Raw genomic sequence first — 57671 nt, 5'->3', positions numbered from 1 at the left:
GCATCCACCGCGTAACGTCGACCCAGCCGTTTGGGCTCAGTGCACAGCCGATGCAGCCACTCCAGTGAAAGCCGCTGGACCCACATCGGCGCTCGCCTGACTTTGCCTGAGAGAAACATCAGCGACGCCCCCGTGCACAACCCGACTCCGGTGGCACCGCCACGCTTGTACACCTCGCAGGCGAGAACCTCCTGGCGGGGCGAGCCGACGGAAAACACTGTCATGCGTGAACGCTGCCGCTGAATGAAATCAACGCAACGCTCGACCTCTTGCGGGTCGTCGATGAAGCCCATGGGCGGGTTGTAGTGATGAAAGGTCACGGAGGGATAACTGCGCTTGAGCGTGGTGATGACGTCTCGCTCGCACCCCAGAACGGTGACGTCCCATTGCCTGAGCTGGGCGATGTTCATCATGGCCCTGGTCAGTGTGCTGCCGGGAATGGGCTCGGCGATCCCCGCATTCAGGCGCTGAAGCACCGGATAAAGAACGCGGCTGTCGCACAACCGATGCCCTGCATACCGATAGGCTTCGCGAAGCTGCTCGTCATGTTCGAGCAATACGATGTGATTGACGTTGGCAGTCACCAGGTATTTAAAAGGGGCGTCTGTGAGGTTGATCAGCTCGTCGATGAGCTCCCGTTGTCGTCCACGATAGAACTCGATTCCAAACACTTTCATAGGGCGGGCTCCTGCTAATGAATAATCGCGTGCAGTGCCGGACCACACTGAACAGCAGCGCGAATCCGGCGTGTGCGACCCTCTCGGGTACCAGCGGCAAACATCGGGAGCGACGAAACAAACAGGCACGGCAAAGCCGCGCGTTGCCTGAACAACACGAATTCCGTCCGGGAGATTTCCGCGGTGAAAAAACGGTGAGGATGAGTCGCGCTATGAGGTGGTTGCGCAGATCGGTGTTGGCCGGCCTGACGCTGACGGTCTTTCAGGGGCTATACATCCCCGCCCAGGCGGCCACCTTGCCCATGGTGCTGATCAACGTCTCGGGCGCCGAGTCGTCGGAAGGCAAGTTTCCGGGCGAAAACGGAACGGACTACTTCTTCCCCAGCGAAGGCTATTTCGCCCGCTGGAAAGCCAAGGGCATACGCACCGTGCGCTTTCCAGTGAAGTGGGAGCGATTACAGCCGGTGTTGGGCGATGGGCTGGACGCCACGTATGCCGGGTTGATAGACAAGATGCTCATGCAGGCGAACCAGCAAGGCATCGGCGTGATCATCGATGTGCATAACTATGCTCGGTATCGACAGCAGGTGATTGGCAGCCGCGACGTGACCGTCGACCATTACCGTCAGTTGATGCAGCGCATTGCCGAACGCTGGCACGACGCGCCAGCGCTGTATGCGTACGACTTGATGAATGAACCCCACGATGACTCCGACGCCATCTGGCCGCAGGCCGCGCAGGCCGGGATCGACGGAATTCGCAAGGTGGACCGCAAGCGGCTGATCATTGTCGAGGGTCGTGACTGGGCAAGCGCTGCCCGCTGGCCGCAGAACAACGACGCCTTGCTGAAGCTGAAAGACCCGGCCAACAACCTGGTGTTTTCAGCCCATCTCTATCTGGACAGCAACGGCGGCGGGACCTACACGGACCCGAAAAACCGTCCCATTGATCCTGATATTGGCGTGAACCGGGCCAAGCCCTTCATTCAATGGCTACAGAAAAACGGCCGTCGTGGGCAAATTGGTGAAATGGGTTTTCCGGATAACGACCCTCGCTGGGCGGTAGCCGCGGACCGACTGCTCAAATACTTGCAAACGTATTGCGTGCCGCTGGCGTACTGGACATCGGGCGAGAGCTGGGGCCGCGAGCCGATGAACCTGGAACCGATCGATGGCCAGGACCGGCCGCAATGGCAGGTGTTGGCCAAATACCTGGACACGCCCACATGCACACAATACGGCCCAAGCGCTGCCCGCCGCTGACTTAGCGGTGCGGTTGAATGGGTGACTGATATACCGATTCCGGCAAGGGCCGACCCACGCTTGACTCGCGCACCGCCGAGGCGCGCGCAAAATACACGAAAGCCGCGAGGGCCAGCCCCGTCAGATCGCCGCCGTACATGATCGAAGTCGACAGGAAAAAATTGAACGCGTTAAGGGTGAAATCCAGCTGCAAGCCACTGAGCAGATCCCCCTTGCGCCGGCACTTGCGCATGATTCGCCAGTAACCGAAGTAGTAGAACCCGGCGATCAGCGGGGTGAGAAAGCCGAAGCGGTACAACACGCCCAGCAGCCCCACGTCCGACAGGTAAAAGTAGGCGTTGTACAGCCGCGCAAAACCGCTCTGCCACTGCAACGACAACGCCCCCATGCCGACGTAATAATTCGCGGGTACTTCTCGTAGAACGATGTCTGAGGTGGTCACGCGCACGCCGCCTTCGGTGGTGGCTTCGCCAATGAGCGCGTTGAATTGCTGGTATTGGTCCTCGAAAAAATCCGGCGCGATGAAGTATGCGACCAACACAATCCCGATCATCGCCGCGCCGGTTTTCAGCAACACGCCCCAACGTGTGCGAAAGATCCAGATGCCTCCCAATACCCACATCAACATGGTGTTGCGTGTTTGCAGCACCAGCCAGAGATAGGACGCGAACAGCAACAGCAGCAAGACCGATCCCAGCGAGTAGGCACGTCGGATGCGGTACATCAGCATGTAGGCACACACGCTGACGTAGGCCGCGCCAATGCTGAAGCGATTGGGTCGGAGTGGGTTGAGGCCGTAATCCTTGTCATCGACGTTGAACGTGACGTCGTTGTTTTCCGGCAGCACGCCGAAGTAATACAGGTAGCCAACGAGCACGCAGGCCAGGCCGGAGATCAGGAAAAACCGTTCCAGTTCGTCCTGAGTCGGTTTCGCCCGGATCATCAGAAACAGGGCCGGGAAGAACAGCAGGTAAAGAAAGCTGCGACGTTCTTCGAGCATGCCGTAGAGAAGGGGCTGTCCGAATTTTGCGTTGGCCAAGAACGCTGACAGCAATGGCAACAGCAGGCCGAAGCACACGATCCACAGCGCCGCTCTCGACTGATGCGCCCGCTTCCAGACCAACAGCAAGCCGAGCGCGGACACCACGACTGCAACGATGAACAGCTCGCGCACGTAGGGCAGTCCGGCTTTTTTGTTGTCGGTCAGGAACAGGCATGCCGAATTCAGAAACAGCAGGATGAACAGCAACGTCCGGTATGAAAAAAGCGCTCTGGTCACGACGAAATACCTTCATGGGAGAAGCCAGGCAAGGCAGGGGGTTAGCCCTTCAGCGCCAGGAAAACGCGAACCCCTCGCTGATGCCTTTCAGGCCATAGCGAATGTTTTTCAGACTACGGCTGTTTTGCAGCACGGTGATCGACGCCAGCGCCAGCGAGGAAACGACGCAACATGCAGTGGAGTGGAATTTGCGGTTGTACATGATGGCGGCACGGTTCCGGTAAAAATGGTACAGGTGGCTTTTACCTTTGGTGCTGCCGCTGTCGCCATGCCGGGCGAAACTGCCCAGCGCGACTTGGCAAGAAATACCTCGGGCCGCTGCACGCCGTTGCCAGTCCACTTCTTCGGAGTACATGAAGTAACGCTCGTCCATGAGGCCCACTTCTTCAACCACCCTGCGGGAAACCAACATCGACGCTCCCATCAAATAATCGGGCGTGGGCAAATTGAGCTGCGGGAGTTGCGAGCGATCGGCTTTTTTACCGATCAACCTGGTCTTGCCCAACCACGGGTAAACGGTGCCGCCGCCCACGCACTGAACCATGTCCGGGTTGTCGGCGTAGACCAGAACGGACGCGCTGAATCCGCAATAAGGATCGCTGTGCATCGTGTCGAGCAGCCGTTCCAGCGCACCGGGTTCGACGGTGATGTCGTTGTTCAGAATCCAGAAATAGTCGTACCCGGCGCGGGCCGCGTAAGCGATGCCGACATTATTGCCTCCGGCGTAACCGTGGTTGCCGTTGTTCCTGATCAAGCAGCGGTCATACCGGCGGGATTCGTGAGCGATCTCTTCTTGCGTGGTGATGAGCGTGTCGGTGACATCCCGCTGCACCATGTCACTCAGCAACTTTTTGTAATCGGAAGCATGGGAGTCGTTATCGATGACGATCACCGGAATCGAACCACAGGCCTCAATCGAGCGGATGCAATTGAGCGTCTGCTCGGCGCCGTTCCAGTTGAGGATGATCGCGCAAACCTTTTCAGTATTCATGGGTGCAGAGCCTCAAGAGGGATGAGCGAACGGCAGGCGTAGCTGCCGCCCGATTCGGAAAAAACCGTTTTTTTAGGTCAGGGGTGTGCCGCCTGAAGACGGCGATGCCAACGCCGCCCTTCGATCAGCACGATCACAATCATCGACAGGTTGATCAGCACGTTCGCGGCGGCGAAGGCCATGACCACAGCCAGTGCATCCTTGAAGAAAAACGCTCCCGCCATCACCGCCGAAATACGCAGACTGGTGCTGACGATTTCGAACACTAGAAAAGTTTTTTGCAGCGAAAGCGCGGGGATGGCCACCAGGCAGGGGCCACCAATGAATCCGGCAAATTCAGAAATCGCCAGCCATCGTGCGTACTCTCCAGCAGTGTGCCATTGCCCTCCGAATGCCAGATCGAACAGCCACGGCCCGGCGATGACCAGCGCAGCGAACGGCACCAGCCCTGCGAGCGACATGCCCATCACGCCACGCAGCAACAGACCGGTCACGGCTTCTCGGGCATGAATCGCTTGGGTGATGCGCGGGTAATACACGCTGCCAACAGCCTTGCCGATGAAGTTGCTCGGCATGGCCAGCACTTGCAGGCACAGCGCGAAAAAGCCAGCCGGGACAGCGCCGAAAGCGGACGCCAGCACCAGGGTCGGCATGTGCACCGACAGGGCATTGATCAAGACTTGAGGCGCACGGAAGAGTGGGAAGTCCCGGTATTCGGACGCCAGCTGACGCAGCGTCTTACGAGGTTCGATCATCGCTTCCGGCGAGGCCTTGAATAAGCTCGGCTCCCGTCGCAGGCGAATGCCGATCAGCAGCAACGCGCTGTGGATCACGTAATAGAGCGAGCTGGTGATCACCAGAACTGGCGCCGTCGCCATGATCAGACCGGCGCCCGTGCGCGTCGCGTTGTAGATCAAGGCGTGAAACGTAGCGGCGCGGGCGGTGAGGTTGAAGCGCTGATTTCGGTAGAGCCACTGCTGGGTGATTTCCAGCACGGCCGAACTGAACATGACCACAGGCAGCCACATCAGGTAGGGGATCAGCAGATCGATGCCCAAAGCATGGGAGGCCTGTTCACCCCAGCCGTATAAGAGGAGGGCCGTGATGCCACAGATCAGCGCCGCCACCCACAGCGACAAGCGAATCAAACCCCGGGCATCCCGCTCTGATTGCGGCAGCACAATCGACATCGGGTAGGTGAGGGCGCACCACGGGATGAGGATAATGGTCAGGCTTTGAAAGGTGCCGACCACGCCGAAGGCTTCTGGCCCGTAGATCCGCATGATCACCGGGATCAATGCCAGGTTGATCGCCTGCGCCCCCGCGCTCCCGGAAATAGTGGTGGCGATGTTGCGCACCAACCGCGCCTGCCATACCTGCCGAACCGCGCCGCGCCACCCAGTACCGGGCAAACCCGAGGCGGTGAATTCGGGATCAGCCATGCCGTTCTCCTTCGCCAGCAGGCGCTTAATAAATGTTTCGTGAGAACAGGGTGAAAGGGGTGATCAGCAGAATCTTGATGTCGAGCCAGAGCGACCAGTGATTGATGTAGGCGAGGTCCTTTTCGATCCGCAGCTGCATCTTTTCCAGGGTCTCAGTTTCGCCACGCAAGCCACTGATCTGCGCCAGGCCGGTGATGCCCGGCTTGATCCGATGCCTCGCCATATAAGCGAGGATCTTGTCGCCGTAATAGTGATTGTGGGCGACGGCGTGAGGGCGCGGCCCGACCAGCGCCATTTCCCCGCGCAGCACATTGATCAACTGCGGCAGCTCATCGATGGAGGTGCGGCGAATGAATGCGCCTACGCGGGTGACACGGGAGTCGTTTTGCGTCGCTTGTTTCACTGATGTGTCGTCGTGTAAGCGCATGGAGCGAAACTTCCAGACCATGATGATCAGGCCATTACACCCATGCCTCGGCTGACGAAAAAACACCGGACCGGGAGACGACAGCTTCACCGCAACGGCCACGCTCAGCATCATTGGCAGCAGGACGATCAACGCCATCAACGCAATGCAACGGTCGAACAATTCCTTGCCCAAGGCTGCCGCCGGATGCGAACTGATTGGGGTTTCGTTCAGGTAGATCGCAGGGAAACGCTCGATCTGCGAGATGGACTGATTGAGCAGCATCATGCTGCTGAAATCAGGAATCCACACCACGTCGACGCTGAGGTCCAGCAGGGCCAGGTAGATCGCTTCTATTTGTGCCGCCTTGCTCAACGGCATCGCGATGTACACGCGACGAATATTGCTTCGGCTCACCAGATCATTGAGGTTTTCCAACGAGCCCAGCACCGGAAGATCATCGTCGTCAGGGGCGTGAGGGACGTCATCTCCGGTCGCGACCATGCCGAGCACAGGCACTCGTTCACGCAATTGCTGAGCCAGGCTGTAGGCGAGGGGACAGGTGCCGACGATCAGCGCCGTGCGTTCGAAACGCAACCAGCGAGCGTGGAGATTGGTCAGGTAGCGCAATGGCAAGTAGCTGCACGCTTGCGCCAGGAAGCCAAAGCCGACGAGTTTCGCCAACAGCGGCTGATCCAGATTGGCATAGTCGAGGCAGACCAGCACCACGGCTGACAGCGATACCATCAGCACCAGCCAGGCAGCCAGCAACCGCAGCAGTCCAAGACCGTAGCCGTAGCGCTTGTGATAGACGTGCAGGGCCGAATAAATCGGCACCGACGCCAGCATCCCCAGCAAAAGAAGGACGCGGTAGGGAATGGGGATGTGACCGAAGTGATCGTAGACCAGGTAGCAGATGGTCAGATTGGACAGGGCCGTGGCACTGATCCACTGACCCCAGAACGTCAAGCCTCTCCGGTTGACCGAAGGATGTAAGCGTCGAGCAAGCATGGTGGTACTCCCAAGCGTTCGTCGCGTGGCCTGTAATTCGTCGCCCAGGCTGAGCTAATGATTTTCTGTAGCGACAGTCGCCGTTATCCCATTACACCGTTGCCTGATAGGCCTCACCCGGCAGATAGCCGTAATAGCCTTGATGGTCGTAGCGCAGATTGACTGCTGAGACCTGGTTAAGAATCACGCCAATCACCGGCGCCCGATTGCGCAGCAATTGCCCGACCCCACGCTGCACCACGGGCGTGGCCGAGCTGTCGGACTTCACGACGTACAACACCGCATCCGCCAACGCGCACAGCAACGCCGCGTCGCTCACCGAATGACTGGCGGGGGAGTCGATGATGATGCGGTCGTAACGCTGCTTGGCCCACTCCAGAAAACTGTTGAAGCGGGGAGAGGCGAGCAGCTCCAGCGGATTGGACGGCACGGCACCGGCTGGCAGGACATCCATGTCGCCAACTTGCTGAATGCATTCGCCGCTTCGAGCGCTGCCGTTGACCAGATTGGCCAGGCCGATATGGCCGTTGCTCAGGCCGAGGTTTTTCGCCAGCGTTGGCCGACGAAGATCCGCTTCGATCAACAGCACGCGCTCAAGGCGTCCCAGTGCGCAAGCGAGGTTCACCGCGATCGCGCTTTTCCCTTCACCGGGCACGGAGGAGGTGATCACCACCACGTTGCGACGCACCTCAATGTCGCTGAGCATGACCCCCGTTCGCGCCGTTCGAATGGCTTCGCTGAATGCCGAATCGTCGTTGTGTTCGAACTGCCGGGCGATCCGTGCGCGATTTTTCTTTTGCAGCAACGGCACCACACCCAGCACCGGGAGGCGAAGTTTCTTCTCCACGTCGTCGCTGGATTTGACGGTGTTCTTCATCGCATCACGCACCAGCGATAACCCGCACGCCAAACCAAAGCCAAGAATCGCGGCAATCGACAGAATCAGTGACTTGCGCGGCATGTTCGGGATCAACGGCGGGATGGCGTCGTCGACGATGCGCGCATTGGTCGAACCCAGGTCGGATGTCGCCGTGGTTTCCCGCAGGCGATTGACGAAGGTTTCGTACAGCGAGCGATTGCTGTCCACGTCCCGCTGCAATTCGCGCAGCTTGAACTCTTTGCGTGCGATGTCCTGAATCTGTGCACGACTGGTGTTCACCGACGTTCTCAGTGCGCTCTCGTTGGCTTGTGCCAGTTGGTAGTTGTTCTGCAAACCGGCAACGACCTGATTCACCTGCGTCGCCATGCTCGCCTTGGCGGCCGCCAAATCGGAGCGCGCGGCGACCATGCTGGGGTGCAGATCTCCGTAGCGTTTCGACAGCTCATCGACCTTCGCTTGCGCCTTCGCCACATCGGCCTGGAACTGCTGCACCACCGGGTTGTTGATCACTGCGGGCAGTGTGGAAAGCTGCCCCGCACCCTTGCCATTGATCGACTGAACTTGTTGGTACTGACTTTGGGCTTCGGCGCGTTCACGGCGTGCATCGATCATGCGATCGCTGGTACGGGATAACTCATTGGCGGTCAGCGTCGTCACACCGCCCACGTCCACCAATCCTTCGGCATCCCTGTAGGCCTGGAGCTTGTTCTCGGCCTCCTGCAATTGCGTGCGTAATTCGATGACGCGCGAATCCATCCAGCGACTGGCATTGAGTGAGTCATTCACTTGCGCGTCCAGCCGACTGTCCAGATAGCCACGAGCCAATGCGTTGGCCGCTGCGGCTGCCGTCTGCTTGTCCTCCAGCGTGACCCCAATCGTCACCAATTGACTCTTGCCCACCGAGCCCACCGACGTGTGTTCCATCAATTCCGCTACGGCGGCATCGAACACCTGTGTCGGCGTCAGCACTTCCCCTTTGCTCCACGTCGCAGGAAACATTTCCGGCCAGACTGAGGAGACCATCGCCTTGAGGCGCGTCATCAGGTAAGGCCGTTGGCGCGGGTCGAACTCGGGGTGTTGCGTCAGATTGAGTTGGCGCACCGCGCGTTCTGCCACGCCGCGACTCTGGATCAAGCTCAGCTGCGTTTGGAGGTAATCGCTGGTGGGGTTGTTGGGATCGGCAGGCGGCTGAAAGGTGATCACCGACGTGCCCTTGGGTTCGATCACCAGCGATGCCACCGCGCGAAACATTGGCGTGATTGTCTGCATCAACGCTGCGGCCAGTATTACCGCGAGGAGGGTGAGGGTCAGAATGCTCCATTTGCTCGACCACAGCGTCTGACCGATCTTGCGCGAATCGATGAAATCCTTGTCTTCATCGGGCATGCCGGCGGGATACCGTGGAATCTCGTTTCTTCTGCTAATGCTGATCTGGCCCATGATCAAAAGAACCCCTGATCGATGTTAATGGTGTCACCCGGTTCAACCAGGGTGCTCAGCGTTGCCTTGATCTCGTTGCGTTTTAAGTCGGAGCCACGGACCAACGTGATGCGTTTGTCAGAGGCCCGCTCGGTCAAGCCGCCTGCCAGTGCAATTGCCCGGTCGAGCGTCAGCCCTGGCTGGAATGGATAGCCGCCTGGCAACTTGACCTCGCCGCCAATGAAAAACGGCCGGTACTTGAGCACGCTCACCGACACTCGCGGATTCACCAGATAGCCGTCCTTGAGCTTGGTGGTGATCAATTGCTCGACGGCCGTTGGGGTCATCCCCTTCGCAACGACTTCTCCGAGAAACGGGTAGCTGAACGCGCCGGCATCGTTAAGGACGATCTCCTTGAAGGTGAGGTCGTTTTCCCCGAATACGTTGATGGCGATCGTATCGCCGGAGCTCAGTTGGTACTGCGCCGCCGCCCACGTCGATGCGCTACAGACCAGCAACATCGCGGCGATCATGATTTGACGTACAGACATGAGGGCACCTCCTTTCCAGAATGAAACGCTTGCGACCGGGTGCCCCTATAGACTCAGGGCGACCGTCAGCATGTACACGTTGCGGATGTAGGTCTGATCGCTGAGATCAGAGTCGTTCTTCCACCGCTGATACCCGAGCGAGACCTCGGCCCATCGAGTGGGTGAGTAGATAACCGATGCGCCGTAGTCATTCAGCTTGTCGTCACGGCCTCCCACGCCCAGGTATTCGAGGTCGGCGTAACGGTAGTGCACGTCAGTGGCGACCCAAGGCGTCCAGGTGTGCCGCCAACCCAAACGCGTGCTGGTGTCGTGAACGGTATTTGCGCCATCGTCCCCTTCCTCGAAGGCTTTGCTCGCCTTGATGGAAAACGTGGAATACGTGCGCGGCTTGTACTCGACGTTGGCCTCCCATGTCGGGCTGCTGTAGTCGTTCACGTCGTTGTTGTCGAAGTTCTTGCGCTCGTAGCCCACGCGCACGCTGCCACTGAGCTTGGCGGTGATGTCACGTGTCACACCGACGAGGGCCGCGTCGCCGGTGCTGTTGCGCGGGCTGTCAGAGAGGACGTAATCGAAGTCGCTGTGGCGTAACTCCACCAGCGTTCGGGTCTGGCCGCCAAGGCGGTGATACCAGGTGCCGATGTAAGTCTTGGTGTCGTGTTCTTTGTCGTCGTTAAGGGTGCCGCTGTTGCGATAGCGCAGCTCTTGGTACTCCGCTGACACCTCAAGCTGGTTCATCGCCGTTCGCGCGCCGTAGATGTAACCCACCTTGCCATTCTTCAATGTGTACTTGTCGTTCTCACGCGGCTCAGCGGTTTGCACCGTGTCTTCAGCCCGTTTGTAGCCCAACTCCCAATTCAGCCTGTTACGCGCATCCAGTTCCATGACGCTTCTGGCCGTCAGCGCCTGATCAACGTGGTCAGCGGCTGAGTGGTCCTGATAGGTGCGGCTATCGACGGCGTACTCCAGTTGATAGCCGCTTGTGCGGGTCTGGGTTTCCAGCACAAACGTCGGGCGCACGGAGGTGATCCACGACGCTTCCTCGTGGTCCGGCAGGGTTCGAAAGTTGTCGTCGTAAAACTCGCTGACTTTCAGCGTTGGCGTGAAATCAAATCCGCCCAGTTCCACGCTTTGAGGTTTGCCTGCCATGGCGACCATCGGGAAGGGGACAAAAACGAGCAACGTCATGAGATTTTTGCGGTTGATCATTCACACATCCTTTCACGCGACAGGGCCAAAAAACGGACATGGAAATAGAGCAAAGCGAAGCTGGAGCCCGTCCGGACATTCCAGTAGGGCCGATCTTGATCTGGGATTTTTAGCCAGTCATTGCCGAGGCGTGTCGCAGGGCAGATGGCGTACTGCTCAATCGGTTTGTCCGATGGCAGCGGGTACAACAGGCAGGATTAAAATTTTGGGTATAGCTACCGCACCGAGGTGACTCGGAAGTGGCAAACCAAAATGGGATTTCTCACATCAACCATGCGTAAAGCGGGGACGCACGGGACAACCGATGACTGCTGATCCGTCACGACTTCAGTCGCATCCGGGGAACTGCGTCGGCGACCATTGGGTGCGTCGGGACAATAGGATATGTCTTCGACGGCATCGCTCGACGGTCTGAGTATGCTTGAGGAATATGACTTGTGTGAGTCTATCGACGGACGGTCTACGAGCCCGTAACAATTTTGAGACACGTCCAACAGAGAGTGTAATTTCATCGATACAGTCATCCCTGAGCGGGCCCTCTAAGTCAGGTGTCTCCGTTCGTGAGCTTTATCTCCTGTTCGATATTTGGATCAAGTACTGTCCAGATCTGAAACGCCCACGCAATGTTCCACGTGGAACACACAATTGAAGTGTTCAAAAAAAACCGGCACATGGCCGGTTTTTTTTGCCGGGCTTAAATCACCCAGCGATACAGCAATGACAGCTGTCGATGGGCACATTAAGTGTCATGGTTCCCCCCAAGAAAATGGGGGTTCCACGTGGAACATGGGCGCCATAAATGTCGCGCGTGGAACCAAATTCGTGTCGTATTGCGGCTTCCTGGCCCGATTAAATGTCGTTTCAAAACCAGCCCTTTCACGCTAGTGGGATACGTACAGACTGAGCCGAAGACCCGCATCCCAAAGGACGACAGGAGCATGTTTCGCTACAAGCCACCATTTAGCCGCAGGCCTTCAAGCATGCGGAAACATACGCCTACACCAACGACGGCGGATCAGGTACCCCACCCTAGAGCAGTTTCATGGTAGCTAGGGTATCCATCATCCGGTACCCCATCGTCCTGTAGCCCATTTTGCGCTTTTCCCACATCCGCCTTAATGCGACGTTGCCCTCATCCACAAAATCGATGACTTGTACGTCAGTCTTTGCAGTGTGCGCTCGATGTAACCGACCGGTGTACTGCTGGAGAATTCCTCGCCAGGAAATGGGCATAGCCAGCACGAGAGTATCCAATGCAGGATGGTCAAATCCCTCACCAATCAACTTGCCAGTAGCAAGAAGCACACGAGGCGCGTCTTCAGGTAAGGACTCAAGCTCTGAAAGCCGAGCTAACCGCTGCTTTTTAGGCATTCGCCCATGGAGGGTGTAGAGGTTTTCGACATGCCCCTTCAGTGCATGCTCTAGAACATCTACATGCTCGGTACGCTGTGTCAGCACGAGCACTTTTCTACCTTGGTCATACGCGGAGCGAACGTCCGAAACAATCAGCGCGGTACGCCCCGTATCATCAGCAAGAGTTTTGAAGACGTCCTGTATCCCCGCACCGTCAGGTAATGGGATCGGACCTGAGAGCATTCGAGGAATGACTGACAAATCATGGGGAGCGCTTTCTGGTCGAGCGGCAGTATGCCGAATGGGACCGCACTGCATGAAAATGATTGGCTGCTGCCCATCTCGGCGGATGGGTGTAGCAGTCAGCCCAAGCACATAGCGCGCGGGGGCGCTCCTCAGCAATGCTTCAAAAGACACCGCCGAGAGGTGATGGCACTCATCGACAATGACCTGACCGTAATTTTTGATTAGATCGCTGATTTCACCTTTCCGCGAAAGTGACTGCATCACAGCAATATCGATCTGCCCAGTTGTCTTGGGCTTTCCACCACCTATCGTGCCGACGACCTCTTTGCCTACGCCCAAGAAGGTTTGTAAACGCGCTTGCCACTGTCGAAGCAGTTCTGTGCGATGCACCAGCACCAGCGTGTTGACTCCACGTCTGGCGATAAGCGCGGCAGCTGTTACTGTTTTGCCAAAGGCCGTAGGAGCAGAGAGTACCCCGGTGTCGTGTGGCATCAAAGCGCTGATCGCCGCCTCTTGATCTGGACGTAAAGTACCCAAAAAGTGAACGTCGAGGGAAACGCCCCCAAAGCGCTCATCCTGTAACTGCGGGGTGATTTTGTACTCTTTTAAAAGGTCCTGTACCGCATCCCAGCAGCCCCGGGGAATCCCAATATGCTGAGGAAAATTTTGTGCGCAGCCAATGACTCTGGGTTTGTTCCAGACCGACAGGCGCATGGCTTGCGCTTTGTAAAAGTCGGGATTTTGAAAAGCCGCGAGCCGGATTAGCTGGTTGGCCAAAGGCTGAGGCAGTTGCGACTTTTCAAAGTAAAGCAGGTTTGCCAGCGTAACGTTAAGGGTCGCTGGCAAAGGGCAAGTCAACGACCGGGACATTGGCTCGGGTTGCTTCCAAGGCTCGACCTCATTCTGCTCGTCGACAAAAGCAACACCCAGTGGATCGCGATTGCCCATAGCCTGAATTATAACCGGCTGGATATTTTCTGAACTCATCCGTCGAACAGAGGCTAGGAACGCCCATTGATCAGGATACGGTTCCAGTGAGTCATCGACAAAAACACTGCAATTGTTAGCCCTAGCTCGTTTTTGCAGCGGCAACGCAATCAGGTTACCGAACCCACCCTTGGGCATGTAGTCCTGGTTCGGAAAAAGCCTATCGTACGAACTGAGTGACAGTTGCCGGGTGCGCTCGCAAGCATGGCTAATGATCGCGGCCCCTAGACGGCGGGCATCAATCGCAGGCACTTTGTCTTGGAAGAAAATCCACGCGTGCGCCCCATTTCCAGAACGCGAGACTTCCAGTGCTACGGGGACATCGAGAGAGCGAGCAGCTTGCACAAAGGCCAGTGCATCTTCTCGCCAATCAGCCTCATCGAAATCGACAGCTAGGAAATGACACGTATCATCCGAAAGCAACGGATAGACGCCGACCACAATGGCTCCGGCTAAGTGACGATAAATGACATCATTGCTCACCGACAGGAGCTGGCGCTGCCCGCAATCACTGCACTTGATGCGTGGTTTCTCGCAGATTCCAGGTCGCCATTCATTGGCGCAGGCAGGTGCATAGCCAGACTTGCCGCCTCTGCTTTCCCAGCGCAACGGGTAAGTATCAATACGGCCTTTGAACAAGCTGCGGAAAAGGGCGAGTTTGCTACCAGTATCAAGGCTGGTTAGCGACTGATTACCCACCACTGGTACACATACAGGCTCAGCTGGTAGCTGCCACTCAATGCCATGTGCTTCAAGCAAAGCTATCAGTCGAGCATTTTCAGCACGTAATTTCGCCACCAGCGTGGAATCGGTCACCGCCTCGGAGCCTCAGCCATTGATAGATCGCTTTAGTCTCGTTCAGGCTATCAGCAGGGGAAGGTCGGATCAAACAACCATGACATAGCAGCCGGAGCAGAGTGCAACTCATGCCCAGGCAAGCATCAATCTGCCTAGGCGCTAGAAAGACGAATACCTAAGGCGCGGCAGGCACGACGAGCAGGCTTCATTTCTTGAATATGGACGAAATGTAAGAGCTGACTCCCCCTATGGCGATCCCAGAAAGCGCTCCTAATCCAATCAATGAGAGCTTTGATATCTGGCTGCTGCCTGTCACCCATTGATCCAAGTTTGCCTTGATCTCCTCCTCTGAAGGTAGTTCATACACAACCTGGATACCTTGCTTCTCCAAACCAGCGACTCTGTCATCGACAACCTTCATCAGCTCCCAAAGCTTGATATTAAGTGCCACAGAAGCCCTACCCAAATTTTCTAAGGTGCATGCTCTGCCGAGTTCCATCCTTCCCCACGTTGATTGGGTCAGACCGGCAATAGCGGCAACCGACGCTTGGGTCATTACGCGTCGTTCGCGCTCTTCGCTCAGTACTGCCCCGATGACCGACGCATACGTCGCGCTCTTAATTGGAAGGCTCATAACCGTCTCCTAGCCGTTCAGTCGCGGCAGCATAGCACGCAATGGTTGTAACTCAAATAAACACTAACAACCACAAAAATACATTCTAACCCACTTGACGGGTTAAGACTCTTTGATCAATTATTTTCTCACCATGAGCAGATCCTGCTGCCATGGCTTACCTAACCTCGTAGGAGCCGCAAAAATGACCACAGCCGAATTTAGCTCGGATGATTTCAGCCAAGACAGCTTCTGGAAGAAAGTGACCAAGTATGCAAAAAAAGCTGGGCGTGAGGTTGTTCAGAAAGCGCTTGAGATCTACTACATCACGATTGATGAGAAGACCCCGATGAAAGTCAAAGCGATTGGCGCCAGTGCGCTGACATATTTTGTATGCCCGATTGATCTCATTCCTGACGTCGCCCCGGTCGTTGGCTATAGCGATGATTTGGGGGTGCTAGTGGCTGCGGCAGTAGCCTTAACTCCCTATTTCACGGATGAAATTCGCCAGAAAGCCAACCAAACATTTGAGGCTTTCTTTGATTGATCCGTGCATGTGCTACGTGCCAGTCCCAGACTGGCCGTAGCGATACCCCAGCTATAAAGTATCGGTTCAGAGGCCGTCAAACGACAGACTGAATTCGGATGAGCCAATCGTGTGAACTCTGATTGATTGGAAACTCCAGCCTAAAAGCGCATTCCATTCAGAAAAGCTTTTTCTGACAAACCTCAAGTCTTCGGAACAATCCTGGAGAACCCGAGCCAGCAAGCCAGGGACTGCTCGACAAAATCCTGAGACAACCTCTCCTGCTCCAGTCGGCCAACTCCAAATCGACTAGAGCGAAGCTCATCAAACAGGGTCTGCTCGGCAGGGGTCAAACCGTACTCCGGTAGCTCAGCTGGTAGCTCTTCGTATACCCCTCGCTCAACGTGGGCGATCAGCGTCTCGCGATCCATCATCACAGCTTCAACATGGTGCTGCTTCAGCCGGGCATCGGATAGGAATTTCAACCCCCACGTATCGAGATCCCCCCAGTAACCTATGCGCTTGCTCTTCAACCAGTCGGCTTGTAACCAGGCGGTGTTTGCACCTCCGCCGAACACCGCAATAGTGTCCGGTAACTCAGAAAGGCCATAACCAGCCTGTAGATTCTCAACCACCAGTACGTTCTGAGCAGGCAACGGATAGGTAATAAGTTGCTCAAAGGACAGTCGCACTAGATCAAGCCCCGCAAAGCGACCTTTCACTTCCGGGCAAAGTGGTTTGACGTAAAGCCAGTTAGATGGCCTGGCTCGACAGTCCAGCCAAGCCTCTAATCCGCCATGAGCCGAAACCTCCTGGTCGTGGATCGCATCCAGCAAAGCGGTGATTAGGCTTTCGTTTAGCTCCACGAACTTGGTGTCCACCTTCTGGAGTGGCAAGGCTCGCAAGTATCGACCCTGACCCATTCCGCACTGGAGTTGTGGCAACAGGCGGATCAGCAAATGGATCTCCACCATAGAGAGCTTCTCAAGCTCTGCAAGCAGCTTGATGAGGGTGTTGAACAGTGCTTTGTCCAACGAAAGCAACGGCTCCATTCGCTCCGCCCACCCCCTGCTCCTTTCAACAGCCTCGGCCCCAAGCGCAGCGATGAGAGCTTGCGTTGATTCGATCTCTAACCTGATCGGGATCTCGCATTCACCTAGTTGCCGAAAACGCTTCGTCACCCATGCCACTTGATGCGGCCAGGGCCATTTCCGCCAGGCCGCGATATAGCCATGGAAATGGTCAAGATCCTCAAGCGCCTGACTACCGGTAGGCGGCTTCAACAGGCAAGGAATGGGAAAAGGTCGCGTGCCCAAGAGTCGTTCCCGCAGCCGGCCTGTGTGATCCCACTCCAGTCGGCGCATTTCCTCAACAACGTCATCGGGAAGTCGTCCCCAATCTCTCACAGAGCTGGCTCCACTTCGATTCCTAGTGAGCTGGCCGACTTTTGTAGCCCTTGCTGTTCATGACGCGCCAGTTGATTATCAATCTCCTCCCACGTGACCTCGCAAAGCCTGCTTTCATGCCTGTCCTGGTCACGCTCTGCGATCAACAGCGAGCGCGCCGATTCACGTGCAAGGTTGAGGTTCTTGTACGGAGTAATCAGATTCACGTGGATCTTCAGTTCTCGGAAGACCTTGAGCACCCGGCGGCTTACCGCTTCGGCGGTGTTGGAGAATGCCTCATCCAGGAATACGGTGCAGTAGAGCGGGCGGTCGCTGCCATCAGGCGTCAGTACGTAAGCCAAGCTGGCAGCTACGATGGTCCCGGCAAACGATTCCTTTTCCCCGCCTGATTTTCCGCTGGAAGACTCCAGCACATCACGTACCTTTTTGCTGCCTTTCTCAACCTCCTCGGCATAGAAGGACAGTTGATAGCGCGAGTCCAACAGTCGCAGACTCTCTAAGTTGCCCGAGGTCGCAGGATTAGTGGCTTTCTCCAGTTTCTCGATCAATTCCTTCAACTCAACAAAACGACCGTCATGATCATCACTTCCGGCTCGCCCCAGCACGCGCATCAACTGGCCATTGAACGCTTTTACGTGTTCGAAGAGTTCTGCCCGGCTTCCAAGACGAAGGTAGGTTCCCTGCTTGAACTCTGTGCGCTCCAGGACATCGTTGATCGTCTCGATTCGGTCTTGGATGTCCTCACGCTCGGCTTGAATCGTTTGGCTGATCCGGGCTAGCGACTGAGTTGCGTTGCGGTTCAAGCGCTCTCGGAAACGCTCCACCAAGTCTGGCAGCCCCTCCTGTACCAAGTGGGTCAGGTGATCGAGATACTCCGCCAGACCATCGACGCCTGCGAGCCAATCATTGGCGATAAGCGGCCATTTCGCCTTGAAATCGGAGACGATCCCGCTCGCCTTAGCGGAAGCCCTAACCTCACGAGTTTGGATTCTCTTTCGCCCGTCTTCCAGTTCTGAGCGATGGCGACCTTCAAGCTCTGCAACCCCATCCAAGTCCTCAAGATGTAGCTGCCTAACACGCAGTAGGAGCAACTCGCGGACTTCATCCGTCAACCCAATCTTAGCCTGCTCGAAAGCTTGGTCCAGCTGTTGGTTCGCCTGAGCTACCTTGCTATCCAGCCCACCAATCCTTTTACTGACTGTACTCTTCTGCTCATGAATCTCTTTAAGCTCAGCTCCAGCCTGCTCCCACCGCGCCTTTGCCACCCCCAGCTCGCTATCAGGCTGCTCAAGCGCCTCTAGATCCGTTTTCAGCGACTGCATCCGATCTTGAGCTGACTGGACATCCACTGTCGCCCAAGTGAACTGAACAATGCGTTCCCACACCCGTGTGTGCTTTTCAAGATCGTCCATGGCCGAGCGCGAATCCGCTGTCAGCTGGGCCAACTTTTTGACCTCTGCCTCCAGTTCAACACGATCCTTTCTTAACGCAGCTAGACGCCCCTTGTTACTGAATCCCAAACACCAGAAACGCGGGTTATCAATGCGCTGCTGGTCCTTCTTCTCAAATCGCCCTTTATCCAGGTGAACCAGGCCTTGGATGGTCATTGAGAAGTCGGTCTGGTCCAATATTTCAGTCGATTCCACACAGTGCAGGTCGAAACGCGAGAGGTGCTTTTTCAGCCAATCACGATAGGGGTGCGGCTTCCAATCCAGCATTTTTAGAAAGCCATCTGGCAGAAACTCAGCAACCTGCGGCTGCTGATTCAGCCGAACAACCTGCACCCTGACATGGAGCCCCGTGTGGCGAGTGTTCAGCCACTTGGTTACCAAGCGATATCGCTCATCAGGCACCAGCAGCGTGGTGCGGAGCCCTCCCAGCGCCCGTTCAATAGCGCCTTGCCAAGGTCGATGCGCCTCCAGGACAGCGACCAACTCGCCAACGAAGACAACCTCCGCTGGATCAAGCGACAAGCTCTCTACCAGTTGGTCGCGAAGCTTCTGATAGGAAGGTTCAATGTTGGAGTCAGGTCGCGACTCCATGTCCTCGATCTCGCCTACCAGTTCCTTGAGCTGCGTTTGCTCACGGGACAGGTTCGCTGCCGACGAGGCGAACTGATCCTGGCGCGCCTGACGTAATGCCGGCATATCCGCCAACTCCGTTTGCGCTGTCACCTGGTTTTGCTTGAACACGTCGAGCGACAGCGTGTCGGGCAAACCAAGGACTCGTGCGTCCATCTGATACCGGCGCGCATCGCGCACGCTGTCATCATGCACCTGCGTCGCCGCTTTCAGGTCTTTCCGCAGTCCCTCCAGTCGCTCACCACCTTGCGACTGGTAGGCATGGAACAGCGCCTGTACCCGTCCCGTCGCTAGCTCCTCCAAAGTGCCAAGGCGGGTCATCTCCTCTGCCAACTGAAACAGTTCCGCCTCATATTGCTTCAGGCGCAGCCCCCACAGTCGAGAACACTGTTCGCCAAAGTAGACCGGCAGGCCGGCTAGCTCAGCTAAGATCCGTCGCATCTCCTCCCTGGCCTGATTCAGCGCTTCGCTGGTCTCTGGCAACTCAATCAGCGCATCCCGTTGGCGCCGAGCATCATCGAGTTCGCCATGGACGCTGACCAAGTCATCGAATTCACTGACCGCAAGCCGGGCATGCTCCTTGACCTGACTGGGCTCCAGGACCAGATCTCGAATCAAGCTGGTGAGGTCATCAATCTTCTTCAAACCCAGCGCCCGGGAGAGCAGGGCGGGAGCGTTACGGTTCTCCATGCGCAGGAGCCGCACATAGGTCTCTTGATACTCGGTAAACGAATCGAATGCCTCGACCAGCGGGTCCTCTTTGAGGTGTTGCTTCAGCACACGGGCATTGCCCTCACCGAAGAGATGCAACAGCTCATCCAAGCGCACATCGCGCTTGCCCACCACAAAAAGACGTTTGAGGTCGTTGAGCGAGTTACTGGCCTGGGTAATCCAGAACAAGGCCGCCAAGGTGACCTTCGAACCATCGTCCCCTTGGTACAGCGCCCGAAGCCCCGTTGCGGTCGCCCCTGAGCGTTTCAGCAGGGTAGCCGTCTCGTTGCCATCATGGGCCTTGCCATAGTTTCCTCGCACATAGGACATCAAGGTGCGATCCGTACGGTCCCCTTGAGCAGCCGCGATGTTGAACGACGCCTTGCTGGAGGGCAGCAGTAGCGCCATCAACCCATCAATGAGTGTCGACTTACCGGCACCGTTGTCACCGGTAATGAGGGTGCCCTCGGGGTCTATCTTCGCGGAATGCAGGCCATGGAAGGAGCCCCAGTTGTATACCGACAGCTCGGCTAGACGGATCTGACCAGTGCTGAACAACTCACTCAGACTTACCTCGCTTGCCTCAAGCATCCTGCACCTCTTCGCCCGTTTTGACGCCCGCATCACCAGCTAGGCGTTCGTACTCTTTCAACAGACGTTCAAGAAAATCGGCATTGACGACATAGCGGATCACCGAGGTGATCTCAAACCGCTCGTCATCCCCACGAACCGCACTGATGAGACGCTTATCTTTCAACAAGGCGAGCGATCCGTTGAGTGTCCTCCGCTCGGAACGGGAGCTGTAGGTCAGCGGCAAAAAGGGTGTCATCAATGCTTCGATCCGCTCGATATCGATGATGATTTTCTGTTCGCCCGCTGTTTCTCGCTCCTGGTAGTACTTGCGCAGCACCAGCAACAGCAGCGTGTCATAGAGGCTGAGCGTGCGTTTGTTGATTAGGCGTGACGCTTCGTCAGCCTCCTCATCCTGCTCTGCCACCTCCTGCTGGAGCAAGATGGCAATGCCGGCCTTCATGTCCAGCAACATGCGCATGAACATGTTGCCCAAGTGCTCTGCAATCAGGCCCTCGTGCCGGCACAACGCTTCGAACGCCAGACGTTTGCTATCGGCCATCACCACACCTTGGCGGAGTAAGAGCACCAGGGCGCGCCGGGCTTCTAGTGGCATGCCGACTTCAGCCCCCCCAACGACGGGCGGCTCAACCGGGGCTTCCTCAAACGTCTCCACCTCGCCGCTGAGAGACGGCGTTTCAGGGCGATTCGTTCGATACTGGTCAAACAGGGCAGGGGCCTGTTGGGAATGCTGCTCTTCCTCATTCATAAGGCGAGTTCCTCCAAATCCGTTGGAAACTGCTCGGCGGACATCAGCAAAGAGGGAATGTTGGCCCGAATCCCATTGCCGGTCCGATCCACTACCACCAGACTTTCTGGGTGTTCCAACACCACAGCGCTGACTGCTTTGGCGATCCGCACATGCGCCACCAGCTCTTCCAACCCTCCGGTAATAGGGCGGTGACTGACGATGCTCGCCACCGTCATCGGACCGTGCTCAGCGAGCAACTGCTTCACATCCTGGGCCACTTCCAGCACCTTGACCGTGTTGAGGTGATCCAGCATACCGAGACTGGCAACGTGACTGTTGGTATTTGCCGCCACATGCCGGGTATCTAGGCGCTCTTCAGGTAGTCGTAGGTGAATACTGGACGGAGAACGCACACGCAGACTGCCCGTGGGGAGATCCACAGCCACCGGCTCGCGCAGGCTCAGCTCCTGTTCCTTGAAATTCACCGCCAGCCGCTCCAGTTGGCGAAGCAGCCGTTCGACCGCACGGCGCTCTTGCTGAACGCCGCTTTCCACAAAAGCTCTCAGGCTCTCCTCGGTCCGGCGCCGGACCTGGAATACCCGCTCACTTTCCTTACCCAACTCGCGCACCAGATGGGATAGGTAACGCAATTCGTCTGACTTCAGATACTGAGATGCGGGACGTGCCAAGATCGAGCGGATTTGCTCACGGAACTCAATGATTCGATTCTGATCACAGAGCAACTGATAGAAGCCGTCGAAGGCTTGCCCGGCATCGGTCTGGAGCAGCTCACCTTCATGCTCTATCAGCGCCTTCACCACCTCACCGCGCCCAGACTCCGATTCGATCATGCGGATACGCATGCGCTGATCGAGTTGACGAATCTCATCTTCCAACCTGCGAAAATCACCAGTGAGCACTGACGTTAACTGATACAGCCCCCGGATACGCTCACGCTGCTCTGGCGCGCCCAGTTCCGGTACTTCACCCATTCGCAAGCGATCAATCTCTAGGTCGAGTTCCTGACGCTGGGCATTTAGCAGAGCGATTCGCTCCTCCGCGTTTGGGCTGAGGGCGACAGCCAGATCTCGGACAGCGTCCTGCACAATACGTAGGTGTGAAGCTGTAGCATTGCTATCTCGCTGATCCAAACCCAGGGCAAAACGTAATGCCAGCTCGAAGGCATCGGTCCGAGTGAGCTTGTCATCCAACTCTCGCAGCCAACCAGCTTGAATCCACTGCCGCAGATAGGTGCCAGCGTTGTCATGTAGGCCATAAACCTCCTGCCAGGCCCGCAGCTCAGCCTCCAACGCCACACGCGCCTTACCAAATAAAACTTCGCTGTCTTGGATAAATAAGTCGTTAATAAAGGCGAGGATGATGGGAGCATTTTCTGCATGCAGCAAACGCCATGCAGCATGCTCGGAGAGCAGTCGCCTGAAGCGTGCTTGCTGTTCATGTAGGCTCATCGCCACCTCCCTGTAGGGTAAGCGCAAGATATAGCGTATACCCACTGATACTCATTGAATGGCTGATCAGATCGATACTGTTCGTGCGAACATATCACTAGGCCATTACTTGCACAGCCAATCTAAGCCTAGAGTCGACGCCAAGCCGTACATGTCGAATCAGTCCTTGGTCAGACGCAAGGGCAAAAATGCTGCTCCCGCATCAGTTGGAAATGCCATTTTCACTAGACAAAACAGCCCCTAGAAGAAGGGGCTGGAAACGGTAACCCTACGGTTTAGGCCAGGTCTACAGTCGGAGCAGTTGGGGCGTAGGCCTTGACCGCTGCAATCCCGCCATCACGAGCCTGGGATGTAGTGTAGGTTTCGCTCGTACCGATCACTTGGCCATTACTGGCGTTCAGCGTGAAATAGTACTGTCCGTTCGTAGACCCATGCTTCTTGTAATAAACGTCGTAGGGAGCATGTGCTTTGACGGACTGAATGCCGTTCTGGCAGTTGGCTTTAGTCGTGTACCCCTCACTGGCGAGAATTTTTTCGCCATTCGGCGCCTTGAGGCGGAAGTAATACTGCCGATTGGAGCCCAAGAAAATCTCAAATTTTGCACTCATTTTCAGTACTCCTTATTTCTCTTTGCGGACGCCTTTGAATGGCGTTTTGTCCGAGGTTTTTATATCCATAAACTGACCAGTTTCCGTATCTCGCTTCACCCAGTGACCCGACGGGGTTTGGGTTTGAGAACGGTCTCGAACAGCGCCATTGCGATGCCCATCACCTGCTGGAGGGTTTGTAGCCATATCGATCACCAATCTGATTAATTGATCCAGTTTAACCAGGTGTCAAAGCAGTCCCCTGGCGTCGTAAGGAAGACTACGCCGCAAAACTGGATATGTAAAGCTGTTTAAGCAGAAGCACCTATGGCATGGTACACATACTCGATGCCACCTGACTCAGCGGCTTCCTCTGCTCTGAGAATGTACCCCTGATCCAGCAGCTTCTTTAATTTGGTACTGGCATTAGGGACCGAAATATCGAGTGTTTCTGCCACCTTCGCGGCAGTGACGGAACGCTTGGAAAGTACGCAATCCAACAGTTCTTTCGCTGACGAGCTGATCTCGGGGCCGATGACCTCAAAATCGTCCCCAACCCAGACGGTCAAAGGCTGGTCTTTCGCGCGGGCTGCATAATTCCAGTTGTCGAGCAGGTCCCGGCTGTTGACATCCATCAGAAAAAAACCACGTTCCCCTTTAAAATGCTTGGCGACAGCCACCACACTCTCTCTCGGAAACGAGGCGTCCGTCGCCTCAATGTCGGCGAGTGAGATACCAAAAATGACGTACTGGGGATGGGCCTCAACAACATCAAGGAGCTTTCGGAAGGCGGCTTTCCCCTGGACATTGCCAAAGGGATGGTCATCGTCGGTGAGATCACCGAGGTTGACGATATAAGTTTTCTGATTCATTTTTTGAGTTTAACCAGAGTCATCTAGCTGTCAATCAAGAATTCGAAACAGATATGGGTTCCGTGGAGAGTCGGAATGCCTACACGATAGTCACTCGTAAGCTTGCCTTGCGAGTAAACCATCGTCAGTTCGAAATTCTGTTGTCGGATAGAAATGGTCGCGTTGTAATCTGCCGCGACCTCGCCACTGCGCTTGAGGCCTAAACCGCGTCCATCATCACTGGAGCTGGAAATCTGCCCCTGCTCAAACACACGCAACACCAACTCAGGACCCGCTTCAGGCTTCGAAAAATCCAGTTGCCGAAAAATACTTGGGTATTTCTGTTCGAGAACCGGCTGAAGACTCCCCACGATACCAATCCCGCTGTCAGAAATTACCGTCTGGATTTTTCCGCCTTTCGGATAGTGTTGAAGCGCGGCAAAGCCTGGGATTAGCGACTGCGCGTGGTCCCGCACATTGCCAAATAACTCAGAAATGACGGTGAATGCGGATTGCGAGTAACGCTCCCCGGCGCAGCTGACGAGACTGTTCTTCAGACGTTTAGGGATAGTCTCGTCCGGTAATCGATGATCAATCGCTGCCAGTTCAACAACACCATCATTGTTGCCATGGTGTACTTGTGCAGCGGACCACTTGGGTCTGTCGGGGAGCACGTTGACTTGATCGTCCAGGTGATCAAAGAAACCGAGACGATTAAAGTAGGTCATTGTTGTCTTGCAGGCGCTGAAATCAATCGCTACCGATTTTTTCAACAGCACCAACTGATTGCACAACGCCAAGATACGCGCAGCTGCATCAATCATGATTTTGCAGCCCTTGGGCACCACAAACTCGACGACCGAGCAGACGAAATCTAACGGCGACCCGGCAACCGCTAGCGTCTCTTCAAAGGATGCACTATCGACCCACGCGTTTTTTAGAGAGATCGTCATCCGCTCTGGATTCACTAAGAACCAGCAGCTCTTGCCGTCCGGCAAAAAAATCGCGGAGTGTCGGTAGAGCAGTGGGTTCACCACTGACTTCTGCGTACCGAGATGACGAGCGATTTCCTTTGCCATCGCACCGGGGTTCGACCTCAGAAATCTTTCAATATCAGCAATCATTAACTGGCTCAATCACCTGCTTCCTTGGCTCTCAACCTTCCTGGCTGAGCTGGACGGCAAACAGGACCGACACAGTTTATGCGCCACCCTATCCCGCCTGCGTACTATAGTGGCCTATCGATACCCTTACAAAAAATTGCTGCGAATAAACCTCGAACTCCACCCGCCAAAATCATTACCAGACACTGTGGAAGCCCGGCATGCCTTCAGACCTATTTGATCTCATCCCACACGCGAATCGCTGGTTTCCATGGACAGACGTCGAGGAGTGTTTCTGGCCAGGTCGAGGCGCTCGTTCTCACGCGATCAATCCGAGCCTGGCCAGCATCAGAAATGCGGCGGGTATTTACTGTGTTGCTTGGGCCCCCACTGGCACGATGCCCACTCCAGAGGAGCCGACGGTGCAATACATCGGGCAAACAAAAAACTTTAAAGCCCGCATGGCTCAATTTGCATCGTCAGCCGGCATATTTTGGGACGACCGTTACGACGGGCATTCGGCTGCTTGGCGCTGGCCGCAAGGAGAGACGGAAAAAATGATGATCGCGTTTTTTCCGTTATCAGAACCTGAGGCGGACCATATGCAGAATGGCCGTTTGTTTTGGTACGAGGCATTAGCCATCAATTCGTACTTCGTTAAGCACGAAAGCCGCTTACCCCCACTCAATGTCGTGAGAAGCCCTGTCGCAATCGAACTGAGTTAGAGTCGGCTGCTGAATGAGCACATAGGTGGGTAACGTGCGCAATCAGGGCTCACATCTGATCGAGGAACGACTGCTCCCAATCGAGGGGTGACCTATGCCCCGCGCCAATCGCTCACTCATCCTCTTCGCGAAGAGGGGCTTCGAGGTCAATCTCAACTCCGCGCACCAGATCTCGTGCTCGCTGGACGATTGCTGGTTCAAGCGGGGTAAGCTGGTCTGGATGTGCTTTGATGTCATCGTCCAAAGCTTTGAGAGAAGCGATGACATGCTTGTGCGACAGTATCAGGGGCATACGACCAATCCTTCGTGGGATAAGAGGCGGCGGGCCTCATCTGGCAGCGTAGAGAGGATAGTGCCTAAAGCGTCTGGAAGCCATGATCCTCCGGCGAGACTCGTATGGTACGGAAATGTAGGTCGATGTGTCTTTCGGATGAAAGATTGGGGAAATGCGACCGCTTCGCGAAGGAAACAAGCGGGAGGTGCAAGATCATCTGCATGCCGATCTGATACCCAAGTGTGTTCTGCGTACTGTTAGGCAGCATGTGCAAATTTTGCACACACTGCTTCACGGAACAGCTCCCCCTCGGCAAAGACGTTGCGGATACCATTGTCCTTAAAACTGGAGTTCGGAAGGTGAGTTCGCCGGACGCTTACGCTGAGGGCCCCTCGATGCAATTGGATCGTTACCCTCCGACAAAACGCTCAGCATCGCAGTAGCTATCGAGGAATCAAAATTTCTTCGTCTAATAGGTCGACCACATCCGGTTTGAGAGGATCAATCCAGTCGGCTTTGGCGTGTCCCCAATGGAGCAGTTCGGTTTGCTCCGCCGATAGCTCGTGCCGCTCGGCGCTGTGTTCCAGCTCATTGAGGTACTCACGAATTGCCTGCGCCCGCCGCCAGTTCTGCGCATCGCCTTCGAGTTTCGCTAGCCGCTGTTTTTCCGCGTCTTGCCGGCGTTTGCGTTCCAACGCGATGTCACGAACTCGCTGGCGCTCGGCGTCTTCAATAGCTTGACGTTCATTGCGGACTAAAAACTCCACTGCTCGGGTGGCCATTAACTCAACCAGTTTATTGAGCTGCAACTCCACTGACCGGCTGTCTGAGTCAAAAATTTTCCCTCCGTAACCTTCACTTACCAGAACTTGCAGCCTACCGGAGGGGGTGAACTGCCATTTCGCCCAATAGCTCCATTCCCCCTTAGCCTGGGCTGCTAGCTCCTTGGCTGTGGGTACATATGCGGAGCGCAGTGACGCTTCAAACAACCGTAAATGCAGGGCATGGCCAAACATCAGAATCTCAACGCGGTGCTGCCCTTGTTGAACGGTATATCCCCGCTTCTCCAAGGCTTTTAGCAGCGTGTCCGCCACTTTCAGTGCGCGACTCTGTAACGCGGGAGAAACTGAAATATTCAGCCCGTTGCCGCGCGTCTGCGGCATTCCGCGCTGATCAATGATCGGTCGCACCAATGCCTCGCGAGCAGCAGCAGCCACCACCGGATGCCACACCTTGATGCGCTCCGGTACCACAATCTGGTTTTCCGGCTGGCGCTCAAAGGTCAGCACGCGCTGAAGTCGGCGGTCGACGACTTCAGTGGCCGGATCCTGAGCAGAGGGAGGTGCGGCAGTGCGATACAAATAACCGGGATGGCCGGTGTATTCGCACAGCTTGGGGCGGGGGGACACGCGCTTACCGGCCTTAACCTTAGCCCAATGACCCCGTGGCGGCGTAGGGATTTGCAGGCGTGAGCAGAGCTTTTTCAGCCCGACGTCAGACAGGCCGTAGCGCGGCGCGACCGCCTGCACCGGTTCGGACCAGACTTCCTCCAGCAGCTTTGCCCGGTCATAGAGTTCCACCATTTAGCTCATCCTCGATTATGCGCACTGCGGTTCGAATCCACTGTTGCGCATCAAAAAGCGCGATGGGAGCAGCGGTCAAGCCCACGGATTGCGCACCAGCATTCACTGCGCCCCGTTTAAATCAGAGGGTGAATATCACACAGCTGTAAACCGACGTATTGGCCAACCTGCGTTGGACCGTTATCAACGTGCAAATTTTGCACATTGCCCTTTAAACAAGGCTTATGACGCAAGGGCTTTGATCAACGGTTTCTCCGCCGTACGCTCATCAGCCCCGTTCGGTGCTATGTGCATTCTGTCGTTATAGCGGGCCAGACAGGCGTTAAAAAATAGCCAAAAAAAGGAGACCGGTTAAGGCTTGCGATAACGCTGAGGTTTCCCGAATTGCGCGGCGATTTCATCGCATTTTTTACGTAGCTCCTCATCCACGCGAGCCCGCGCCTCGTCATCAAGGGAATGATATTGAGCCTGCCAGGCTGCCAGCGCCTTTCGCTTTCTCACTTGATTTTCGGCCTTTAGAGCAATCAATTGATTGAACGCCTGCCGCTTCAACCTTTTATCATCATCCTCAGGCAAGTCGGTCATGGCGATCCCTGTGATAGGAGGAGCGGCTCAAGAATTTGATCACTCAGCAACATAGCTTTATCGCTGCCGTCACGGTCCGAAAGCCCTTCCTCTAATGGATACCCCTAGGGGTAAAGTGGAAACCTTTCACGACCGTCTTGATCAACTGACTCAACGAGGCCCGGCCGCCATTGGGGCTGAAGGTCACGACGATGTAGTAGCTACCAGAGCGGGTATAGATCGCCCAAAAATCGCTCCATTCAGTTATTTGTTGTATGTCGCTGGTCTGGATCAGGTGACCATCCGCAAACCTGCCATTTGGCGTTCGCCGCACATGTCCGTAGCTATTGGCGACGCAGCAGCAGCTCGCAAAATGTGCATTGATCAGGAAGGCAGTAACCGGGCGGCCAAAATCCATTCGTCGAGCCCACGCCAGTCGTTTTTGCGCATATAGACTCGGCTCGACCATTTTGAAACCTCCCGAAGCACCAGCGCTTGCGCCTTTTTTCAGTGTCGTTCAACCAAAGTTTGTTGTGTAACACTCGCGCGTTACACAACAAAATCATGTTACCCAGAGGCCTGTTGGCCCTGCGGTTGGCCGCGTTTATTGAGCTGGGATGCAGTGACCAGATCGTCAATGCGAAGAAGAAGTCCGCGCTTAACGCCTTTAGATCCCACGGGTGCCAGCACGGGACTGATGCCCGCAGGCATCAAGCCTCTGAGCAACCATATAGATTTGGTATCGGTGCGACGCGCGAGGTCTGCTAGCACTGCGAATTCGGACATGAAGCCCAGTAGCGCGGCCAGCGGAATCACCACACGTGATTGGCCTTGGATCTGCTCAATGCGCGCTTGGAGAAAGCCCGCATCAATCCACGACTTGATCGACTCGTGCTTCCACCCCTGCAACCGAGACAGCTCGGTAATACTCAAGACGTGCTCCGGCTGTTTTTCTTCAAGACATGCCTTTATTTCAGTGAGATCGAAACGAAGCCCGCCGATACCGCTCACCCCAGGCAGGACGGCGACGGGTCGGATATCCTGAAGCAGAATCTTCTGCATCACCACGCAGATGCTCGCATCAGGGATACCGCGTTTGATCGAAATGTCCTGAAGCCCAGCCCACAAAGATTTATCGAGAGCGCGCGGCTGAACACCTTCACTAAGCCGTGAGATCAGGGTGTCGACATCCTTCGCCAGGAACTCAGCAGAAACTAGAGGTGGCCGTTGCGACTTGGTTTTTTTGTCCAACGCCCCCGATTGCATTAGCCGCTCAAAAACCACTTTGCTGACCCCCAAGCGGCGGCGAACTTCGGTGGTCGTCACAAACCGAAGGCGGTCCTGGCGCACCTCTTCGGCCACGTCCCGGTGAATCGAGACGAATCGATTCATACCCTTGACCGATAGCTTGCCCCGGATCTCGCCGGTCATCACGGCGCTGCGGACCAGTTGCGCGCCGATGCCGATCAGACGCCCTGCCTCTTCGGACGTCAACCAGCACTTTTCCTTCAGATGTTGAGGATCAATAGTGCTGATCCTGAGATTGAGGTGCCCATCAAAATTACGGGACAAATGTTGGACCAACGCCTCCCTAAGCCAATCATGCGCAGGATCGACGTAGCGTTGATGCAGCGCCCGGTACCATCCGCCGAGTCGCTTGGCCAACCCGGGCCCTTCGGTGCTCGCCAAGCGAGCACTTAATGCCTGATCAAAGCGGCTTGGCCATTGCAGCAGCAAATCAAAACCGGTTTGGCCCCATACGATAACGTCATCTCCCGACGCTCGACCTCGTGAAGGCTTGGGCAAAGGGGCTACACGGCTCTCGTGAGTAAATTGCTGACCGAGCAGACAAAGGAGGTCAACGGTATCACCGGCCGGCACACCAGTGCTCCAGGTTGGAGGTAGCGAGTGCCGACCCACGTGCTCAACGCCAAGCAGGAGCGCAGACAACCCCAGTTCCTGATCACTGGCAGATCGGGTCGGACCTTGAGCGTAGGGGTGCCCACACGCGCAGTGATCAAGCTGACCATCGGCGTCGATGTCGTCACCACAGGCCGCGCATTTGGTCAGGAGCAGGATTCCGTGGCGTGGACATGCCGTCACCAAGACGTGCGCCCAGCCGATGCGCCGATAGGACTGCTCCTCAATACAGCAGGGGCAGACTTTGTCACGCTCAACGCTCTGGTGTTTCAGGCGAAGCATTGGGTTGCGATTGTCTGGAGACCATTGACGAACGGCCAGGTCCTCCGCATCAACCCCCAAAATACCCGCAAGCCGGGTCAGCTCTGTGTCACTGAAGGTTGGCCGGAGCTTCATCCCGAAGCTACTCAGGAATGCCTTTACCCCCGGCGCCAGGTTGCGTTCGCTGACACGCCGTAGAAAACCGTGTAGTGACTCGTCGAGATAGGGCGTGAGATGAACGATCAAGTTCATGCTTGCCCCCTTTTTTGTGCAGCTTTGGGGATGGGCATACGCGCTTCGGTCAACATTCTCGCATACCCCTGGCCCAACAGGCTTTCTACAGGGGGCTGGCCTTCAAAAGGATTGAATTCGAGAAAGCGTGTGTTCACCGCCTCGGCATACGCGCGGGCCATCGTTTTCTCGGTAATCAGGTGACCTTTGGCCAAATGCTCAGCCGCTCGAAACAACTTCATCAACATGCCAATGCGTCCGAGACAAGCACCATAGACCCTTCGGCCATAGTCAAGATCCGAGGCATCCGGTGTAGTCCAGCCGGCATCGGTAAAGGCCTCGGTCAGCGACAGGAGCGCGCGTCGAAACTCCAGCTGCTCACCCTCATGGTTCCAGTTATACGGCCTGAAATCGAACACGGCTTCAGAGCGGTCGCGAAGCTGTTCATTGCGCAGCAGCACCTCATTCGCCAGCGGCGATCCGGTGAGGATAAGGGTCAGGTTCATTTCTTCGGCTAGCACTTTTAGCCAATCCGCCGCTTCGCGCGTTGCGGTCTGGGAACCACGCTCGGCGAAATGCTGCATCTCATCCAGAACGAGGATTTTGGTGCGAGTGATCTTGAGCAATTCGCACGCCATCCGTGTCAGCTCTTCCGAGCTAGAGCGGTTATAACGCGGCGACTTAAGACCCTCTAGCACCGCGATAGGCAAAGACCTGCGGGTCGGGTTAACGGGCGCGACTACCCGCAGTATTGGGATATGCCGAATCCCGTCGATCATCGTTGGCGGGTTATCCGCCAATACCGTCTTGATCAATTCGGACTTGCCAACGCGCGTTGGGCCGAAGATAGGCAAGATCAAGGGTTCGCCGCTCAGACCGCGCTTGACCGTGGATTCCAATCGATTCAAACCCTGCTTGAACGTCGCATGCTCAATCAATTCGTATTTCATGAGCGAAATCATTCGGCTTCCCCTTGTCCTGGTTTTTGGCGGCGCGGTGCGGCCGATAGTGTTCCTACCGACGACGGGGTTTCATGCGCTGGCTCGGTGGGTTGCCAAGGGGCCTCTTGACGCTGGACTTCCAACCGCTTGAGTTCACGCGCCTCAGCTCGGGCGGCACGGTTTCGGTCTTTCATGCTGCCACCAACGGCTCTGTCGCCACTTTCGCGGAGCATTTTCACGTGAGCAATCTGGTAATCCTCACCCGAAAGCTGAGCATCCGATTTCCGATGCGTACTGCGAATCTTGCGTGCCTCTTCAAAACTGATCAGAGGCATCGCTGAATTACGGTTAAATGCTTCGATCAACACCCCGGAGTCGGCGGGATCTACGACAAAAACCGCCCGGCAATCGAGCGGGTTGAACCGCACCTTGACCTTTGTTTTCTGCCCCTTGCGGGCATAAAGTTTGGCCAGCTCGGCGCTGTTGTAGGTCATGGTATCGAGACCGACGCCCTCTCGACCCAACGTCATCTCCCGAGAGTGATAGCGCAAGCAAGCATTCCTGAATTCATAAGGGCCCGGTGGCGGTACGATTACATGCCGCTGTTTCAACAACTCCATTGCCCGAGCAGGCGAGCAACCGGGCTCGAAGCGATGCTCCAATCGTTGAACAGGAGTGCGCATGTACACGTCCGCTATCCAGCGAATGACCAAGGCCTCAAGCTCTGGAACCGTGTACAAACGCTCCTTCATAGCGCGCCCAATGGGGTCACGTTCGAGCGTAGACTGGGACTTAGTCGATCCTTGCAGGGTGTTGATCAATCCCGTTTTCAACGTGCCGAAGAATCGCTCGATGTACGGCCTGGCCTGAGGTTTTCCTGCCATGGGGTAATCAATGGTAGTGTTCAGATAGCGCAACGCATTAAGCACCAGTCCGCCATGATGTTCCTGTGCGTTATCAATCACTATGGTTTCAATCGCCGCTGGAGCCAACCATGGATGGGTAAGCTGATATCGCTGGCTGAACTCATCGCCCTTGGGTGAGAAACAAAACTCAAGAGCCGAAAGCACAAAATCCTGTGATGGCTTTTCGATACAAATCCGCACCATCACCGGAGCACTTGTGGCTGCATCAATCCCCGCGTAACAGGTCGCCCTGCCTATCACTTCGCGTTTTTCGTTACAGCAAAAAATATCAAGTGGGGTGGCGTCGACCTCTACACGCTCATAGGGGCGTTCGACATGGAGCTTTCGTACCGCCGCTCGCATCTCCTGGTCGCGAGTAGCTTTCGATACTCGGCCACAACCGATCAGAGTTTGCTCCAGAGCGCGAATACGGCGACACACACTACGACGCGAAATACCGCGAAATACCGTATTGCGCTGAGCAGCCCGATCCCGGCATTGCTGATTGACCAGTTTTGTGATCTGACTGACGTTGAACTTGTCAGTGCTGAAATAGCGCCGGATGATTTCATCCGTCAAGGTTTCATCAAAGTCCAGATCGTCTATGGTGCGTAGCTGACGTTTGTTTCCCCGAGCGCTAAAACGGGGGGCCAATTGATCCGTCGATCCCGCGATGCCAGACGACCTTAGCCAGCGCTGAATCGTCCGGGTTGATGGCAGCGGCAGATGACGCTCAGCGCAAAGCGCTTGGAGACGTTCAGTCGTTTGCTTCCACGAACAACCGCTAACCTGGGCCTCCTCAACGCATTCGAGTAGCTCTAGACGTTGGTCGAGCGCACCGCGCTCGGTCTGCGTCAGATTGCGCACCGGCATCGGCTGCATCGCTGACGCAGTGGGTCCGTTAACTTGCCGATACTGCCCCTGCGCTACCCGCTCCTGGAACTCGTCATTGGTCAAAACGAACTCTTCACCCCGTACTCCCTGCAAAACGATTTGAGAAATCTCGGGACGGATGGAGGCAACACGAAGCACTAGGTCGCGTTCTATAAAGACGCTATCTACAGCCAGAACACGGCTCATACGCGTACCCTCAGAAATTGAAGGTGCGACAAATCACCCTGAGCCGCGCGCACTTCGCTGGAGGAGGAGAAAAGCGGCATCGACAAATCGGCCGCCAGCAATCCAGCAAGAAGCCCCGCGAGCAAGCCGACACGGCCGGAAGAAAGGCGCGAAGATAGATCATCGGTCAACCAGTTGGAGTTAGAGCCGAGCAACGTAAGTATTTCTGCTTCAGCAGATGAACGGATCGGCTCAAGGTAGCCCGCGCGCAGCAAATGAAGGTTGCCTACCGCCTCCATTATGGTTGGTGAAAGCACAGTCTCGGGGATGACCATGAAGTCAATACCGTGCTGGCGCAGGCAATCCTCGACATCCTTTCGCTTGGCTTCAAACTTTGCAATGAAGTTGGAATGCTTGGCATCGATAGCCACCAGGCTCCCGTCATCCAGCGTGCACAAAAAGTCAGGCGTGTAGAAGCGCGCCTTGATGCCTGGCCTTGGCTTGTAATGCTGACGGGTAGGCAATATCTCGTTGCTTTGCAATTCGAGCGTGAAGGGCTGCGCCGCAAGTTCGATGACACGTGGGTCAATATCGAGCAACAGTCCAATATCACGTTCAAGCGCGCTTTCAACGCGCAAATCTCCCCCTCGGCATTTGCTTGATTTAAATACAAGTGCCCGTCGGCCACGCCGAGTTCGGCGGGAAACATCCCTTGCGAAGTTAGAACTATCGATATCTCGGATTATGCGGTGTGCTCCTACGATGCACGGGAAAGTGTTATTCGCCGTAGGAGAAAGTCAAATCGACCTTAATATATAAAAAACCATAAAATACTGTAAACTTTGTCAAACCATTATATAACGTGACAAAATTATCCCGGTAATTTCAGCCAGTTACAAACGCCTTAAAATTTTGGGTTCATATAATAAACCGGCAAGTTATTCCTTATTTCAGACCAAAGGTATAAAAATATTTTATATGTAGCGAAGCCACCACAGGAGCCGAATCACGAGAGCCCGCTCAAGCACCAAATCTAGCGGGAAAATAAAAAGTATGCAATACTTTTTTTGAGATTGAGATTTTCGAGCCGTAGACCATGAACCAATACCACACTTTTCTAAAGCACATAGCGGCGGCACTACCCACGATGCCGGCCTACGATAGAACCTTGCTCACGTTAACGGTAACCGCCTGGCTGCGTGCCTCCCGTGACCAACAGTTACCGGTGGCGCTGCGGCTACTGGAGGTGATGGACGAACCCACCCACGTTCTTCACGCCTTCAACGATATCCGTACCTTATGGAGGATGGACGAAAGCTTCGCTGGAGGTGAGGAAGAATTAATGTTGGTTGTTGAAGCAGTGCTGAGGCTTGAACAGCCGGGGCAGCCGACTGAGTGGGGATGGGTGTCAGGGTCTGACTTCGTATACGAGGCAAACCTGCCATCTCAACCGATCACGCTTGCCCCCTACGTGGCCCATATCGTCACAGTCATAGCACTTTTGGAAAAACCGAGGACCGTTTATGTTCCCTTTGAAATGTCAGGACAACTCGCCTCCCGGTTGCTCAAGAGTAATGTGGATATATGGGTAGCATCGACGAATCCCCAACTGGTTCAGCTAGGTCTTATAAACGCCGGCATCCATGAACTACCCCTACATCCGATCGACCCCGTCATCAGTTCAAGCGCGCTCAAATCGAAAGGATTTACTCAGTTCGGCGCAGCGGTCGCCGCCATCGACTTTAAGAATAACTACACGACAGTGAGGCACGACCCAGATGTACTTAGTCGATATAGCCACCCCTCAGCGGTAGGTTCACTGGCGGCGGCGTTCCATATGTTGACCCATACCAGCGGTAAGGTCGTGCTGGTGGTGCCGGACAGCTTGCTCTTCAGCCCAGGAGCCGAGCGAGGTTTTCGTCAACATATCTTGGAAAATCTATGGCTAGAAGCGGTGGTGAGCCTGCCAAAAGATGACGTACGTGGCCTAAAAGGATCTGCTTCCATCTTGGTGATGAACACAGCCACATCATCTGAAAACGTCCTGTTCCTTAAAGTTGTCCCGGAGCTGTTGGGAACGACCCAACGCGGTGAATCCAAGCCTCATCAGGTGCTTAGCTTGTTGCGGGATCGGCTGCCAGGACGTTTCAGCACACTGGTCAGTGCTGCCGATTTGCTGAGCTTCGCAGATCTGAATTTAGAGCCAGGACGACATCTGGAGAGCCGTGCAGCGAGAGACCGAGACAGGGGCGTGCCCCACGTAGCCATCGACGAGCATTTCGAACTGATCCGCCCCCGCCAACACCATTCAGGACTGTCTGGGGTGCCTGTTCAAGAGCTGCAAGCATCCGACATTCCAGACTACGGACTGGTGCAAAGCGCTTGTAAACCATCCAAACACGACTTGGAAGGCCCTAACGCCCAGGTGTATTTCCTGCGAGATAACGATGTTGTTATCTGTATTAAAGGTGCGGTCGGGAAGGTCGGATGCGTTTCTAATGCCCCGCCCGTAGGCGAGGGGGGGTGGGTGTGCGGGCAATCCATTGCCGTGCTTCGCGCTCGCGGCCAAAGTTACAACCCCCAAGCCCTCATGATGTATTTGCGTTCACCCGTAGGACAGGCTCAGCTTAGTCGTCTAGTTGTAAGTACCAGCTCTCCGACGATCCAGGGCAAGGCCCTTAAAGGCTTGGAGATCCCTGTCCTTACCTCCTTTCAATCCGACATGGCAGCAGAGGCTCTGGAAAAAGAGGTCGCCATTGATGCCGAAATCTTTCAATTGAGACGTAAGCAGTCGCAAATCAGTGGTTTTCTATGGGCCTACTAAGATTGGAGAACGATCACTTGAATGCAGTTCGTTAGCCGTCGTCGCTGCGTGGGCAGGTGTGGTCTCCGGCAGGTGCGACGCCAAAAGGCTAGCTAACCCCAGCAAGCACAAGTAGAACCAGCAAAGACAAAACATCAAAACACTGGCAACTTTTAGTTTACAGGTTGCACTCAAAGGCGTAAATTCGCTTCTGTCGTCACCTGCCCGGAGTTGCCATGCTGCCTTATCCATCATCCTCTGAATTCCCCGCCGCGCTGAAAGCGCGCCGAGAGTTTCTCGGTCTGAGTCGCTCTGCGCTAGCCCGAGCAGCCAATATTCACGTCGTGATGCCTCGCCGATACGAGGAACCAGACTGCGGCGAGTTCGCGCGGCCTCGTGCTGATAGCACGTGGCTGGCTTTGAACAAAGCGCTCGGGTATGAGGTTCCTAATGAGATCCTGGCGGCATTAGCCCAAGACGACCCCGTGAATACCGCCGACACTTGCGGCGGCCAAGAGCCACAGAACGCGATCAGGGGACTGACCTTAGCTGAAGCGAAAGCAGGCTTAGCGTCGACCTTCGGCGTCTCCATCGAATGCATCGAAATCACTATTCGAGGCTGAGTTCAAAACCGCCTCCTGAACCAAACACCTAAGTTACAACTTTTAGAGGGCTGTAGAATGGATAATTTGCAGAATAGCGTTTGGGACAAAGCGTCGGAAAAGCTGAAGCAAAGCGTTGCAGCAATGCCAGTAGGGAAAGAGAGCAAGATCCGCGACCTGATTGGGGAGGTGACCTGGGCTCCCCTTGAACGCAAGACCCGTCACCGCTTGGGAAAATACGTACGGGCCAATCTGGATCATTACGGACTGGTGTTTGTGCGTAAGGCGGGGAGCATCGCCGTTTATAAAAAATCGACAGTCTGAGTTTTTCCACGTTTGGGTTGCCCACTACAGCGGATCCACGTCAACCATCAGCTCGCTTGGCGAATGGGCATCGGCCTGAGAAAACTGGCGAGCTGGTCCTGTTGCTCTACCAAGAAAGGCGCATCTTGGACTCTCGTGGACAGATTAAGGACTGTTTCAGTCTGAGCAAGGAGGCACGATATTGTCATCGAGGGCGCAAAACAGTTGCGCCACTAAAAAATTTGACCAGTCGCGAGCGGGTGTTGCGGGTTGTATTTTTCTACATTGATGGCCGTAGCAACATCGCTACCTCTTGAGAGATAAATTATGCAAACCAGCTCATGCGAAACGATCCGTAACATGGCTAAAGGTACAGTCGGCAAATCGACTACTGGCGGCAGTAAAGGCAGCACGGGCAAAACAGGATCGAACCCATTCCCCGGCGGAAATTGGCCGAGCAAGGTACCCGGCGCAAAATCTGGCAGCAACCGTGGGCAAGGCTCCAAGGCCTGACCCCGTCACGGGCTGTTTATCGCAAGGACGCGAACCTCTCCTTTTCCCGCTGCCTGGATTTTACTCATGACCCGCTCATGCTCCCCGCAACCACCTTATCCACGACTCGGCGAATGTTACCGGCTACTCGCCAAGGCATTGGATACGAAGTCCGGCAACCGTCATGTTGACCGACTGGCTAGGGAAGGGGATTTTGACTGGCAGGTCATCCCCCAACTTTGCCGAGAGTTCGTCGGCGATCCTCTGACCCAGAGGGCCAACAAAGAGTTTTCTGACTTCATGGTGGCGGTGGTGGACGCATTTCATGTGCAGTATGTTCACTTGGTCAAGAGCCTACAACTGGACGCGCTGACTCGGGCGCAAAGCATGCCCGCTCTGATCACCTACCTTTATGCACCTTACGCAGCATCGTTTCTTCTGCAAATGCACAAGGCCCTCCCCAGCCCCTCCATCGTGTCCTTGCTGGATACGGGAAAAAACCCGCTCGACGTGGTGTATGGCTGGCTTGAAAGCGAGTTGGGCATCGAGCCTAATCAGCTCGGCCAGCGTCTGTACCCGGACTCAACTGGCGTAAATAAAAATGGTCGTCAGGACCTACAACGCTGGCGCTGCGGAGCACAATTACCTTCACTCAATAGCCTGACGCTGATCACCCACGCACTGCTTCAGCATTACCCGCATCGGCCTCATCTCATCAAGGCGGCCGGTGAATGGCTGATTACCGCCAGGATGCTGGGCTATTTGGCTGAGGAGGCGAGCGTATATGTCGACCTACGTAGCCTCATGCTGCGAGAGGTACTGGGTAATATTCCCAACGATGACATCGGGTGGATCTTGTCGACCATGAACATCAAAGCGGCGGAGCACAAACGCACGGTCGTTGAGAGTGGACTGCTGCTGCAAGAAGAATTGAAACGCACAACCCGCAAACCTCCAGATGCAATGGCCACTACTCGGCGAGGCCTGGATGCGTTCAGGCAGCGTCTGTATATAGTCGAAGACGAGGATGTGAGCGCTTACTACCTGGAATGGTTAGAAGGGCGCTGGCATGTGCTGGCCGGAAAGCTGGAAACAGCCAAGGATCATTATGCGCAAGCGGCGGACCTTGCGTTGTATCGTTCCGGTCCGACCCAAAAAGACATCATCCGCGAAGCGTTGCTGCTCGCTGCGTACCTGGGTGACTTGCCCCTGTATAAACGTCTGAAGCATCGGGCATTAGCCTTTGGCCATAGCTATCTGCCCGGCTGGGAACAGTCGGTCGCCGATGCCCACGAGCTTAAGCTGATACGAAGCAATTTTGAGCTGCGATTTCCGCCTCGGGGGCATTTTGTCGAGTCACCGGGCTTCGCGTAATTGAAAATTATGGTCAATCAGATACCAGACCTAAGCGCTTGCCAGATCGCTCAATCTATCGACAATACGTAGGTATTGCGGTGCTCCGTTCCGATTGATTGGTACGGGTATACGTCTATCCAGAAAATGGTCAGACTTCCCCTCAGAGGGGCCACTGGGGCCAATTAGTTTCCTGACTGCGACGGAGTATACCAGCCCCTATCGAGCGTAAAAAATTGGGCTCGTTCACCCCCAGGCACACCACATCAACAAATTTTATAGACCTCGGAAAGCGCACAGTCGCCGACTGAGCTTTTAGTCACGCATTAAGGCCACCAATGAGTCCCGCTAAAATTCAAGACCAAAGTCAAATCAAGTGGATTTCCGACTTCATCTGGAACATCGCCGATGACCGCCTACGCGATGTGTATGTGCGCGGCAAATACCGCGATGTCATCCTCCCTTTCACGGTACTGCGGCGACTAGATGCCGTGCTGGCGTCCACCAAGGAAGCGGTTCTTGAACGCAAAAAGTTCCTCGACGCCCACAAAATTGCCGAGCAAGACGGTGCGCTGCGCATGACAGCCGGACAGGCTTTCTACAACGTATCCGAGTTCACACTGGCAAATCTAAAAGCTAGCGCAGCAGGGCAGCGGCTTCGCGATGACTTCATCGACTACTTAGACGGGTTCTCGCCAAACGTGCAGGAGATCCTCGACAAGTTGAACTTCCGCAATCAGATCCAGAAGCTCGTGGACTCTCACGTGCTCGGCTATATGATCGAGGACTTCCTCGATTCCGGGATCAACCTTTCCCCACTACCTGTCAAAGATGCTGATGGGCGAATCAAACTAACGGCGTTGGACAACCACGGTATGGGTACGGTATTCGAGGAGCTGATCCGCCGCTTCAACGAAGACAACAACCTTGAGGCAGGAGAGCACTACACGCCACGCGATGTTGTGCAGCTCATGGCCAAACTGCTGTTCCTGCCAGTGGCCAATCGTATCGAATCCAGCACCTACTCACTATACGATGGCAGCTGTGGAACAGGCGGGATGTTAACCGTGGCCGAAGAAGCCTTGCAGGAGCTGGCAGAGCAACACGGCAAGGAAGTGTCTATCCATTTGTTCGGTCAGGAAATCAGCGATGAAACCTACGCAATCTGCAAGGCCGACTTGCTTCTAAAAGGTGAGGGTGCAGAGGCCGAGAACATTGTCGGTGGCGCAGACAAATCCACCCTATCCGCCGACCAGTTCCGCAGTCGCGAGTTCGACTTCATGATCTCCAACCCACCGTACGGTAAGAGTTGGAAGACGGACCTAGAAAGGATGGGGGGCAAAAAGGGACTCAACGACCCGCGCTTTATCGTCAATCACAGCGGAGATGCTGAGTTTAAGCTTATAACTCGTTCAAGCGACGGGCAGCTCATGTTTTTGGTGAACAAGCTGCAAAAAATGAAGCACAACACGCCCTTGGGCAGCCGTATAGCCCTTGTCCACAATGGTTCTGCGCTGTTCACAGGCGACGCGGGTCAGGGCGAAAGCAATATTCGTCGCTGGATACTAGAAAACGATTGGCTTGAAGCCATCATCGCGCTCCCCCTCAACATTTTCTACAACACCGGTATTGCAACCTACATCTGGATGCTAGCCAACAAGAAAGCCGAGCATCGTAAAGGCCGCGTGCAGTTGATTGACGCTAGCAAGTGGTCCCAACCGCTTCGCCGCAATCTTGGCAAGAAGAACTGCGAGGTCTCCAATAACGACATCCAGGGCATCCTAGACTTGTATCTCGGCAAGCCACAAGACACCCCAGATTGTAAGTGGTTTGACAATACGGACTTCGGTTACTGGAAGATCACGGTTGAGCGACCGCTCCGCCTCAAGAGCCAACTCCGGCCAGACAGCATCGAGTCCTTGCGGTTTATATCGGGTGATGAGGCTCTGCGTGCCGACATCTACGCCTTGCATGGGGACTTGCTCTACACCGAGTTCAGCAAGCTCAAGCCAGCCATCGAAGCGTGGTTGAAAGGGGAAGACGAAAACGAAGAAGACGACGAAAGCGAAGATGATGAAGGCGAAAGCAAAGTTGCCAAGAAGACTGTACCGGCAAAGCGCCGTAAGAAATTGCTCGACCCGGCTACCTGGCTGCGCGACAAGGGGCTAATCGAGAATGCTCTGCTGGCGCAAAACGAAATCGGGCAGGTCGTATTTCATGATCACAACGAGTTCCGCACCCGCTTTGAAGCCGTGATGAAGGCGCACAGCAAGAAGCTGGGCCCACCCGAGAAGAAAGCAATCTACAAGGCAGTGAGCTGGCGAGACGAAACCGCGCCTCCCGTTATTGCAAAGCGCACAAAGCTAAAAGCTACGGATGTCTTTGTGGCGAATAACGATGGCCGTTATCTGGTGGGAGGAGACAAGTACCGCGAAGTTGTCGAATACGAGTCCGATACAGACCTGCGCGATACCGAGCAGGTGCCACTCAAGGAACCGGGTGGCATCGGCGCATTTTTTGCGCGAGAGGTGCTGCCGCACGCGCTGGATGCCTGGATTGCAATGGACAAGACCCAGATCGGCTACGAGGTTTCGTTTGCCCGCTACTTCTACAAGCCAACCCCGCTGCGAACCCTGGATCAAATTCGTGCTGACATCCTGAAGCTCGAACAGCAGACCGAAGGCTTGTTGCGCAAGATTGTGGGGGAAGCATAATGGTGATGGCTACTACCTACCCGAGATATAAAGACTCAGGCCTGCCTTGGGTGCCGAAAGTGCCAGAAGACTGGCGGGTGTTGCGAAACGGTCGTCTGTTCGGCCATCGCGTGGAAACGGGTTTTCCAGACCTTCCCATTCTGGAGGTTTCCCTACGTACCGGCGTACGCGTGCGGGACATGGAAAACTTGAAGCGCAAGCAGGTTATGAGTCAGAAGGAAAAGTACAAACGGGCGGTTAAGGATGACCTTGCCTATAACATGATGCGCATGTGGCAAGGTGCGGTTGGCCCCGCACCAGTCGATGGACTGGTCAGTCCTGCATATGTGGTGGTAGAGCCTTACCCAGAAGCTAACAGCCACTACTTCAGCTATTTGTTTCGCACAGCAGCTTACATGCAGGAGGTCAACAAGTTCTCCCGTGGCATCGTGGCAGACCGTAATCGTCTGTATTGGGAGTCCTTCAAACAAATGCCATCGGTCGTGCCTCCGCGCCCCGAGCAAGACCAGATTATTGCCTATCTTCGCGCTCAGGACGCGCACGTCGCACGGCTCATCAAGGCCAAGCGTGACCTCATCGCAGTGCTTACCGAGCAGAAACTGCGCATCATCGATCAAGCCGTCACACGCGGTCTCGATGCATCGGTGAAGCTCACGCCTTCCGGCGTCGAGTGGCTGGGCGACATGCCTGAACATTGGAAACTGCGACGTTTGAAGTTTCTCGCCAGCAACGTCACGAACCAGACCAGTACTAAATCCAACGGTGAAATCTATCTGGCGCTTGAGCACGTTGAAAGCTGGACCGGCATAGCGCGACCGCTGGAGGGGGAAGTTGAATTTGCGAGCACGGTGAAGCGGTTCGTAATGGATGATGTACTTTTCGGCAAGCTCCGACCTTACTTGGCAAAAGTGACACGAGCCAATCGCGCGGGAGTCTGTGTAAGTGAGTTCCTCGTGCTTAGGTCTCGCAGGGAACTCATGCTTCCTGTCTATCTTGAGCAGCTATTGCGCTGCAAGCGCGTCATCAACCTCATCAACAGTTCCACGGACGGTGCGAAGATGCCTCGCGCGGACTGGACGTTTATCGGCAATGTTCGACTACCCTTTCCCTCTCTTGATGAGCAAGAAGAGATCCTGTCGTACATCGCCCGCGAAACTAGAGACTTGGCCGAAACCATCGCCCGCGCAAAAGATGAGATCGACCTAATCCGCGAATATCGCGACCGCTTGATTAGCGATGTCGTCACCGGACAGGTGGATGTACGCGGATGGCTGCCCAGCACGGATGACGCCGTGAACGATGAGGAGTTGGCTGCGCTAGGTGATGACCAGGATGATATAACCGGAGAGGAGGTCGGGAATGGCGAAGACTGACACCAGCGAGCGTTGGTTTGAGGCGCGTATCGTGCGCGGGCTGACGGGCGCTCCGCAGCCGGAGTACAGCCATGAACTGGCCGCCACGGACTTCGCCGCCACCGATAACGGTTACGTGCAGGGAAAGCCCACAGACTACAACCGCGATGTCGCACTGGACGTAGTGCAGTTACTTGCTTTTTTTCAGGCCACCCAGCCTAGGGTAGTAGAAAAACTGGAACTGGCATCCGAGGGCATTAAGCGCACCCAGTTCCTACACCGCTTGCAAGGTGAGATCACCAAGCGCGGCGTGGTCGATGTGTTGCGCAAAGGCGTGAGCCACGGACCGGTTCATGTCGACCTTTACAAGCTGTTGCCCACTCCTGGCAACGCGACGTCAGCGATGGCTTTCGCCAACAACATCTTCAGCGTCACCCGGCAGGTGCGTTACAGCAACGATTCCGGTAACGAGCTGGACATGGTGATCTTCATTAACGGCTTACCGGTGCTGACCTTCGAGTTGAAGAACTCGCTGACAAAACAGACCCTGGCCGACGCTATCGTCCAGTACCAGACCACGCGCAGCCCCCAGGAACTGCTGTTCCAGTTGGGACGCTGCATGGCCCACATCGCGGTCGACGATGCAGAGGCAGCATTCTGCGCCGAATTTAAGGGTAAGCCATCGTGGTTTTTGCCATTCAACCAAGGCTGGAACAGCGGCGCGGGCAATCCGCCCAACCCGAATGGCCTAAAGACTGACTATTTGTGGAAGTCGGTTTTGACCCGCGAGTCGCTAGCAAACATCATCGAGAGCTTCGCTCAGGTGGTGGAGGAAGAAGAGGCAGATGCCACCGGCAAGAAACGCAAAAAGCGCAAACAGATATTCCCACGCTTTCATCAACTTCGCACTGTACGCGCCCTTTTGCACCGTGCCCACGCCGATGGGGTGGGCAAACGTTATCTAATCCAGCATTCGGCGGGCAGCGGCAAGAGCAACACGATTGCCTGGCTGGCGCACCAGTTGGTGGAACTGCGTACCGCAGCAGATCCACTCACAGAGCAATTCGACTCAATCATAGTAATCACCGACCGGCGCGCATTGGATACGCAGATAGCCCGCACCATCAAAGGGTATGACCATGTAGCATCCATCTTCGGCCACTCCGACAACGCGCAGGAACTGCGCGAATACCTGCGCCGGGGCAAGAAGATTATCGTCACCACGGTTCAGAAATTCCCATTCATTCTCGATGAACTAGGTGATCTCTCTGGCAAAAAGTTCGCTCTACTAATCGACGAGGCGCACTCCAGTCAAGGTGGCAAAACCACTGCGCGGATGCACGAGGCACTGGGCGGAAAAACCGAAGAGGAAGAATTTGAAGAGGATGCCACCCAAGATGCGGTGAACGCGGAGATCGAGAAGCGCATCCAGTCGCGGAAACTGCTATCTAACGCCAGCTACTTTGCTTTCACTGCCACGCCCAAGAACAAGACGCTGGAGTTGTTCGGTGAGAAAATCGTTGTAGGCGACAAAGTGCAGTTTCGATCACCGGAGGAGCTGACCTACACCACCAAGCAGGCGATCCAAGAGAAGTTCATTCTGGACGTAGTAGAGAACTACACCAGCTACGACAGCTTCTACCAGGTTGCCAAGACAGTCGCAGACGATCCCGAATTCGACAAGGTGAAGGCGCTGAAGAAGATCCGTCACTACGTCGAGTCTCACGACAAGGCCATCCGCCTCAAAGCAGAGATCATGGTCGATCACTTCGTCGCGCAGGTGGTGGGTAAGCAGAAGATTGGCGGCAAGGCGCGAGCGATGATTGTGTGCAACGGCATCGCTCGGGCCATCGACTACTTCCGCGAGGTGTCGGACTATCTCGCTCAGATCAAGAGCCCTTACAAGGCCATCGTGGCGTACTCGGGTGACTTCGAGATCGGCGGCGAGAAAAAGACCGAGGCAGACCTGAACGCCTTCCCAAGCAAGGATATCCCAGTCAATCTCAAGCAAGACCCGTATCGCTTCCTGATTGTCGCGAACAAGTTCGTCACTGGCTTTGATGAGCCCCTATTGCACACGATGTACGTGGACAAGCCCTTGGCAGGCGTGCTGGCAGTACAGACACTGTCACGTCTCAACAGAGCGCATCCGCAAAAACACGACACCTTCGTGCTCGACTTCGCTGACAACGCTGAGGCAGTAAAGGCGGCATTCCAGGATTACTACCGCGCCACGATTCAGACAGGGGAAACCGACGCCAACAAGCTGCACGACCTGAAAGCCGAACTTGACGGGCAGCAGGTGTATAGCTGGCAACAGGTGGAGGACTTGGTAGCGCTCTACCTTGGCGGCGGAGATCGGGACAAGCTCGACCCAATTCTCGACGCTTGCGTGGAGGAGTACCAGGAGAACCTGGCCGAAGCCGGACAGGTGAAATTCAAGGGCGAAGCCAAGGCATTTGTGCGTAGTTACGGCTTCCTTGCTGCGATCCTGAACTACGGCCACCCCGCGTGGGAGAGGCTGTCCATTTTCCTGAACTTCCTCATTCCGAAGTTGCCCGCACCCAAGGAGGAAGATCTCTCCAAAGGCGTACTGGAATCGGTCGACATGGATAGCTATCGAGTAGAAGCCCAAGCGGCTCTCAAGATGGCGATGGACGACACCGATGCAACGGTTGATCCCGTTCCTCCAAGCGGTGGCGGCGGCAAGGATGAGCCCGAAATTGATAGACTCTCGAATATCATAAAAACCTTCAACGATTTGTTCGGAAAAATCGGGTGGAAAGACGAGGATAAAATCCGCAAGGTCATCACCGAGGATATCCCCGTGCGGGTGGCCCAGGACAAGGCCTACAAGAACGCACAGGCAAACTCCGACAAACAAAACGCTAGGTTGGAACACGACAAAGCGCTCAATCGCGTCGTATTGGAACTGCTGTCTGACCACACTGAGCTATTCAAGCAATTCAGCGACAACCCAAACTTCAAACGCTGGCTGACGGACACGGTTTTCGATGTGACTTATCAATCCCAAAATGCCGATGGAGCGCTTAGTGTTGGCCAAATTAGGTCGCGTGCCCTAAAGGTGATTCGGGAAAGGTTCGGTCTTGCAAACATCTGGTCGCGAGCGGTTGATTCACTTTTTGAGCGTTTAAAGGACCGTTCTGACGGTTTGAGTCTTTCTGATCTGGTTGAAATAGAGGAGCTCAGTGGACTGTCGGTCAGCAACATTTTGTTCCCAATCTTGAACGTGCTGTCTACCAACGACGTGGGTATATTTCGTCGCGAGTTTCTTCAATTTGGGGCCTCAGCGACTCACCTATCGATGGATTTCGATGAAGTGAGACGCATGGCGTCTTTACACCAAGAGCAGGATGATTGGGCAGAGCATCTCTCAATCCGATGGACTCTTCAAGATGCTAGGGGAAATATGCATGGGTGATAGCCTGAAAACATTGTTCAACTGGTTTCCGGTTATGCGGAAGCTATTTCAGGCAAAAACGGAGAACGAGTTTGATGACTTTCTGGATCGTCACTTCGAGGAGTGTGTGCAGCGCATGGAGGCTGAGGCACACCACTTGACGGTAGATGACGAAGAAAAACTATCCGCATTCTTAGCAGCGGCATTAAGCATGCCGGGCCTTTCTGTAGTGCGCGAGGGTTACAGCAACGGTCGCGTTGACCTGACAATAAAATCGGAGAGCATACAGTTATCCGAGCGACGTCTGGCCGAAGCAAAGATCTACGCAGGGCCTGCCTATCATGCAAAGGCAATCGAACAACTGGTTTCCCGCTACTCCACTGGGCGACAACGCCGTGGGTATGTTGTCGAATACGTCAAGAAGCCAGGTATTGCCGACATCGTTGTTAAACTACGCGCTAAGGCTGATCTCGATTTACCGGTGAATCAGCTAGGAGCGACGTGCGATCACCGGATGAAGTGGGCGTATATCAGCGACCACCGGCACACGAGCCAAGAGCAAATTAGAGTTGTTCACATTAATGTGAATATTCATCGATGATCTAAAAAGGACAGACAGAGTTCACCGCAAACGCTTAAGTCTCATTGATCATGGTGTGCCTCATTTTGGTAAGGCTGGTGCTACAAAGAAAAACCCCAACACAAGGCCGGGGTTTTTCTTTAGATGGCGACAGCAATACGCCCACTTGCGACACTGAATGTGCCCATCGACAACAGCGTTAGAAATCGAGATTCGACACAGCCAGCGCGTTAGCTTCAATGAAGTCACGGCGAGGCTCTACAGCGTCGCCCATCAACGTGTTGAAAATCTGGTCGGCTGCGATTGCATCTTCGATGGTGACTTTCAGCATACGGCGGACGGTCGGGTCCATCGTAGTTTCCCACAGCTGATCCGGGTTCATCTCACCCAGACCTTTGTATCGCTGAATGGTGTGACGCTTTGTGCTTTCCGCCATCAACCAAGCCAAGGCTTCCTTGAACTCGGTGACAGGCTTCTTACGCTCGCCACGTTGTACGTAAGCACCTTCCTCAAGCAGCGTGCTGATCTGCACGCCTAAGGCTGTAACGGTCTTGTAATCGTTACTGCCGAAGAAGTCGCGGTTGAACGTGACGTAGTTGGAAAGACCGTGGGAGATCAGCTCGACTTCTGGCAGCCAGACATTACGCTCGCGGTCTTCACGCAAGCTCGCCTTGTAGACCAAGCCAGACTTTTCACCGACACGCAGGCGCTCATCAAACTTCGCCAGCCAATCCTGCATGGCGGCATGGTCAGAAAGCTGATCCATCGACACGGGTGGCAGGTAGACGAAGTGCTCGGTCAGTTCCTGCGGATACAGACGCGACAGACGCTTGAGCGTCTTCATCACCATACGGAAATCGTTGACCAGTTTTTCCAGCGCAGGACCGGAAATGCCAGGGGCCGATTCACTCAGGTGCAGGCTCGCATCTTCAAGAGCCGACTGAGTCATGTACTCTTCCATGGCCTCGTCATCTTTGATGTATTGCTCTTGCTTGCCTTTCTTCACTTTGTAGAGAGGCGGCTGAGCGATGTAGATATAACCACGCTCGACCAGTTCCGGCAGTTGGCGGAAGAAGAAAGTGAGCAACAGCGTACGGATGTGCGAACCGTCAACGTCGGCATCGGTCATGATGATGATGTTGTGATAACGCAGCTTGTCGATGTTGTACTCTTCGCGACCAATGCCACAGCCCAACGCCGTGATCAAAGTGCCAACTTCCTGCGAGGAAATCATCTTGTCGAAGCGGGCTTTTTCAACGTTCAGAATCTTGCCTTTGAGTGGCAAAATTGCCTGAGTCTTACGATTACGCCCCTGCTTGGCCGAGCCGCCAGCAGAGTCACCTTCCACGAGGTACAGCTCGGAGAGGGCAGGGTCTTTCTCTTGGCAATCAGCGAGTTTGCCTGGCAAGCCAGCGATGTCCAGCGCGCCTTTGCGGCGGGTCATCTCACGCGCTTTACGCGCAGCTTCACGAGCACGCGCAGCGTCGATCATCTTGCCGACAACAGCCTTGGCTTCATTCGGGTTTTCCAGCAGGAAGTCGGAGAAGTATTTACCCATCTCCTGTTCCACAGCCGTTTTAACCTCAGACGAAACCAGCTTGTCCTTGGTTTGCGAACTGAATTTTGGATCAGGCACTTTGACCGAAATGATGGCGGTCAGACCTTCACGTGCGTCGTCGCCAGTGGTCGCAACCTTGTGCTTCTTCGCGAGGCCTTCCTGCTCAATGTAATTGTTCAGGTTACGCGTCAGTGCGGAACGGAAGCCCACGAGGTGAGTGCCGCCATCACGCTGGGGAATATTGTTGGTAAAGCAGAGCAGGTTTTCGTTGAAGCTGTCATTCCACTGCAACGCGATCTCGACGCCCACACCATCATCACGCTGGATGTTGAAGTGGAACACTTGGTTGACTGGCGTTTTGTTGGTATTGAGATATTCAACAAAGGCACGCAGACCACCTTCGTACTTGAACAACTCTTCCTTGCCACTGCGCTCATCCTTCAAAACGATACCAACGCCGGAGTTCAGGAACGAGAGTTCACGAATCCGTTTGGCCAGGATGTCCCAGCTGAAGTGAATATTCTTGAAAGTCTCGGCCGACGGTTTGAAGTGGATCTCGGTACCCGTCGAATCGCTATCGCCAACGATTTTCATCGGCTCTTGAGGCACGCCATGGACGTAGGTCTGCTCCCAGATCTTTCCGCTGCGGCGAACGGTGAGATTCAGCACTTCGGACAGTGCGTTAACGACCGATACCCCGACGCCGTGCAGACCGCCGGATACCTTGTAAGAGTTGTCATCAAACTTACCGCCTGCGTGCAGCACAGTCATGATGACCTCGGCAGCCGACACGCCTTCTTCTTTATGCACATCGACCGGAATGCCGCGACCGTTGTCGCGTACCGTAATGGACTCATCCGGGTGGATGATGATGCTAATGTCGTCGCAATGGCCAGCCAGCGCTTCGTCAATAGAGTTATCCACGACTTCAAACACCATGTGGTGAAGGCCGCTACCATCGTCCGTATCGCCGATGTACATACCGGGACGCTTGCGCACGGCATCGAGTCCTTTTAGCACCTTGATGCTGGACGAGTCGTACGTTTGATTTTCGCTCATGCATTCACTCCCGATGGTCGTGGGTCTGGGTGATACTGCCGTGTTCCACGTGGAACAAAGCAACTGGCGTTTCCGTCTGCCAGCCTTCCCTCAACAATTCATGATCTACACAGGTGATAAAAACCTGGCAGCGTAATTCTTCCAGCAAGCGACACAACGCGCTGCGGTGATGCTCGTCGAGCTCTGAAGGCAGATCGTCGACGAGGTAAATACATTGGCCACGTCGGGCCTGGCTTACGAGATGTCCCTGCGCGATACGCAACGCGCACACCACCAGCTTTTGCTGGCCGCGCGAGAGAATATCGGCTGCGTTATGGCCACCTAGCCTGAGCCGCAAATCCGCGCGTTGCGGACCTGCCTGGGTGTGGCCCATTTGCTGATCGCGGTGTAGGGAAGAGGCGAGCACTGTGCTCAAGTCTTTTTCTTTATCCCAACCGCGGTAGTAACTCAGGGTCAAACCTTCAAGCTGAACCAACTCGCTCAAAGTTTGCTCGAAGACGGGTTTCAGAGCTTTGATATAGGCCCGCCGAAACTCATCGATTTCGTCGCTGGCTAAACACAGCTCACGGTCCCAGGCAGCCTGCGAAGCGCCGTCAAGTGTACCATGCCGAAGCCACGAGTTCCGCTGCCTCAACGCCTTCTGTAAACGCTGCCAAGTGGCCATGAAACGAGGTTCCACGTGGAACACTCCCCAGTCGAGGAACTGCCGACGGATCTTCGGAGCCCCTTCAAGAAGACGGAAACTGTCTGGGTTGATCAACTGGAGTGGAAGCGTCTCCGCTAACTGGGCAGCGCTTTTGGCGTTTTGACCATCGATACGAATCTGAAACTCGCCCTGACGGTCACGGGAAATGCCCAAATTACTGTGGCCCCCTTCAGCGAGTTCAACCTGACCGAATACCGTACAGGCAGGTTGTTCGTACTGAATGACTGGCTGCAATCGAGCGCTGCGAAACGAGCGGGCAAGCCCGAGCAGATGTATGGCTTCCAGGACACTGGTTTTCCCACTGCCATTGGCACCATAAAGAATGTTGATTCGGGGAGAAGGGGAGAAGGTCACCGGGTGCAGATTGCGCACCCCGGTGACCGAGACGCGACTGAGAGACATCGAGTGGCAGCTGGTTACAGGCGCATCGGCATGACGACGTATGCAGAATCATCGTTGCCGGATTCTTGCACCAGTGCACTGCTATTGGAGTCGGACAGAATGAGGCGCACTTGTTCGGTGGTCATGACACCGAGAACGTCGAGCAGATAACTCACGTTAAAACCGATTTCCAGCGAGCCGCCGTTGTAATCGACGCTGATCTCTTCCTCTGCTTCTTCCTGCTCAGGGTTGTTCGCTTGAATCTTGAGTTGACCGCTGGCGAGTTGCAGGCGGATACCACGGTACTTCTCGTTGGAAAGAATCGCCGTACGGCTGAACGCTTCACGCAGCGCCTGGCGATCACCGACCACCAACTTGTCGCCGCCTTTGGGCAGAACGCGCTCATAGTCAGGAAATTTGCCGTCAACCAGTTTGGACGTGAACGTGAATTCACCCGTCGTCGCACGGATGTGATGCTGACCCAACACGATGCTGACCAGACCATCCTGCTCGGTAAGCAGACGCGCCAGCTCAAGGATACCCTTGCGCGGGACGATCACTTGATGACGATCAGCCTGCTCGATTTCTGCGGCCATGGAACACATCGCCAAACGGTGCCCGTCAGTGGCAACAGCGCGCAAGACGCCAGACTGAACCTCGATCAGCATCCCGTTGAGGTAGTAACGGACGTCCTGTTGAGCCATTGCAAAACTGGTGCGCTCAATCAGGCGGCGGAGTTTGCTCTGCACCAGGTTGAACGTCAGCGAGCCTGGACCTTCCTCGACTGTCGGGAAATCATTCGCCGGCAAAGTGGACAGCGTGAAACGGCTGCGACCCGCCTTGACGACCAGCTTCTGCTCGTCGACCTTAATATCGATCAGTGCGTCGTTGGGCAAGCTCTTGCAGATGTCCATCAGCTTGCGCGCAGGCACAGTAATTTCACCCGGCTCTGCCGGCTCTTCCAACTGCACGCGACCGACCAGCTCGACTTCCAGGTCGGTACCGGTCAGGGACAACTGCTGGCCTTCGACAACCAACAACACGTTAGACAGAACCGGCAAGGTCTGGCGGCGTTCGACAACGCCGGCGACCAGTTGCAGGGGTTTCAACAGGGCTTCGCGTTGAATGGTGAAATGCATGGTCTAGTCCCTTGCCTTGATAAGCTGCGCTGGCATTACGTAGTCAGCGTGCGCAGCAGGTTCTTGTAGTCCTCGCGGATGTCCGCATCGGATTCTTTAAGTTCGTTGATCTTGCGGCAGGCGTGCAGCACCGTGGTGTGGTCCCGACCGCCGAACACATCGCCAATCTCTGGCAAGCTGTGGTTCGTCAGCTCCTTGGACAACGCCATCGCTACCTGACGCGGCCGCGCGACCGACCTGGAACGCCGTTTAGACAACAGGTCGGATATCTTGATCTTGTAGTACTCAGCGACGGTGCGCTGAATGTTATCCACACTCACAAGCTTGTCTTGCAACGCCAGCAGGTCCTTGAGCGATTCACGAATCAGCTCAATGGTGATATCACGGCCCATGAAGTGCGAGTGAGCGATGACACGCTTCAGCGCGCCTTCCAGCTCACGTACGTTTGAGCGGATACGCTGGGCAATGAAGAATGCGGCATCGTGAGGCAGGTCGACCTTCGCCTGATCCGCTTTTTTCATCAGGATCGCGACGCGTGTTTCGAGCTCGGGTGGCTCGACGGCCACGGTCAAGCCCCAGCCAAAGCGCGACTTGAGACGTTCTTCAAGACCTTCGATCTCTTTGGGATAACGGTCACTGGTGAGAATGACCTGCTGTCCGCCTTCCAACAGTGCGTTGAAGGTGTGGAAAAACTCTTCCTGCGAACGCTCCTTACGGGCAAAAAACTGAATGTCGTCGATGAGCAATGCGTCGACCGAGCGATAGAAACGCTTGAACTCGTTGATCGCGTTCAGCTGCAACGCCTTGACCATGTCAGCCACGAAACGCTCAGAGTGCAGGTATACGACTTTGGCATTCGGATTCTTCTTGAGCAGGTGGTTACCCACAGCGTGCATCAAGTGCGTCTTACCGAGACCAACCCCTCCATAAAGGAAGAGCGGGTTGTAGCCATGCTTGGGATTGTCCGCTACCTGCCAGGCCGCAGCGCGGGCCAGCTGGTTGGATTTACCTTCAACGAAATTCTCGAACGTAAACGTACGGTTCAGATAGCTCGTGTGCTTTAACGCACCCTCGACCTGAACATTACGCTGCTCGGCCCTGGCAGGCGCCTGCTGAGAACTCGCGCCTGCCATGGGGTCAAAACTGGCACGTGATGGCTCGTCGTCCACCTCCAGTATCGCCTGCACAACGGGCGAAGGCGCTGACATGGGTTCGGCAACAGGCTGCTGGACGGGTGCAGCAGTGCTACCCGAGTTCTGAGCGGCCTGAGACGCTGCTGCTGCGGCCGCCAGTGGAGCATTCGGCGCGGCACGAGGCGCTGAACTCCGTTTGCTGCCTATTAATAAAGAAAGCGCAGGTGCAATACCTGGGCCTTTTTCACCCAAGAGTTCGAGCATACGGCCCAGGTATTTTTCATTCACCCAGTCGAGCACGAACCGGTTAGGCGCATAGACACGCAACTCGTCGCCCTCGGCTTCGACCTGTAGTGGACGGATCCAGGTGTTGAATTGCTGGGCAGGCAGCTCATCGCGCAAAAGCTCCACGCACTGCTGCCAAAGTTCCACTGACACGGATATCCCCTAAGTTTCGAAAGCCGGTGAGGCAAAAACAAGCGCCCATTGTACCCAGCCCCAGCCGACTTATCCACATGTGGCAGGCTGACAGGCATCTCAAAATCAAGATCTTATGGTTATGAAAGAGGGGCCGGTATCTGTGCATAAGCCCTGTGGATAACGATAAATGAGCTCTTTGCATAACGTGGACTGAAAATCTGTGGACAACCACCCTGTGGATAAATGCGGGTTTCGCGCACAGGTTTTCCGAGGGCGCAGCACAGGCGGAGCACGGTTTTTCGACAGACTTTCATTTCTCTGTACAGCACACATAACCTGGCTTTCAGAATCTTATCCACAGATACATCGACCCCTAGCTCTTATAAGCTTTACAGAGAAGCTTTAAATACTTTCCTTCTTTATTTCTATCTCTAATCCTTCGCGCTCTCCGAGAAGCCTTGCCCAAGGCGCTGAAAATCCATCCATGAAGTAAATGCACGAAACGCTGGTTGGAAATTGACCTGCGAGCTTGCTTTCTCTAGAATCCCCGCTCTCTTAAAACGGGGTCATTCCGGCCCGTTGTGGACGAACCAGGTAACACACCATGAAACGTACTTTCCAACCGAGCACCATCAAGCGCGCCCGCACCCACGGTTTCCGTGCTCGTATGGCTACCAAAAACGGCCGTGCAGTTCTGTCGCGTCGTCGCGCCAAAGGCCGTAAGCGTCTGGCAGTTTGATTAATCGGCACAGGTGGTGAGTCAGGACTTCAGTCGGGAAAAGCGTTTGCTGACACCCCGGCATTTCAAGGCAGTCTTTGACTCCCCCGCCGGCAAGGTTCCGGGGAAAAATCTCCTGCTCCTTGTGCGCAACAACGACCTGGATCACGCCCGCTTGGGTTTGGTGATCGGTAAGAAGAGCGTCAAGCTTTCCGTTGAGCGCAATCGTTTGAAACGCCTGATGCGCGAATCGTTTCGTCTCCACCAGGACAACCTGGCTGGATGGGATATCGTAGTTGTCGCGCGTAAAGGCTTGGGTGACATTGAAAACCCCGAATTGATTCAGCATTTCGGCAAGCTCTGGAAACGTCTGGCGCGCAGCCGACCCACTCCAGAAGTCAAAACCGAAACTGCGGGGGTAGACAGTCCAGATGCGTAAACTGGCGCTCGCTTCGATCCAGTTTTACCGCTACGCCATTAGTCCGCTGATGGCCAGAAACTGTCGTTTCTACCCCAGTTGCTCCTGCTATGCGTACGAAGCCATTGAACATCATGGCCTGGTACGCGGCGGCTGGCTGACCTTACGCCGTTTAGGCCGCTGTCATCCTTGGAATCCCGGTGGTTTCGACCCGGTTCCATCAGCTCCCACCTCCCGTTCCTCTTCGATGGCCGAGTAATCATGGATATTAAACGCACGATCCTGATCGTCGCCCTGGCAATCGTGACCTATGTCGGTGTCCTGAAATGGAACCAGGACTATGGTCAGGCTGCTTTGCCGACTCAGAATGTTGCCGCCAACACCAACACATCCGCGCTCCCTGACACCCCACAAGGTACAGCTGCTGCCAATGCAGACGTTCCAAGTGCAACAGGTGAAGTAGCCGCGCCTGTCGAGACGCCGGTTGTCGCCAGTAAAGACCTGATTCAGGTCAAAACCGATGTGTTGAATCTGGAAATCGACCCGGTGGGCGGTGATGTGGTGCAACTTCGCTTGCCACTTTATCCTCGTCGTCAAGACCACCCAGAGATTCCATTCCAGCTGTTCGACAACGGTGGCGAGCGTACTTTTCTTGCGCAAAGCGGTCTGACGGGTGCAAACGGCCCTGACGCACGCGCGGGTGGTCGTCCGGTCTACTCGGCCACACAGAAAAGCTTCCAACTGGCTGATGGTCAGAATGATCTGGTCGTCGACCTGAAATTCAGCGATGCCGGCGTCAATTACATCAAGCGTTTCACATTCAAACGCGGCTTATACGACCTGACCGTCAGCTACTTGATCGACAACCAGAGCGCTCAGCCCTGGAACGGCAACCTGTTCGCTCAGCTGAAGCGCGATGCCAGTGCCGACCCTTCGTCGACCACTGCGACCGGTACTGCCACGTACTTGGGTGCGGCGATGTGGACACCTTCGGAGCCTTACAAAAAGGTTTCAATGAAGGACATCGACAAAGGCTCTGTAAAAGACACCGTTCAGGGTGGCTGGGTGGCCTGGTTGCAGCACTATTTCGTGACCGCATGGATTCCGAACAAGGCTGACAGCAACACCGTGACCACCCGTAAAGACAGTGCTGGCAACTACATTATTGGCTTCACCGGTCCTGCGGTGACGATCGCACCGGGTGCCAAGGCCGAAACAACGACCACGCTGTATGCGGGTCCGAAGAGCCAGGCTGTTCTGAAAGAGTTGTCCCCAGGTCTGGAACTGACGGTCGATTACGGCATTCTGTGGTTCATTGCCCAGCCAATCTTCTGGCTGCTGCAACATATCCACAGCATTGTGGGTAACTGGGGTTGGTCCATCATCTTCCTCACCATGCTGATCAAAGGGCTTTTCTTCCCTCTGTCTGCCGCCAGCTACAAGTCGATGGCGCGCATGCGTGCCGTAGCGCCGCGTCTGGCTGCTCTGAAAGAGCAACATGGCGATGACCGTCAGAAGCTTTCGCAGTCGATGATGGAGTTGTACAAGAAAGAGAAGATCAACCCGTTGGGTGGATGCTTGCCAATTCTTGTCCAGATGCCGGTGTTCCTGTCGCTGTACTGGGTATTGCTGGAAAGCGTCGAGATGCGTCAAGCGCCTTGGCTGCTGTGGATAACCGACCTGTCGATCAAGGATCCGTTCTTTATCCTGCCGATCATCATGGGCGCGACCATGTTCATCCAGCAGCGTCTGAACCCTACACCTCCGGACCCGATGCAAGCCAAGGTGATGAAGCTGATGCCGATCATCTTCACCTTCTTCTTCCTGTGGTTCCCGGCAGGCCTGGTGCTGTACTGGGTGGTGAACAACACCCTGTCCATCACTCAACAGTGGTACATCACGCGTAACATCGAGGCCAAGGCCAAGAAAGCCGCTGCTTGATCTACCCTGTGAATAAGTAATGCATAACGCCCCCTCGTGGGGCGTTTTGCTATCCGTCAGTTATTCAGGAGCCGGACCATGAATGCCCCTCGTGAAACCATCGCCGCCATTGCCACTGCTCAAGGTCGGGGAGGCGTTGGGATTGTGCGTATCTCCGGCCCGTTGGCGAGTGCGGCGGCGCAGGCCATCGTCGGCAAGCAACTGCTGCCACGGCACGCTCATTACGGCCCATTTCAGGATGAACACGGTCAGATCATCGATGAAGGCATCGCCCTGTATTTCCAGGGTCCGAACTCCTTTACCGGCGAAGATGTGCTGGAACTGCAAGGCCACGGCGGCCCGATCGTGCTCGATATGCTGCTGCAGCGCTGTGTACAACTCGGTAGTCGCCTGGCCCGCCCGGGAGAATTCAGCGAACGTGCATTTCTCAACGACAAACTCGACCTCGCTCAAGCCGAGGCCATTGCTGACCTGATCGAAGCGAGTTCTGCACAAGCGGCCCGAAATGCGCTGCGTTCGTTACAAGGTGCATTTTCCCAACGTGTGCATAGCCTTACAGAGAAGCTCATCAAGCTGCGTATCTACGTTGAAGCCGCGATCGACTTCCCCGAAGAGGAGATCGACTTCCTTGCGGATGGCCATGTGCTCAGCATGCTTGATGACGTTCGCGAACAGTTGTCCACAGTGCAGCGTGAGGCCAATCAAGGCGCGCTGTTACGCGATGGTATGACTGTGGTAATCGCTGGCCGTCCGAACGCTGGAAAATCCAGCCTGCTGAATGCGCTGGCCGGTCGTGAGGCTGCAATCGTTACAGAGGTCGCAGGCACCACGCGAGATGTGCTTCGCGAACATATCCACATTGATGGGATGCCACTTCACGTCGTTGACACTGCGGGGCTCCGCGATACCGACGACCAAGTAGAGAGGATAGGTGTCGAA

General features: G+C 55.4%; 45 protein-coding genes (2 of these 45 only partly in view). 16 read left to right on the top strand and 29 right to left on the bottom strand.

What is annotated here, in order from left to right; all coding sequences use genetic code 11:
• Positions 1 to 677 carry the 5' portion of a WecB/TagA/CpsF family glycosyltransferase gene (locus tag ACWKWE_RS23465; RefSeq protein WP_483851852.1) on the bottom strand. The gene continues 55 nt to the left of window position 1, outside the view, so the window shows 677 of its 732 coding nt (coding positions 1-677); it begins with the start codon at positions 675 to 677; its stop codon lies beyond the left edge, outside the window.
• A 212-nt stretch (positions 678 to 889) separates the two neighbouring features.
• On the opposite strand from ACWKWE_RS23465, the gene ACWKWE_RS23460 reads away from it, so the two are divergent.
• Positions 890 to 1939, top strand: a complete 1050-nt coding sequence (locus ACWKWE_RS23460; protein WP_483851851.1) for a glycoside hydrolase family 5 protein — start codon at positions 890 to 892, stop codon at positions 1937 to 1939.
• Between the two features lies 1 nt (position 1940).
• Here ACWKWE_RS23460 and ACWKWE_RS23455 read toward each other — a convergent pair whose 3' ends face one another.
• The 9 genes from ACWKWE_RS23455 to ACWKWE_RS23415 form a co-directional block, all read right to left on the bottom strand.
• Positions 1941 to 3218, bottom strand: coding sequence for a hypothetical protein (locus ACWKWE_RS23455; RefSeq protein ID WP_483851850.1), 1278 nt, complete (start codon positions 3216 to 3218; stop codon positions 1941 to 1943).
• Between the two features lie 49 nt (positions 3219 to 3267).
• On the bottom strand, positions 3268 to 4209 hold the full coding sequence (locus ACWKWE_RS23450) for a glycosyltransferase family 2 protein (RefSeq protein ID WP_166593926.1): 942 nt from the start codon (positions 4207 to 4209) through the stop codon (positions 3268 to 3270).
• A 77-nt stretch (positions 4210 to 4286) separates the two neighbouring features.
• Positions 4287 to 5651, bottom strand: a complete 1365-nt coding sequence (locus tag ACWKWE_RS23445) for a lipopolysaccharide biosynthesis protein (protein ID WP_166593927.1) — start codon at positions 5649 to 5651, stop codon at positions 4287 to 4289.
• Positions 5652 to 5676: 25 nt separating this feature from the next.
• Positions 5677 to 7068, bottom strand: coding sequence for an undecaprenyl-phosphate glucose phosphotransferase (locus tag ACWKWE_RS23440; protein ID WP_483851849.1), 1392 nt, complete (start codon positions 7066 to 7068; stop codon positions 5677 to 5679).
• Between the two features lie 91 nt (positions 7069 to 7159).
• A complete protein-coding gene (locus tag ACWKWE_RS23435; protein ID WP_483851848.1) occupies positions 7160 to 9334 on the bottom strand; it encodes a GumC family protein in 2175 nt (724 codons plus the stop codon).
• Between the two features lie 56 nt (positions 9335 to 9390).
• Positions 9391 to 9918 carry a polysaccharide biosynthesis/export family protein gene (locus ACWKWE_RS23430; RefSeq protein WP_483851847.1) on the bottom strand — a complete coding sequence of 176 codons (528 nt, stop codon included), beginning with the start codon at positions 9916 to 9918 and terminating at the stop codon, positions 9391 to 9393.
• Between the two features lie 45 nt (positions 9919 to 9963).
• The gene (locus ACWKWE_RS23425; protein ID WP_483851846.1) at positions 9964 to 11124 is read right to left on the bottom strand and encodes an outer membrane beta-barrel protein; all 1161 of its coding nucleotides are present in this window, start codon (positions 11122 to 11124) and stop codon (positions 9964 to 9966) included.
• A 1029-nt stretch (positions 11125 to 12153) separates the two neighbouring features.
• Positions 12154 to 14526 (bottom strand): TOTE conflict system archaeo-eukaryotic primase domain-containing protein, encoded by a 2373-nt coding sequence (locus ACWKWE_RS23420; RefSeq protein WP_483851845.1) that lies wholly within the window; start codon positions 14524 to 14526, stop codon positions 12154 to 12156.
• A 187-nt stretch (positions 14527 to 14713) separates the two neighbouring features.
• Positions 14714 to 15142: a helix-turn-helix domain-containing protein gene (locus ACWKWE_RS23415; RefSeq protein ID WP_323115015.1), complete on the bottom strand. Its 429-nt coding sequence runs from the start codon at positions 15140 to 15142 to the stop codon at positions 14714 to 14716.
• A gap of 184 nt (positions 15143 to 15326) precedes the next feature.
• On the opposite strand from ACWKWE_RS23415, the gene ACWKWE_RS23410 reads away from it, so the two are divergent.
• Positions 15327 to 15668: a YkvA family protein gene (locus ACWKWE_RS23410; protein ID WP_267819898.1), complete on the top strand. Its 342-nt coding sequence runs from the start codon at positions 15327 to 15329 to the stop codon at positions 15666 to 15668.
• 182 nt (positions 15669 to 15850) lie between these two features.
• On the opposite strand, the gene ACWKWE_RS23405 is transcribed toward ACWKWE_RS23410, so the two are convergent.
• The 7 genes from ACWKWE_RS23405 to ACWKWE_RS23375 all read right to left on the bottom strand — a co-directional run bounded on the left by ACWKWE_RS23405 (position 15851) and on the right by ACWKWE_RS23375 (position 25209).
• Positions 15851 to 17053, bottom strand: a complete 1203-nt coding sequence (locus ACWKWE_RS23405; protein ID WP_483851844.1) for a DUF3322 domain-containing protein — start codon at positions 17051 to 17053, stop codon at positions 15851 to 15853.
• On the bottom strand, positions 17050 to 20436 hold the full coding sequence (locus ACWKWE_RS23400; protein WP_483851843.1) for an ATP-binding protein: 3387 nt from the start codon (positions 20434 to 20436) through the stop codon (positions 17050 to 17052). Before ACWKWE_RS23400 ends, ACWKWE_RS23405 begins: the two co-directional genes overlap by 4 nt.
• Complete coding sequence (locus ACWKWE_RS23395) at positions 20429 to 21184, bottom strand: DUF4194 domain-containing protein (RefSeq protein WP_483851842.1); 756 nt, start codon at positions 21182 to 21184, stop codon at positions 20429 to 20431. Before ACWKWE_RS23395 ends, ACWKWE_RS23400 begins: the two co-directional genes overlap by 8 nt.
• Complete coding sequence (locus tag ACWKWE_RS23390; protein ID WP_483851841.1) at positions 21181 to 22635, bottom strand: DUF3375 domain-containing protein; 1455 nt, start codon at positions 22633 to 22635, stop codon at positions 21181 to 21183. The genes ACWKWE_RS23395 and ACWKWE_RS23390 overlap by 4 nt, the downstream gene beginning before the upstream one ends.
• Positions 22636 to 22910: 275 nt before the next feature.
• The gene (locus ACWKWE_RS23385; RefSeq protein WP_483851840.1) at positions 22911 to 23243 is read right to left on the bottom strand and encodes a YegP family protein; all 333 of its coding nucleotides are present in this window, start codon (positions 23241 to 23243) and stop codon (positions 22911 to 22913) included.
• A gap of 290 nt (positions 23244 to 23533) precedes the next feature.
• A complete protein-coding gene (locus tag ACWKWE_RS23380) occupies positions 23534 to 24094 on the bottom strand; it encodes a DNA-binding protein (RefSeq protein WP_483851839.1) in 561 nt (186 codons plus the stop codon).
• Between the two features lie 23 nt (positions 24095 to 24117).
• Positions 24118 to 25209, bottom strand: a complete 1092-nt coding sequence (locus ACWKWE_RS23375) for an ATP-binding protein (RefSeq protein ID WP_483851838.1) — start codon at positions 25207 to 25209, stop codon at positions 24118 to 24120.
• Positions 25210 to 25397: 188 nt separating this feature from the next.
• On the opposite strand from ACWKWE_RS23375, the gene ACWKWE_RS23370 reads away from it, so the two are divergent.
• The gene (locus ACWKWE_RS23370; RefSeq protein ID WP_483851837.1) at positions 25398 to 25901 is read left to right on the top strand and encodes a hypothetical protein; all 504 of its coding nucleotides are present in this window, start codon (positions 25398 to 25400) and stop codon (positions 25899 to 25901) included.
• A 112-nt stretch (positions 25902 to 26013) separates the two neighbouring features.
• On the opposite strand, the gene ACWKWE_RS23365 is transcribed toward ACWKWE_RS23370, so the two are convergent.
• From ACWKWE_RS23365 to ACWKWE_RS23330, 8 genes are all read right to left on the bottom strand, one after another.
• Entirely contained in the window at positions 26014 to 26193 is a 180-nt protein-coding gene (locus ACWKWE_RS23365; protein WP_483851836.1) for a type II toxin-antitoxin system PrlF family antitoxin, read from the bottom strand.
• A gap of 425 nt (positions 26194 to 26618) precedes the next feature.
• Positions 26619 to 27758: a hypothetical protein gene (locus ACWKWE_RS23360; protein ID WP_483851835.1), complete on the bottom strand. Its 1140-nt coding sequence runs from the start codon at positions 27756 to 27758 to the stop codon at positions 26619 to 26621.
• 351 nt (positions 27759 to 28109) lie between these two features.
• Positions 28110 to 28343, bottom strand: coding sequence for a hypothetical protein (locus tag ACWKWE_RS23355; protein WP_483851834.1), 234 nt, complete (start codon positions 28341 to 28343; stop codon positions 28110 to 28112).
• A 91-nt stretch (positions 28344 to 28434) separates the two neighbouring features.
• Complete coding sequence (locus tag ACWKWE_RS23350) at positions 28435 to 28791, bottom strand: hypothetical protein (RefSeq protein WP_483851833.1); 357 nt, start codon at positions 28789 to 28791, stop codon at positions 28435 to 28437.
• Between the two features lie 98 nt (positions 28792 to 28889).
• A complete protein-coding gene (locus tag ACWKWE_RS23345; RefSeq protein ID WP_483851832.1) occupies positions 28890 to 30755 on the bottom strand; it encodes a TniQ family protein in 1866 nt (621 codons plus the stop codon).
• The gene (locus ACWKWE_RS23340; RefSeq protein ID WP_483851831.1) at positions 30752 to 31684 is read right to left on the bottom strand and encodes a TniB family NTP-binding protein; all 933 of its coding nucleotides are present in this window, start codon (positions 31682 to 31684) and stop codon (positions 30752 to 30754) included. Before ACWKWE_RS23340 ends, ACWKWE_RS23345 begins: the two co-directional genes overlap by 4 nt.
• 8 nt (positions 31685 to 31692) lie before the next feature.
• Positions 31693 to 33660 (bottom strand): Mu transposase C-terminal domain-containing protein, encoded by a 1968-nt coding sequence (locus tag ACWKWE_RS23335; RefSeq protein WP_483851830.1) that lies wholly within the window; start codon positions 33658 to 33660, stop codon positions 31693 to 31695.
• On the bottom strand, positions 33657 to 34277 hold the full coding sequence (locus ACWKWE_RS23330) for a TnsA endonuclease N-terminal domain-containing protein (RefSeq protein ID WP_483851829.1): 621 nt from the start codon (positions 34275 to 34277) through the stop codon (positions 33657 to 33659). The genes ACWKWE_RS23335 and ACWKWE_RS23330 overlap by 4 nt, the downstream gene beginning before the upstream one ends.
• A gap of 458 nt (positions 34278 to 34735) precedes the next feature.
• On the opposite strand from ACWKWE_RS23330, the gene ACWKWE_RS23325 reads away from it, so the two are divergent.
• From ACWKWE_RS23325 to ACWKWE_RS23290, 8 genes are all read left to right on the top strand, one after another.
• Positions 34736 to 36463, top strand: coding sequence for an N-6 DNA methylase (locus ACWKWE_RS23325; RefSeq protein WP_483851828.1), 1728 nt, complete (start codon positions 34736 to 34738; stop codon positions 36461 to 36463).
• A 215-nt stretch (positions 36464 to 36678) separates the two neighbouring features.
• A complete protein-coding gene (locus tag ACWKWE_RS23320) occupies positions 36679 to 37065 on the top strand; it encodes a hypothetical protein (RefSeq protein WP_483851827.1) in 387 nt (128 codons plus the stop codon).
• Between the two features lie 57 nt (positions 37066 to 37122).
• A complete protein-coding gene (locus tag ACWKWE_RS23315; RefSeq protein ID WP_483851826.1) occupies positions 37123 to 37368 on the top strand; it encodes a hypothetical protein in 246 nt (81 codons plus the stop codon).
• A 558-nt stretch (positions 37369 to 37926) separates the two neighbouring features.
• A complete protein-coding gene (locus ACWKWE_RS23310; RefSeq protein ID WP_483851825.1) occupies positions 37927 to 39213 on the top strand; it encodes a hypothetical protein in 1287 nt (428 codons plus the stop codon).
• A gap of 317 nt (positions 39214 to 39530) precedes the next feature.
• Positions 39531 to 41906 (top strand): type I restriction-modification system subunit M, encoded by a 2376-nt coding sequence (locus ACWKWE_RS23305; protein WP_483851824.1) that lies wholly within the window; start codon positions 39531 to 39533, stop codon positions 41904 to 41906.
• Positions 41907 to 41983: 77 nt separating this feature from the next.
• A complete protein-coding gene (locus ACWKWE_RS23300) occupies positions 41984 to 43279 on the top strand; it encodes a restriction endonuclease subunit S (RefSeq protein ID WP_483851907.1) in 1296 nt (431 codons plus the stop codon).
• Positions 43266 to 46700: a type I restriction endonuclease subunit R gene (locus tag ACWKWE_RS23295; protein ID WP_483851823.1), complete on the top strand. Its 3435-nt coding sequence runs from the start codon at positions 43266 to 43268 to the stop codon at positions 46698 to 46700. Before ACWKWE_RS23300 ends, ACWKWE_RS23295 begins: the two co-directional genes overlap by 14 nt.
• Positions 46693 to 47280, top strand: coding sequence for a hypothetical protein (locus tag ACWKWE_RS23290; RefSeq protein WP_483851822.1), 588 nt, complete (start codon positions 46693 to 46695; stop codon positions 47278 to 47280). The genes ACWKWE_RS23295 and ACWKWE_RS23290 overlap by 8 nt, the downstream gene beginning before the upstream one ends.
• A 178-nt stretch (positions 47281 to 47458) precedes the next feature.
• Here ACWKWE_RS23290 and gyrB read toward each other — a convergent pair whose 3' ends face one another.
• Genes gyrB through dnaA form a run of 4 tightly spaced genes read right to left on the bottom strand, consistent with a single transcriptional unit; the run spans position 47459 to position 53673 of the window.
• A complete protein-coding gene (gyrB, locus tag ACWKWE_RS23285) occupies positions 47459 to 49876 on the bottom strand; it encodes a DNA topoisomerase (ATP-hydrolyzing) subunit B (protein WP_483851906.1) in 2418 nt (805 codons plus the stop codon).
• A gap of 4 nt (positions 49877 to 49880) precedes the next feature.
• The gene (gene recF / locus ACWKWE_RS23280; protein ID WP_341961078.1) at positions 49881 to 50984 is read right to left on the bottom strand and encodes a DNA replication/repair protein RecF; all 1104 of its coding nucleotides are present in this window, start codon (positions 50982 to 50984) and stop codon (positions 49881 to 49883) included.
• Positions 50985 to 50998: 14 nt separating this feature from the next.
• Entirely contained in the window at positions 50999 to 52102 is a 1104-nt protein-coding gene (gene dnaN, locus ACWKWE_RS23275) for a DNA polymerase III subunit beta (protein WP_166593932.1), read from the bottom strand.
• Positions 52103 to 52137: 35 nt separating this feature from the next.
• Positions 52138 to 53673, bottom strand: coding sequence for a chromosomal replication initiator protein DnaA (gene dnaA, locus ACWKWE_RS23270; protein ID WP_483851821.1), 1536 nt, complete (start codon positions 53671 to 53673; stop codon positions 52138 to 52140).
• Between the two features lie 586 nt (positions 53674 to 54259).
• Between dnaA and rpmH the strand changes: the two genes are divergently transcribed.
• From rpmH to mnmE, 5 genes are all read left to right on the top strand, one after another.
• Positions 54260 to 54394: a 50S ribosomal protein L34 gene (gene rpmH / locus ACWKWE_RS23265; protein WP_002551315.1), complete on the top strand. Its 135-nt coding sequence runs from the start codon at positions 54260 to 54262 to the stop codon at positions 54392 to 54394.
• A 16-nt stretch (positions 54395 to 54410) separates the two neighbouring features.
• A complete protein-coding gene (rnpA, locus tag ACWKWE_RS23260) occupies positions 54411 to 54812 on the top strand; it encodes a ribonuclease P protein component (protein ID WP_166593934.1) in 402 nt (133 codons plus the stop codon).
• Complete coding sequence (gene yidD / locus ACWKWE_RS23255; protein ID WP_166593935.1) at positions 54805 to 55050, top strand: membrane protein insertion efficiency factor YidD; 246 nt, start codon at positions 54805 to 54807, stop codon at positions 55048 to 55050. The genes rnpA and yidD overlap by 8 nt, the downstream gene beginning before the upstream one ends.
• Before the next feature lie 2 nt (positions 55051 to 55052).
• Positions 55053 to 56732 (top strand): membrane protein insertase YidC, encoded by a 1680-nt coding sequence (gene yidC, locus ACWKWE_RS23250; protein ID WP_166593936.1) that lies wholly within the window; start codon positions 55053 to 55055, stop codon positions 56730 to 56732.
• Between the two features lie 78 nt (positions 56733 to 56810).
• Positions 56811 to 57671: the 5' portion of a tRNA uridine-5-carboxymethylaminomethyl(34) synthesis GTPase MnmE gene (gene mnmE, locus ACWKWE_RS23245; protein WP_483851905.1), read on the top strand. The gene runs 510 nt beyond the window's last position; the window shows 861 of its 1371 coding nt (coding positions 1-861); its start codon is at positions 56811 to 56813; its stop codon lies off the right edge, out of view.

Source organism: Pseudomonas salicis (assembly GCF_057128705.1).
This window is presented reverse-complemented; position numbering and strand designations above follow the sequence as displayed.

Coding starts and splice junctions, on each gene's coding strand:
- ACWKWE_RS23320 (WP_483851827.1), top strand. CDS start 36,679: ATGCTGCCTTATCCATCATCCTCTGAATTCCCCGCCGCGCTGAAAGCG.
- ACWKWE_RS23450 (WP_166593926.1), bottom strand. CDS start 4,209: ATGAATACTGAAAAGGTTTGCGCGATCATCCTCAACTGGAACGGCGCC.
- ACWKWE_RS23355 (WP_483851834.1), bottom strand. CDS start 28,343: ATGACCGACTTGCCTGAGGATGATGATAAAAGGTTGAAGCGGCAGGCG.
- ACWKWE_RS23380 (WP_483851839.1), bottom strand. CDS start 24,094: ATGAATCAGAAAACTTATATCGTCAACCTCGGTGATCTCACCGACGAT.
- ACWKWE_RS23400 (WP_483851843.1), bottom strand. CDS start 20,436: ATGCTTGAGGCAAGCGAGGTAAGTCTGAGTGAGTTGTTCAGCACTGGT.
- ACWKWE_RS23430 (WP_483851847.1), bottom strand. CDS start 9,918: ATGTCTGTACGTCAAATCATGATCGCCGCGATGTTGCTGGTCTGTAGC.
- ACWKWE_RS23345 (WP_483851832.1), bottom strand. CDS start 30,755: ATGAACTTGATCGTTCATCTCACGCCCTATCTCGACGAGTCACTACAC.
- ACWKWE_RS23440 (WP_483851849.1), bottom strand. CDS start 7,068: ATGCTTGCTCGACGCTTACATCCTTCGGTCAACCGGAGAGGCTTGACG.
- ACWKWE_RS23385 (WP_483851840.1), bottom strand. CDS start 23,243: ATGAGTGCAAAATTTGAGATTTTCTTGGGCTCCAATCGGCAGTATTAC.
- ACWKWE_RS23425 (WP_483851846.1), bottom strand. CDS start 11,124: ATGATCAACCGCAAAAATCTCATGACGTTGCTCGTTTTTGTCCCCTTC.
- ACWKWE_RS23445 (WP_166593927.1), bottom strand. CDS start 5,651: ATGGCTGATCCCGAATTCACCGCCTCGGGTTTGCCCGGTACTGGGTGG.
- ACWKWE_RS23360 (WP_483851835.1), bottom strand. CDS start 27,758: ATGGTGGAACTCTATGACCGGGCAAAGCTGCTGGAGGAAGTCTGGTCC.
- ACWKWE_RS23350 (WP_483851833.1), bottom strand. CDS start 28,791: ATGGTCGAGCCGAGTCTATATGCGCAAAAACGACTGGCGTGGGCTCGA.
- gyrB (WP_483851906.1), bottom strand. CDS start 49,876: ATGAGCGAAAATCAAACGTACGACTCGTCCAGCATCAAGGTGCTAAAA.
- yidD (WP_166593935.1), top strand. CDS start 54,805: ATGCGTAAACTGGCGCTCGCTTCGATCCAGTTTTACCGCTACGCCATT.
- recF (WP_341961078.1), bottom strand. CDS start 50,984: ATGTCTCTCAGTCGCGTCTCGGTCACCGGGGTGCGCAATCTGCACCCG.
- ACWKWE_RS23460 (WP_483851851.1), top strand. CDS start 890: ATGAGGTGGTTGCGCAGATCGGTGTTGGCCGGCCTGACGCTGACGGTC.
- ACWKWE_RS23315 (WP_483851826.1), top strand. CDS start 37,123: ATGGATAATTTGCAGAATAGCGTTTGGGACAAAGCGTCGGAAAAGCTG.
- ACWKWE_RS23340 (WP_483851831.1), bottom strand. CDS start 31,684: ATGAAATACGAATTGATTGAGCATGCGACGTTCAAGCAGGGTTTGAAT.
- ACWKWE_RS23370 (WP_483851837.1), top strand. CDS start 25,398: ATGCCTTCAGACCTATTTGATCTCATCCCACACGCGAATCGCTGGTTT.
- dnaN (WP_166593932.1), bottom strand. CDS start 52,102: ATGCATTTCACCATTCAACGCGAAGCCCTGTTGAAACCCCTGCAACTG.
- ACWKWE_RS23365 (WP_483851836.1), bottom strand. CDS start 26,193: ATGCCCCTGATACTGTCGCACAAGCATGTCATCGCTTCTCTCAAAGCT.
- yidC (WP_166593936.1), top strand. CDS start 55,053: ATGGATATTAAACGCACGATCCTGATCGTCGCCCTGGCAATCGTGACC.
- ACWKWE_RS23395 (WP_483851842.1), bottom strand. CDS start 21,184: ATGAATGAGGAAGAGCAGCATTCCCAACAGGCCCCTGCCCTGTTTGAC.
- ACWKWE_RS23310 (WP_483851825.1), top strand. CDS start 37,927: ATGACCCGCTCATGCTCCCCGCAACCACCTTATCCACGACTCGGCGAA.
- ACWKWE_RS23305 (WP_483851824.1), top strand. CDS start 39,531: ATGAGTCCCGCTAAAATTCAAGACCAAAGTCAAATCAAGTGGATTTCC.
- ACWKWE_RS23415 (WP_323115015.1), bottom strand. CDS start 15,142: ATGAGCCTTCCAATTAAGAGCGCGACGTATGCGTCGGTCATCGGGGCA.
- ACWKWE_RS23390 (WP_483851841.1), bottom strand. CDS start 22,635: ATGAGCCTACATGAACAGCAAGCACGCTTCAGGCGACTGCTCTCCGAG.
- rpmH (WP_002551315.1), top strand. CDS start 54,260: ATGAAACGTACTTTCCAACCGAGCACCATCAAGCGCGCCCGCACCCAC.
- ACWKWE_RS23295 (WP_483851823.1), top strand. CDS start 43,266: ATGGCGAAGACTGACACCAGCGAGCGTTGGTTTGAGGCGCGTATCGTG.
- ACWKWE_RS23325 (WP_483851828.1), top strand. CDS start 34,736: ATGAACCAATACCACACTTTTCTAAAGCACATAGCGGCGGCACTACCC.
- ACWKWE_RS23410 (WP_267819898.1), top strand. CDS start 15,327: ATGACCACAGCCGAATTTAGCTCGGATGATTTCAGCCAAGACAGCTTC.
- ACWKWE_RS23335 (WP_483851830.1), bottom strand. CDS start 33,660: ATGAGCCGTGTTCTGGCTGTAGATAGCGTCTTTATAGAACGCGACCTA.
- ACWKWE_RS23435 (WP_483851848.1), bottom strand. CDS start 9,334: ATGCCCGATGAAGACAAGGATTTCATCGATTCGCGCAAGATCGGTCAG.
- ACWKWE_RS23290 (WP_483851822.1), top strand. CDS start 46,693: ATGGGTGATAGCCTGAAAACATTGTTCAACTGGTTTCCGGTTATGCGG.